Here is a 57671-nt window from a genome sequence, read left to right on the forward strand (position 1 = left end):
TGCCGCTCAAGTCGTTGTTGGCGATCTTTTCCGCCACCTCGGCCGCATATTCAGGGTCGCCGCCCATGGCATGGCGCAGGCTGCGGTTGATCGCCACGACGATGGCAGCGAGCAGCGCGCATACCAGCAGCAGCACGCCCAGCGAGGTCAACAGCGACTGGCGAAAGGCTGCGTCGATATCGTCCATGTAGACGCCCACCACCAGGGTCCAGGCCCACGGTTTGTAAGCGACCACGCGGCTCATCTTCGGTTCCGGATTTTTCTGGCCCGGACGGGGGAAGTAATAGTGGACGAAACCCTTGCCGGCATCGCTCTTGCCGACGGCAACGATGTCGCGATACAGATAGGTGCCGTTGGCATCCTTGAAGTCCGCCATATTCTTGCCGTTAGTTTGCGGCGCGGCGGGATTCATGACGACAATGGCGTCGAGGTTGATGATGGACAAATAACCGGTCTCGCCAAAACGCATGCTCTTGATGACGGCACTGGCCTGCTTTTGCGCCTCGTCCTTCGTCAAGGCGCCGCTGGCGGCGAGGTCGCCGAACATCTTGACGGCGCCCAGACCCAAGTCGGCGGCATTGCTCAGGTCGGCGCTGCGCTCTTCGATGCGAATCTTGCGAATTTCCAGCGCGTTATAGACAAAAATTACGCTGATGCATATCAGGCTGCAAATCAGGGGAATCCATAACTTCTGCCGAAACGTCAATTTCTTCATGTGCTGTCTCCAACTGTATGTGCGGCAAAGGGGCTTGTTGCTTACCCGGCTCTGCGGCCAGGTATGCGGCGGCGACGGTGCTCTTGCGGCACCGTTCAGACGACCCAGCATACGCTCGAACTAATATTTTTGACAATGCCGGGAAGCAATGTTTTTCCCTTATTGTTGTTAATATGTTGCAATAATTGATATTGCGCTGCAATAAAAACGTACGTAGATAGGCTGCCGCAAAACCGCCGAGGGTAGCGCGCCTGTGTCAAAATGCGCACCGGATACACGATGAATCACGAAAGAACAGCATGACCAAGAATGAAGCCATGAAACGCATCAACGACCGCCTGGGCAAGCCGACCCTGACGGACAAGAACACGCATTTTGCCAGCGTCGCCAGCTATGGCACGGACGAAGGCTGGTGGCTGAAGATTCCCTTCCTGACCTTCAAGCAGGAATTGCACTTCATCCTCAACAATGAAAAGACGAAAAGCTTCCAGCACCTGAAAATCGGCGCCAACCAGATCCTCAGCCCGGGCATGCGGTTTCGCAGCACGGGCGGCGCAGCCGACGCCTTCATGTCGGCCGCAGCGCCAAAACGCCTGGTCGATTTACTCGACGGCGGCAGCAAGTACAACTTCACCAAGCACTTTGTCAACGATTATCGCTACTGATGCATAGCCTTGCTGCCTGAGGGCAGTCACGGCGATGTGCGGCTAGATCGCGGCGGCCCCAGACGCGGGAAAGCGGTGACAGCGCATTGCAGGCGGACGCCGTCAGGGCGGCGTCGAGTATAAGAAAAGGCGAGAAAATGCGGCAGGCGCTGCCCCGGCAGCCCCTTGCATGACTACGCTGCCGGCGGGCGGTGCGCGCGCACTAGCAGCGCAGAAATCGACACGCTGGAACTCGCTTCCGGCCAGGCATCGCCGGGGCCGAACCAGCGCGCCTCGGCGATCTCATTGTCGTCCAGGCGAATCTCGCCATCGAGGTAATCGGCCGTAAACGCGATCATCAGCGAATGCGGGAACGGCCAGGACTGGCTCATAAAGTATTGCAAGTTATGCACGCGCAAGCCCACCTCTTCCATCACTTCGCGGTGCACGGCTTCCTCGATCGATTCGCCCGCTTCCAGGAAACCGGCAAGTGGGCTGAAACGCTGCGATGGCGAGTGCTTGTGCATGGCCAGCAACACTTGCTCGCCCTTGCGTATGAGCACCATCATGGCCGGCGAAATGCGCGGGTACGCCAGCATGCCGCAGGCGGCGCACGTGAAGCAGCGTTCACCGCGCGTGCGCTGCATGGGCGTGGCGCAGACACCGCAATGGCGGTGCGTGCGCGCCCACTCGGCCAGTTGCGCGGCGCGGCTGGCCAGGCCCAGCAAGGCATCATCGACGGCATTGAAAAGCGCGCGCATGCCGTGCCAGGCCAGGGGGCTATCGGCGGGCAGCGACTCCTCATCGGTCCAGACGGTCTGGCAATAGCGGCCCTGCCACAGACCCACGGGCTGCGCGCGGTCGACGCCGACAGCGATACCCAGTACAGCCACCTCGGCGGCAGTGGGCAAGCGCAATTGCGGCGTATGCAACAGCAAGCGCCCGCGGTGAAAGACAAACGCGAGTATCTCGGTGGCGGCCGGGGCCGGTTCGGGCGCATCGATCAGCGCGACAAAGGCATCGGGAGTATGCAGCATGCTGGGATGAGGTTGGTCAAGGTTGCTTATGATACTACCAGGATACTCCCGCGATACTCCCCCGATACTCCCGCGCCAGGAGGCTTGCGCATATAGCAGCGGCCGGCCAGCAACGCAAGCACTCATACGCCATGCGGGTATTTTTTTTGGCGGCATCGCCAATCCGTTGCGTAAACGATACTGATAACGATTCTCATTTACGAAACGACTCCCATTTATTACAATATGTCTATTCCGTCTCCGTCGCCAGCCACTTGCCCGCGTGCCAACACCGCGTCGCAGAGCCAGCCAGGAACCACTACCCTGAACTTATCGAGAGAGCAATATGGCAATCAAGAGCCGCAAAAACGCCCCTACCCGCTTCAACCAGCACCTCGGCGCCGCCCTGGCCGTGATGCTGCTGCCCGTCGCCGCCCAGGCGGCCGACCCGGCCGGCCAGAGTGCCCCGGCAGCGCAGCAAACCCTGAACGAAATCAAGGTCGTGGGTTCCAAGGAAAATGATTTCAAGGCTGAAAAAGCCTCGTCGCCAAAATACACGGAAGAGTTGGTCAATACGGCGCAAACCATCGTCGTCATCAAGAAAGAATTGATCGAGCAGCAAGGCGCGCTGACCCTGACGGATGCGCTGCGCAGCACGCCGGGCGTGGGCACCTTCTTCCTCGGCGAAAACGGTAACACCAACACCGGCGACGCCGTCTACATGCGCGGCTTCGATGCGTCTAGCAGCATCTATGTCGATGGCGTGCGCGACGTGGGTTCCATCTCGCGCGACGTCTTCAACATCGAACAGATCGACGTACTCAAGGGCCCTGCGGGCACGGACAGCGGCCGCGGTTCGCCTACCGGCTCGATCAACCTGGTGAGCAAGACCGCCACCATGGAGAACTCGTTCAACTCCCTGCTGACAGCCGGTAGCGGCAAGCAAAAGCGCGCCACGGCTGATGTGAACCGCGTCCTCGACAGCGATACGGGCACGGCCATGCGCCTGAACCTGATGACGCAAGACAGCGGCAGCCCGTCGCGCAATGAAGTCACCAACAAACGCTGGGCCTTCGCACCGACCGTCACCTTCGGCATCGGCAAGCCAACGCGCGTCACGGCCAGCTACCTGCACGTGGACCAGGACAATATACCCGACGGCCTCGTGCCGACCATCGGCTTGCCAGGCTACTCGACGCCGGACACCGTCTCGAAGACGAATCCGGTCGTACGTACCTTCCTGAACAGCGCAGCGCGCGTCGATCCAAAGAATTTCTACGGTTCCGTCGCCGATTACGACAAGATCAAGGCCGACATGGGCACCTTGCGCATCGACCATGATTTCTTGCCCAACGTGCAAATCCAGAACACCACGCGCTACGGCAAGACCAAGCAAGACTACCTGCTGACAGCCTTCATGGGCAACACCGCCAACCTGAAAACGCCGGTCGCCAACGATCCGTCGAGCTGGACCCTGGCACGCTCGCTGCCCACCGTGAAGGACCAGGAAAATACGATTTTGACCAACCAAACCGTGGTCAGCGCACAATTCGACACGGGCGTGCTGAAGCACTCCGTGGTGGCCGGCGCCGAGTTCACCAGCGAAAAGCAGACCAACTACGGCTATGTCGCCGCCAGCCTGGGTACCTTGCCAGCTGCCAATCTGTACAATCCAAACCCGCATGACACCGTCACCGGCCGCAATCCCGTGCGCAGCGGCGCCTTCACCCAAGGCGAATTCAACACGCAAAGCGTGTATCTCTTCGACACCATCAAGTTCGGCGACAAGTGGATCTTCAACGGCGGCGCGCGCTTCGACCATTTCAACACCACCTATGACGCCGTCGCTTTGCAAACAGCCGTGACCGCGCCTGCGGTACAGACATTGCCAGTGGGCACGCCGATTCCCACCCATTTGACCCTCAGCGATACCTTAGCCAACGGCAAGATCTCGGCCCTGTACAAGCCGACGCCGGACAGCAGCGTATATGCCTTGCTGGCCACGTCAAAAGCGCCACCGGGCACTAACTTTACCCTGAGCGCCGGCGCCAGCAGCGCACAAAACCCGAAATATGACCCACAGGAAACCATCACCAAGGAAATCGGCACCAAGTGGGACTTCCTGAAACAAAAACTGTCGTTGTCGGCCGCCGTCTACCAGACCACCGTCAAGAATGAAGTGGAACAAGATCCCGTCGACAAAATCTACTATCAGACTGGCAAGAAGCGCGTGCAGGGTATCGAGATCGGCATGGTCGGCGAAGTCATGCCTAACTGGCTGGTCAGCGCCGGCTATGCGCGCATGAACACCCGGATCGAGTCGAACAGAGTCGCCAGCGTCACTGCCAGCGGCATCAATAACCTCACCTACACGCCGAAACAATCGTTCAGCAGCTGGACCTCGTACACCCTGCCGTTTGGCCTGAAAATCGGCGGCGGCGCGCGTTACGTGGGAGAAATGCTGCGCGGCATCGATGGCGCCGTCGGCACCCCGGCCCGCGTGGATGCGTACTGGGTCTTCGACGCCATGGCAACCTATAGCGTCAACAAGAACCTCGACTTGCAGTTGAACGCCTACAACCTGGCCGACAAGACCTATGTGGCAGCCATCAACAAGTCTGGCTTCCGCTACACCCCGGGCCAGCCGCGTTCGTTCAGCCTGACGGCGAATATGAAGTTCTAAGATCGATACAACACGTATTGCGCCATACCAAGCCCCTCTTCGGAGGGGCTTTTTTATTGTCCTGATAATCTTGTCTTTTTGGCGCAGGCACAGCCTGTCGCCACTAACGTATGAAAAGTCATACAGCGATGCCTGAGCGCGTCCAATATTTCGCGCAAGCAGCCTAAGCTGCAACATCCTTACAACAAAAAAGCTCACTTAAATCAACAACTTAAGAAGTTAGATCCGAAAGAAGCATTTCAGGCATATCCTTTGCTATGTACAGGTTTTGCTGCAAATAATCGCTAGTACGCAAGGGCTTGTTTCTGAGAAATATTGACTCCAAGCTTGAGTTGCTCGCAATCAATAATCCGCTCACAGCGGCGCTTCACCGGAGGAGTCCACATGAAAAAGAAACGGCCATTAACCCTGTACATCCTGATTGCCATGATCCTCGGCATTGCCGTCGGTTATGGATGCAATACTGCCTTCCCCGACGCCAAGCTCAGCGCTCAGATCGCTGGCAATATTTCCATCGTCACCGATGTCTTCTTGCGCCTGATCAAGATGATCATTGCGCTGCTGGTATTTTCCACCCTGACAGTCGGTATCGCCCACATGGGCGACGGCAAGACAGCGGGCCGCATCGGCTTGAAAGCCATGTGCTGGTTCGTCGTTGCCTCGCTCGTTTCGCTGGCGTTGGGCATGGTACTGTCGAACATAATGCAGCTGGGTACCAACCTGGGCTTGCCATTGCCTGACGTACACGCTTCGACCAATTTGAAAACGGCGGCCTTCACTTTGAAAGATTTCTTCACGCACCTGGTGCCGAAGTCGCCGATCGAAGCCATGGCCAACAATGAAATCTTGCAGGTGCTGGTGTTCTCGATCTTCTTCGGCGGCGCACTGGCCGGCCTGGGCGAATCGGGCAAGACGCTGACGGCCGTTGTCGATCAGCTGGCACAAGTCATGCTGCGCATCACCGGCACCATCATGAACCTGGCCCCACTGGCCGTGTTCGCCGCCATGGCCTCCGTCATCACCACCCACGGCCTGGGCGTACTGGTCACGTTTGCCAAGTTCATGGGCGGCTTCTACCTGGGCTTGCTGTGCCTGTGGATCTTGCTGATCGGTGCCGGCTTCATCGTCATCGGCCCGCGCGTCTTCAAGCTCGTCGGCCTGATCCGCGAACCATTCCTGCTGGCATTCTCGACGGCCAGCTCGGAAGCGGCTTATCCAAAATTGCTGACGGCGCTCGATCAGTTCGGCGTGGACCGTAAGATTTCCAGTTTTGTGTTGCCTATGGGCTACTCCTTCAATCTCGATGGCTCGATGATGTACTGCACCTTTGCCGTCCTGTTCATTGCGCAAGCCTACGGTATCGACCTGTCGGTCGGCACGCAAATCACCATGCTGCTGCTGCTGATGCTGACCTCGAAAGGCATGGCAGGCGTGCCGCGCGCCTCACTGGTGGTAATTGCCGCTACCCTGAACCAGTTCAATATTCCGGAAGCGGGCCTGCTGCTGCTGATGGGTGTCGACCAATTCCTCGACATGGGTCGCTCGGCCACCAACGCGGTCGGCAATGCCGTCGCCACGGCCGTCGTCGCCAAGTGGGAAGGTGGCCTGGCCACCGAAGAAGAAGCAGCTGCGGCCAACGCCGCCAACCAGAACACGGAAAGCCATTGGGGCGAAGCTGACCACGCTAGCAAAGCCTGATAGCGCCATGGCCCGCCACAAGCGGGCCATTGTTGTCCATGTTGAGTAACAAGCAGTCAGATAGTGCGATCAGTAGTCATTCCAACTTACGAGAGAGATTTTCATGAAAAAAATCCTGTTTACCCTGCTGGCCCTTGGCGCAGCTTCCGGCGGTGCCCTGGCGCAATCGAGCGTCACCATCTACGGCGTGGCCGATGCGGGCCTGGTGTTCGACAAGGACGCGGCCGGCGATCGCGTGAACCGCGTCGCCTCGGGCGTGGCCTCCGGTTCGCGCATCGGCTTCAAAGGCAAGGAAGACCTGGGTGGCGGCCTGGCAGCCACCTTCGTGCTGGAAAGCGGTTTCAATATCGATACCGGTACCTCGGGCCAGGGCGGCCGGCTGTTCGGCCGCCAAGCCTACGTCGGCCTGACCGGCAGCGCCGGCGCCGTCACGCTGGGCCGCCAGTATTCTCCGTACTACCTGGCCCTGCGCGACGTGGCCGATCCGTTTGTCATCGGCCTCGCTGGCACGGCGTCGAACATTATGGCGACGAATTACCGCGTCGATAACATGCTGCAATACAGCACGCCGACCTGGAACAAGCTGTCGGGCGAACTGGCGTATGGCTTTGGCGAAGTCCCCGGCGACAATGCAAAAAACCGCAGCATGGGCGGTGCCATGCACTACATCGACGGCCCGCTGAACGTGACCCTGACACACCACCGCGCGGAAGATTTGCAGGCCAAGCAAAAGCGCAACACCCTGCTGGCCACGCGCTATGACTTTGGCGTGCTGCAAGGTAACTTCGGCTATGCCGACAACCGCGCCATCGACAGCAGCAAGAGCAACGACATCCTCGTTGGCTTCAGCGCCCCGTTCGGCGCCACCAAACTGGTCGCGTCGTACATCCGTCACAACGACAAGAGCAAGGCTAACCGTGACGCCCAGCAGTGGGCCATCGGCGCGTTCTACGCCCTGTCCAAGCGCAGCGACCTGTACACCGGTTACGGTCACATCAGCAACAAGAACGGCGCCACCTTCGTCGTCGGCAATGCCACCGACGATGGCACCGGCACCAGCGGCTTTAACCTGGGCATGCGTCATACTTTCTAATCGCGGCTAGTGACAGCGCAGGCCGCCGGATGCATATCCGGCGGCTTTTTTATTTCCGCAATTACTTAAATGCGATACTGTGGGTTCTTGCAAGTTGGCAACTGATTTTATGCATAGCAGTAATAAACCCTCCCTTTCCTGGCGCCAGCGCCTGTCGCAACGCTCGGCCCGCGAAACGCTGGCCTGGGGCGTGGTGCTGGCCGCCTGCCTGGCCACCGTCTGGCTCGTGTATTTCTGGACCGAACGTATCGCCATCGACAAGCTGCAAGCGAGCGGCGCGCAGCGCCTCGAGGTGTACGTCAGCAGCCTGGAAAATGCGCTGGAAAAATACGACTTCCTGCCCAAGACCCTGGAACTGAACCGCGACGTCATCCGCTTGCTGCAGCACCCGGAAGACCCGGCGCTGGTCGATACGGTCAACCATTATCTGGAGCAGATGAATGCCCAGGCGAAATCATCGACGATTTTCATCAGCAACCTCGACGGTAACACGCGGGCCGCCAGCAACTGGCAGCAAGACGACAGCTTTATCGGCGACAATATTTCCTTCCGTCCCTACGCCCAGGATGCCCTGCGCGGCACGCCGGGCCGCTTCTACGGCGTGGGTACGACACGGCTGGAGCCCGGCTACTTCTTTGCCCACGGCATCTACCAGAATGGACGCATGCTGGGCCTGGCAACGGTGAAGGTGAACCTGGAAACCCTGGAAAAACGCTGGGTGCAAGGTGCCGACAAGGTGATGCTGGCCGATGAGCACGGCGTGATCTTCCTCAGCTCCATGGCGGACTGGAAGTACAAAACCTTGGCGCCGCTGTCACCCGCCGTCGTCGAAGAGCTCAAGCGCACGCGCCAGTATTACTCGAAGCAGCTGGCAGCCATCCCCTTCGTTTCCGACCGCCAGCTGGGCAATGGGGCGCGCGTGATCAGCGTGCGCGAACAGGAACACGCCGATAAGCCAACGAAGACCAGTTCGAGCGTGATGACGCAGATCAAGCTCAAGTCCCCGCAAGGCTGGACCTTCATCTATTTGTCCGACCTGGCGCAGGCCAAGGCCAGCGCGCGCGCGGCGGCAGCTTTCTCCTGCGTGCTACTGGGCTTTTTCATGCTGCTGTTCTTTTACCTGCGCCAGCGCCGCGCAGCCGTGACGCAAAAATTGCGTGCCCGCGAAGACCTGCAGCATGCCTATGACAACCTGGAAGCCATGGTCGAAGAACGCACAGCAGAACTGCATGCCATGACGCAAAGCCTGAGCCAAGAAATCGAGGTGCGCAGCAAGGCTGAGCAGAAACTCCACATCACCCAAAATGAACTGTTTCAGGCTGGCAAGATGGCTGTGCTGGGCCAGATGTCAGCCAGCATCACGCATGAATTGAACCAGCCGCTGACGGCGCTGCGTACCATGTCTGACAATGCCGTCATCCTGCTCGAACGGGGTCGGCTCGACGATGCGCGGCGCAATCTGGCGAAGATTTCGCAAATTGCAGCCAGGATGGGAACCATTACAGGTCAATTGAAGATTTTTGCGCGCAAGTCGACCACCAGCCTGACGTCCGTCTCGATTCCCACGGCAATCAGCAACGCCCTGTTTCTGGTCGAACGGCGGCTGCAGGTTGAAAATGTACGTTTCACCCTGCACCTGCCGCCGGAAGACATTTTCGCCATGTGCGAAAGCAACCGCCTGGAACAGGTGCTGGTGAACCTGTACGCCAATGCGCTCGACGCCATGAACGGCAGCGACGTGCGCAGCCTGCGCGTGTGCGTCGAATGCACGCCGGAGCGCGTCCTGATCCATGTAGCCGATACGGGGCCGGGCCTGTCGACGGAAGTGTACGAGCACCTGTTCGAACCGTTCTTCACGACAAAACCGCAAGGATTGGGACTCGGTCTGGGTCTGGCCATTTCGGACCAAATCACGCGCCAGTTCGGCGGCCTGCTGCGCGCCGAAAACGCCCCCGGCGGCGGCGCCGTCTTCACCATCGAACTACAGATTGCAACGCAGGAGGAAAAACATGTTTGACGGCTTGAAGGTATTGCTGGTCGAAGACGACCCCACCGTACGCGAAGGCAGCGAACAGGCCCTGCAGCTGGCCGGCCTGGACGTGCTGGCATTCCACTCGGCCGAGCTGGCGTATAAACTGCTGACGCCGGATTTCCCCGGCATCGTGGTCAGCGACGTGCGCCTGCCCGGCATGAGCGGCCTGGAATTGCTGCAAGCGATCAAGACGCTCGATGCCAACCTACCCGTGATCCTCGTTACCGGCCACGGCGACATCACCATGGCCGTACACGCCATGCGCACGGGCGCCTACGATTTCATCGAAAAACCCTACTCATCCGAGCAACTGGTCGACGTCATCCTGCGCGCGCTGGAAACGCGGCGATTGACCCTGGAAGTGCATAAGCTGCGCCGCCAGCTCGAAGACGGCGGTGGCATCGAGGCGCGCTTACTGGGTAATTCGATGGCGATGCGCGACATACGGCGCCTGATACTCGACGTAGCAAACGAACCGGCCGACGTGCTGATCTATGGCGATACGGGCACAGGCAAGGAAATGGTGGCCCGCTGCCTGCACGACTTCAGCCACCGCCGCAAGCACAACTTCGTCGCCGTCAACTGCGGCGCGATTCCTGAGAGCATTTTTGAAAGCGAGGTCTTCGGCCACGAGCCGGGCGCGTTCACGGGCGCGGCCAAGCGCCAAGTGGGCAAGATCGAGCACGCAGACCAGGGCACTTTTTTCCTCGACGAAATCGAAAGCCTACCCCTGTCGCTGCAAGTGAAATTGCTGCGCGTGCTGCAGGAACGCTATATCGAACGGCTCGGCTCCAACGTGCCCACGCCCGTCGATGTGCGCGTCATCGCAGCGGCCAAGCTGGATCTAGAAGACCTGTCGCAGCAGCAGAAATTCCGCAGCGACCTGTACTACCGCCTGAATCTGATCGTGCTGCATCTGCCGCCTTTGCGCGAACGGCGCGAAGACATTCCGATCCTGTTCGAGCACTTCGTGCTGGCCGCGGCCGCCCGCTACAACCGCGCCGCGCCCGTGGTCTCCAGCGCACAAATGCGCAACCTGATGGCCCATTCCTGGCCCGGCAATGTGCGCGAACTGCGCAACATCGCCGACCGCTTCGTGCTGGGCATCGCCGGCGGCGCCTCGAGCCTGTTGGCAGGCGGCCAGGCCAGTCCCTTGTCGCTGGCGGAACAGGTCAACGGCTTCGAACGCGCACTGATCGAGCAGGAACTGCGCACTTATTCAGGCAACGTCAGCGAAGTGAGCGCAGTGCTCGGCTTGCCGAAACAAACCTTGTATCACAAGATGCAAAAGTACAACTTGGTGGCCGAAGAGTTCAGGTAAGCACGCCGATACGGCCAGTGCGCATAGCCTTGCTCATCGTCGTAGGCTTGCAAGCCCACGCGCTGCCCGAGTTGACGATCAGCCGCCGATCGGCCAGGCGTCGCCGGCGCGGCATGTGCGTGTGGCCGTACAGGATCAATGCCGCGTTCGGCCACCGCATCCGGCGTGGCCGCGCGGCTGCCTTGCGGCGTGGCGCTGTCGAGAAAATGCACGAGGTCGCTTTTTGGGGTGTCATGCACGAGCAGCACAGCGTGGCGCAGACGCAAGCTGGCAAGGCTTAAATAGCAGCTGTGACGCGTGGTAGGACAAATCCGACGGCAACTTGCGCCGTGCGGCTACGTAATTCACATGTCAGCATTGCTACCATTTCCTCATTGCATTACATCCATAGGCCGCACCAGCGTCGCGGCCCAGCCATCATCTTTTCGAGGAGTAGTCCTATGTTTGTTGCGTCCGTCCCCGCCCGCCTGTCACGCCCCCGTTTTCAGCATCTCGCCTTGCGCAGCACCATGCTGCTGGGCATGCTGGGCATGGCCATGGCGAGCGCCACGGCGCGGGCCGAGCCTTCGCCGGCGCTAGACCGTGTCAGTCTCTCGGTGGGGGCGTTTTACGCCGACCCGCGCATCAATATCGGCGCCGACACACAGTTCGGCCGCATCGACGCGCCCGAATCGAAGTCCAGCCCTACCACCATCCCGCGCATCAAGGCAGACTTGCTGATCGGCGACCGCCATGGCCTGGCGTTCGACTACTACCGCTACGACAAATCCTACACGCCTAGCCTGACGGGCGCGACCATCATCAATGGTCAGCCCGTCACAGGCACGGCCACGGCACATACCGATTTACAGCTGGACCTGGCCAAGCTGGCCTATCAATGGTGGCTAGGTAGCGGCAACGACAGCTTCGGCATCGGCCTGGGCGCCGCCTACTACCACGCCAGCCTGAACGGCACGGCCACCGGCGTCGTCAATGGCGCAACAGCCACGGCGAGCGATTCCATCGGCGAGCACGCGTTCGCGCCGCTGCTGGAAGTGGGCTGGCGCCACGCCTTCACGCCGGACTTGCGCATGTATGCGGAAGTGTCGGGCATCAAGAAAAATGGCGGGCGCATCAACGGCCACATCTACGGTGGCAATATCGGCGTGGAATGGTTTCCGTTCAAGAACATCGGTTTCGTGGCCGATTACGGCATCTCGAAAATCAAGCTGCACCGCGACAGCGAACGCGATGCCGACCTGGACATTCGCCTGGCGGGACCGTCGGCGTATGTGAAAGTACGCTTCTAAACCAACTCAGGCCGCCGGTTTCAGCAGGTAGCGCTGAAACTGCGGCAAGGCAGGCTCATCGTGGGTCTCGATCCTGGCAAACGGCAGGCGCGCAAACGCCTGCTGCCAGAAGGCACACGCATGCGCATCGGCGCGAAACATCGCCACCAGCCACGTCTGCGCGCTGCCCAGCAGCACCCTGCGCACCACTTCCAGCGCCACGCCCCGGCGTCGGTGTTTCTTCAGAACAAAAAAGTCGCTGAATTCCTGCACGGCCAGTCCGCCCGCCATGCCAGGCTCGGTGAGGAAAAAGCCCGCCAGTTCGCCATCGACCTTGATCCAGCTGGCAGTGTGGCCCGCTGCATGCACAGACGACGCCAGCCCCGCATCGCACACGTCATAACGACCATCAGCCAGCCGCGCCTCACCGCTTCAGGCGTGTCATAACAGTAGAGTTAAACAGCGGCGCCAATGCCGCCTCCTCGCCTGCGGCAATGGTGCACAAGGCGATGATCTTGTGTATGGCATCCATAAAAACCGTTTGTCAGCGTTACGTCGAGCCGGTAGGCGATCTTATCACCGTCACTCATCCCCAACTGGGGCATTTCATGCCCGTCTTTCCGCCTCCGGTCGCAAAAAGATTACTTTTTTCCAATTGCTTATATATTATTTCCTTTAAATAACATCCGCCATCGCGGTTGACAGAAAACAAGGGCGATCGCCTTCCACAGACCGGCAGACGGATATCTGCCGGCTTTTTTAGACCCAAGCTCTGGAGAGTGCTGCACATGCTATCGATCAAACAGTTGAACAAAACGTATGCAAATGGCGTCAAGGCCATCAACGATGTCAGCCTGGAAATTCCCAACGGAATGTTCGGCTTGCTGGGACCGAATGGCGCAGGAAAGTCTTCGCTGATGCGTACCATTGCCACATTGCAAGATCCCGACAGCGGCAGCATCCATTTCGATGGCCTCGACGTGCTCAAGGACAAGGCTGGCTTGCGCCGCCAACTCGGCTATCTGCCACAGGATTTCGGCGTGTATCCGAAGGTCAGCGCGGAAACCTTGCTCAACCACTTTGCCGTCTTGAAAGGGCTGACGGAAAAGGGCCCGCGCAAGGAAGCCGTAGAAGCCTTGCTGCAACAAACCAATCTGTGGGAAGCGCGCAAGCGCAACCTGGGCACGTATTCGGGCGGCATGCGCCAGCGCTTCGGCATCGCCCAGGCCCTGCTGGGCGCGCCGCGCCTGGTGATCGTCGATGAGCCCACGGCGGGCCTGGACCCGGACGAACGCAACCGCTTCCTGAACCTGCTGGCGAAGATCGGCGAGCAAGTGGTAGTGATCCTGTCGACGCACATCGTCGACGACGTGACAGACCTGTGCCCGCGCATGGCCATGATCGTCAAGGGGCAGGTGCTGGTGCAGGGCGAGCCGCAGGCGGCCATAGCCACCTTGCACGGCAAGGTCTGGCGCCGCAGCGTCACGACGCAAGAACTGGCGCACTACCAACAAACCTTGAACGTGCTGTCGACGCGCCTGGTGGGCGGCAAGCCGCAAATCAATGTGTTTGCCGACAGCCAGCCCGACAGCGGCTTCGTACAGATCGCCGCCGACCTGGAAGACGTGTACTTCCTGCACGTGCGCAACGCTGCCCGCCCCGATGCCGCCGCGCCGGCCGCAGTCGCAGTCGCCGCATAAGGGGCCGCCATGTGGAAGGAATTTTTCAAGTTTGACCTCGGCTATCAGCTGAAACAGCCACTGCTGTGGGTGTTTGCCGTCATCCTGGCCCTGATGGCCTTTGGCGCCACCACCAGCGACTCGGTGCAGATCGGCGGCGCCATCGGCAACATCAACCGCAACGCCCCCACCGTGGTGGCGAAGATGCTAGGCATCTTCAGCCTGCTGGCGATGCTGCTCGTCACCGTCTTCATCGCCGGCGCCGTGCTGCGCGATAGCGAAGTCGGCATGGCCGACATGCTGTTCGCCACGCCCATGCGCAAGTGGGACTACCTGTTCGGCCGCTTCGCCGCCGGCTTTGCCGCCTGCCTGGTGATCTTCATCGCCATTGCCCTGGCCACCATGCTCGGTCCCATCATGCCCTGGGTCGATGCGCAGCGCGTGGGCGCCTTCTCGCTGCACACCTACGCCTGGAGCTTTGCCGTCATCGTCATCCCGAACCTGCTCTTCATCGGCGCCCTGCTGATGCTGCTGGCCGCTACCACGCGCTCGATGATGCTTGTGTATGTGGGCGTGCTGGGCTTTTTCGTGCTGTGGGCCATGGCCGGCGTGTTTACGCGCGACATCAACAATGAATGGTATGCCGTCCTGCTCGACCCGTTCGGCGTGCGCGCCTTCGGCCGCATGACGCGCTACTTCACTGCCGCCGAGTCGAATGCCAGCCTGCCGCCCCTATCTGGCTACCTGCTGGCCAACCGCGCCCTATGGCTGGGCATCACCGTCGTGCTGTTTGCCGCCACCGTGCTCCTCTTCAAGCCGCAGCGCACGGGCACTGGCAAGCGCCTGTTCGGCAAGCACAAGGCACAGGCGGGCGCGCCAGCCGTCGCCGCGCCGCTGCACCTGCCGCGCAGCATCCCCACGTTTACCGCGGCGACAGCCTGGCGCCAGTGGTGGCAAATCCTGCGCTTCGACGCAGCGGGCGTCTTCAAGAGCCTGCCCTTCCTCGTCATGCTGCTATTCGGCGTCCTCAACCTGGTCGCCGGCTCCAGCGTGGCCAAGAACATGTATGGCACGGCCGTGTATCCGATGACGCACCTGATGTTGCAAAGTATTAGCGACAGCTTCAGCTTCCTGTTGATCATCATCGTCACCTTCTATGCGGGCGAACTGATCTTCAAGGAGCGCCAAGTGAAGATCGCCGACGTCAGCGATGCCATGCCCGTGCCCAGTTGGGTGCCCCTGCTGGCCAAATGCACGGCCTTGGTCGGCGTCATCGCCGGCTACCTGCTGGCAGGCGTCATCACGGCCATTGGCTTCCAGCTCGTCAAGGGCGGCGCCCCCGTGGAACTGGGCCTGTATCTGCAAGGCACCTTGCTCGCTGCCCTCTTCTTTGTGCTGATGGGCTTGTGCGCGCTTAGCCTGCAAGTGTTGTCGAATAACAAGTTCATCGGCTATTTGCTGGTGATCTTGCTGATGGTGGCGCAAGCCGTACTGAGCATGCTGCACCTGGAACACAATCTGTACGCCTTCGGCGGCATGCCGGCCATCAAGTATTCGGACATGAATGGCTACGGCCACTTCCTGACGGGCTGGGCCTGGTTCGCGCTGTACTGGAGCCTGTTTACCGTCGCGCTGGTGATGCTGGCGCAGGCGTTCTGGGTGCGCGGCCTGTGCGCCGACTGGCGCGCGCGCGTACGCCTTGCGCGGCAACGCCTGAACGGCCGCGCCGGCGCCGCGCTGGCCACAGTCATGCTGTGCTGGGCAGGCACCGGTGGCTGGATCTTCTACAACACGAATGTGCTAAACCAGTACGTGCCATCGAACATCAGCATGGACAGGCAGGCCAGCTACGAGAAATTGTACAAACAATACAAGGACTTGCCGCAGCCAAAAATTACCGATGTCCAGGCCGATGTGGATATATATCCTGAACAACGTAAAGTGTTGATCAAGGGCCACTACGTGCTGCAAAACAAGACAGCACAGCCGCTCGACACCCTGCGCATCCAGCGCAACCCGGATCTGGAAACGCACTGGTTGAACTTGCCTGAGCATAAGGTGATGCTGGACGACAAGGAACTCGGTTTCAGTATCCTCAAGCTGGCCCAGCCCCTGGCGCCGGCTGCCACCCTGCCGCTAGACTTCACGGTGGAGCTCACGCACCAGGGTTTCACCAACGACGGCGCGCCGGACCAGGTCAACCTGAACGGCAGCTTCTTCAACAACCATGCCTTCTTTCCCCACTTCGGCTATGCGCAGGACATGGAATTGACGAACCGCAATGAGCGGCGCAAGCGGGGCCTGGGCGAACCGCAGCGCATGGCCAAGCTGGAAGATGCGTCCGCGTATGGCAATACGGTGCTGGGAGGCGATGCCGACTGGGTCCATTTCGACACCACCGTCTCGACCAGCGGCGAGCAGATAGCGCTGGCGCCTGGCTACCTGCAGGCAAGCTGGGAAAAAGATGGCCGCCGCTATTATCGCTACAAGATGGACCAGCCGATGCTGCCCTTCTTTGCCTACCTGTCGGCGCGCTGGGAAGTCAAAAAAGGCGCGTGGCAGGGCTTGCCGATCGAAATTTATTTCGATAAAAAGCATGGCTACAACACGGATCGCATGATTACCTCCGTGCAAAAGTCGCTCGACTACTACAGCACCCAGTTCACGCCCTACCAGCACAAGCAGGTGCGCATCCTGGAGTTCCCCGGCTACCAGAGCTTCGCGCAATCGTTCGCCAACACGATTCCCTACTCGGAAGGCATCGGTTTCATCGCCGACCTGCGCGACAAGGACGATATCGACTATGTGTTCTACGTCACGGCGCATGAAATGGCGCACCAGTGGTGGGGCCACCAGGTGATCGGCGCCAACGTGCAGGGCGCCAGCATGCTGATGGAATCGCTGTCGCAGTACTCGGCGCTGATGGTGATGGAAAAGGAATACGGCCGCAATAAAATGCGCCGCTTCCTGCGCTATGAACTGGACCGCTACCTTAGCGGGCGCGGCGGCGAAGCCATCGAGGAACAGCCGCTGGCGCGCGTGGAGGGACAGCAATACATCCACTACAACAAGGGCAGCCTGGTGTTTTACCGCCTGCGTGACGACATCGGCGAAGAAGCGCTGAACCGTGCCCTGAAACGCTATCTGCAAGACAAGGGCTACCAGCAGGCACCCTTCACCACCGCGCGCGAACTGCTGGCCTACATCCGCGCCGAAGCACCGCAGGACAAGCAGGCGCTGATCACGGACCTGTTCGAGAAAATCGTCTTTTACGATAACCGTGTCACGCAAGCGAGCGCCGTGAAACGCCCCGATGGCCAGTGGGATGTCACCATGCAGCTGCATCTGGCCAAGCTGGAGTCCGACGGCAAGGGCAAGGAAAGCCCACGCGCTTATGACGAGCCGGTGGAAATCGCCATCTTCGCGCGCCCGGCGGATGGCAAGGAAAAGGATGAAAAAGTCCTGTTCACGGACAAGCGCGTGTTGTCGGGCCGCGACCCGCTCATCACCATCACGGTCAAGGACAAACCGTTTGAAGTGGGCGTCGATCCGTATAACAAGATGATCGATCGCGTCTCGCGCGATAACCGCAAGGAAGTCAGTTTCAATTAAGGCTTTAATGCAAGCTTGAGCCAACGCAAACCGGTCGCGCATTCGATGAGTGCGCGACCGTTTTTTTGTGCAATCAAGCCGAGGCATACTGGTCATGCCCGCTGCCGTACAAGCGCATGGCAGCAGTTGGCATAAGATCGACGGCACGGCCATCGCCTGGTTTTTATCCACGTTGATCGCGACATTGCATATGCTGCCTCGTCACCTGCCCATCCGCGCCAGACTGCTGCTGATGGGCCTGGTATTCATGACACCCGCATGTAGCACCTATTCTATGCGTAAGGAGAACGTCGCCAAAAAAAAGCCTGCTTCACTGAAGAAGCAGGCTTTTTATGAGCAGTGTCTGACAGAAAGCATCAGGACGGTCTACTTAGAACGGAATATCGTCATCCATGTCCGAGAAGTTCGGCGCTGGCTTCGGTGCCGGGCGTGGCGCCGGTGCCGGGGCTGGACGTGGGGCAGGCGCCTGGCGTGGGGCAGGCGCGTCGTAGCCGCCACCACCGCCATAGCTCTCATCGCCACCACCGGCGTCGCCGCCCATGCCGGAGCGGCCGCCCAGCATTTGCATCTGTTCCGCGATGATGTCGGTTGCGTACTTCTCGACGCCATCCTTATCCGTGTACTTACGGGTTTGCAGACGGCCTTCGACGTAGACGGACGAGCCTTTTTTCAGGTATTGCCCGACGATTTCCGCCAGGCGGCCAAAGAATGAGATACGGTGCCACTCTGTCAATTCTTTTTGTTCGCCCGTGTTGCGGTCCTTCGATTTGTACGAAGTGGCCACGGCGATGTTGGCGATCGCGTCGCCGCTAGGCATGTAGCGGATTTCCGGGTCACGGCCCAGATTGCCGACGATGATGACTTTGTTGACTGATGCCATGAATAACTCCTGATGAACTGCAGCGGGAGCCGGTGTCCCGCGCGGTAGTTTAGTGTACTAAACGAGGATTATAAGCGACCACGCGGTGCAAAGCACCCGCTTTCTAATGGACGCCAGCTACCATGCGGCGGCACGTTTTTTTCACGGCAAGGGAAAACAAGGAACTTGAATACTGGTATTATATACAGTGTTTAAACGTCGGTATGTATCTGCATCAAACTTTGTCGGGGCACGTTCGTCTGGCCACGCAATCCGCCTACGGGCGCCTCAGGCATGCAGAGCAAAACCCGGCTATAGTAACAAGTTGACCCATTGTGGCTCTTCATCCGCACCCAGGCACAATGCGCCGGCCGCACCACTTACTGAAAGCAAGGCAATCACATGGAACAGATCCGCATTCGCGGCGCTCGCACGCATAACCTCAAGAATATCAATCTCGATTTGCCGCGCAATAAGCTGATCGTGATTACCGGCTTGTCCGGCTCCGGCAAGTCTTCGCTGGCCTTCGATACCCTGTACGCGGAAGGTCAACGCCGCTATGTCGAGTCGCTGTCAGCCTACGCGCGGCAGTTCCTGCAATTGATGGAAAAGCCCGATGTCGACCTGATCGAGGGCCTATCGCCGGCCATCTCCATCGAACAGAAGGCAACATCGCACAACCCACGCTCAACGGTGGGCACGGTGACGGAAATCCACGATTACTTGCGCCTGCTTTACGCGCGCGTGGGCACGCCTTACTGCCCCGACCATCCGGAAAACGCGCTGGCCGCCCAGTCGGTGTCGCAAATGGTCGATGCCGTGCTGGCCATGCCGGAAGACACCAAGCTGATGATACTCGCGCCCGTGGTCGCCAACCGCAAGGGCGAACACGTGGACTTGTTTGAGCAAATGCAGGCGCAAGGCTTCGTGCGCTTTCGCGTGCAGAGCGGCACGCATGCGGCCAAGATCTATGAAGTCGATGATCTGCCGAAATTAAAGAAGACGGAAAAACACACGATCGACGTCGTCATCGACCGCGTCAAGGTGAACCAGGAAATCAAGCAGCGCCTGGCGGAAAGTTTCGAGACAGCGCTGCGCCTGGCCGACGGCCGCGCCATTGCCTACGAAATGGATACCGCGCAGGAACACGTATATTCGAATAAATTCGCCTGCAATGTGTGTGGCTATTCCCTGCAGGAACTGGAACCGCGTTTGTTCTCGTTCAACAACCCGATGGGTGCCTGCCCCGAGTGCGACGGCCTGGGACACATTGAATTCTTTGACCCGAAACGCATCGTCGCGTTCCCGAACCTGTCGCTGGCGTCAGGCGCCGTCAAGGGCTGGGACCGCCGCAACCAGTTTTATTTCCAGATGCTGTCGAACCTGGCCGCGTATTACGAATTCGACCTGGACATGCCGTTCGAGCAACTGGCATTGAATGCCCAGCAAGCCGTGTTGTACGGTTCCGGCAAGCAAGTGATTCCGTTCACCTATGTCAACGAACGGGGCCGCACCGTCGTCAAGGAACACACGTTCGAAGGCGTGGTCAACAATCTGCAGCGTCGCTACCGCGAGACCGATTCGATGGCCGTGAAGGAAGAACTGGCCAAGTTTATCAATGAAAAATGCTGCCCCTCATGCGATGGCGCGCGCCTGCGCGTGGAAGCGCGCTTCGTCAAGGTCGGCACTGGCAAGCAGCAGCGCGCCATTTATGAAGTAGCGGGAAAACCGCTGCGCGAAACCCTGGAGTTCTTTGAAACGCTGACACTGACGGGCGCAAAAAAAGAAATCGCCGACCGCGTGGTAAAAGAAATCATTTCGCGCCTGAAATTTCTCAACAATGTGGGCCTCGATTACCTGTCGCTGGACCGCAGTGCCGACACGCTGTCCGGTGGCGAAGCGCAGCGCATCCGCCTGGCATCGCAAATCGGCTCCGGTTTGACGGGCGTCATGTATGTGCTCGATGAACCGTCGATCGGCTTGCATCAGCGCGATAATGACCGCCTGATCGAAACGCTCAAACATTTGCGCGACATCGGCAACAGCGTGCTCGTGGTCGAGCATGATGAAGACGCCATCCGCACGGCCGACTACATCGTCGATATGGGTATAGGCGCTGGCGTGCACGGCGGCGAAATCATCGCTGAAGGCACGCTGCAAGACATTCTCAAAAACAAGAAATCGCTGACGGCGCAATACCTGAATGGCAAGCTGAAAATCGCTGTACCGTCCAAGCGCCATGCCAGCAATCCGGAAAAGCAGCTGCTCATTACTGGCGCGACGGGCAACAATCTGAAGAAGGTGTCGCTGAGCTTGCCGGTAGGCTTGATGACCTGCGTCACGGGTGTGTCCGGCTCGGGCAAATCGTCGCTGGTCAACGATACTTTATACCCGGCCCTGTCGCGCCATTTGTACGGTTCGCAGACGGAGCCGGCACCGCACGAATCGATCAGCGGCCTGGAACATTTCGACAAGGTCATTTCCGTCGATCAAGCGCCGATCGGGCGCACGCCACGCTCCAATCCGGCAACCTACACGGGCTTGTTTACGCCGATTCGCGATCTGTTCTCTACCGTGCCGACGGCCAAGGAACGCGGTTACAGCGCTGGACGCTTCTCGTTCAACGTGAAGGGCGGCCGCTGCGAAGCATGCCAGGGTGATGGCGTGATCAAGGTCGAGATGCACTTCTTGCCCGACGTCTACGTGCCGTGCGACGTCTGCCACGGCAAGCGCTACAACCGCGAAACGCTGGAAGTGCAATACAAGGGCAAGAACATCACACAAGTGCTGGACATGACGGTGGAAGAAGCGCATGAATTCTTCAAGCCCGTACCCTTGATCGCGCGCAAGCTGCAAACCCTGCTCGACGTGGGCCTCGGTTACATCAAGCTGGGGCAGAGCGCCACCACCTTGTCGGGCGGCGAAGCGCAGCGCGTGAAACTGTCGCTGGAACTGTCCAAGCGCGATACGGGCCGCACCCTATACATTCTCGATGAACCGACGACAGGCTTGCACTTCCACGACATCGACTTGCTGATGAAAGTCATCCACCGCCTGCGCGACCAGGGCAACACCCTCGTCATCATCGAGCACAATCTGGACGTCATCAAGACGGCCGACTGGATCGTCGACCTGGGCCCTGAAGGCGGTGCCGGTGGCGGCCAGATCATCGCCACGGGCACGCCGGAAGAAGTGGCCCTGAACCCGGCCAGCGTGACGGGTAAATACCTGGGGCCGCTGCTGAAGCAGTAACGGCGGCAGCGCAATAAAAAACGGCGCGGATTGCTGATGCAATCCGCGCCGTTTCTCTTTTTGCTAGCACCCCAGTCATTGCCGGCGTGTCATTTGTCGCACGCCAGTCTTTGCCGGCGTGTTTCTCCCCCACTACTAAACTTTATGCACTCAGCCGCTTTTCCAGCGCAGCCTTGTTATCTGCCAATTCTTGCGGCAGATGATACGCGAGTTTTTCAAACAACTGTGTATGCAATGTCAATTCTTCCACCCACGCAGCCTTGTCGATCGAAGTGATGGTGTCGAACTGTTCTTGCGTGAACGGCAAGCCATCCCAGTTCAGGTCGCCATACTGCGGCGTCGTGCCGAACAGGTTTTCCACACCGCCTGCCTTGCCTTCGATGCGTTCCAGCATCCATTTCAGCACGCGCATATTATCGCCAAAGCCAGGCCAGACGAACTTGCCGGCCTCGTCGGTGCGGAACCAGTTGACGCAGTAAATCTTCGGCAGGGCAGCGGGGTTGACTTTACCCACTTTGACGCCCATGTCCAGCCAGTGCTGGAAATAATCGCTCATGTTATAGCCGATAAATGGCAACATGGCAAATGGATCGCGGCGCACGACACCCATCTGGCCCACGGCGGCAGCCGTCGTTTCGGAACCCATGGTGGCGGCCATGTAGACGCCTTCGACCCAGTTGCGCGCTTCCGTCACCAGCGGCACGGTGGTGGAGCGGCGGCCGCCGAAGATGAAGGCCGAAATCGGCACACCGGCCGGATCGTCCCAGGCAGCGTCGATCACCGGGTTTTGCGTAGCGGCAACAGTGAAGCGCGCATTCGGGTGCGCCGCCTTGGTGCCGGACGCTGGCGTCCAGTCCTTGCCCTGCCAGTCGATCAAATGGCTTGGTGCCTCTTTCGTCAAACCTTCCCACCAGACATCACCATCGTCCGTCAGCGCTACGTTGGTGAAGATGGTGTTGTCGCGCATGGAGGCCATGCAGTTGTAATTGGTTTTTTCGTTGGTGCCCGGCGCCACGCCAAAATAACCGGCTTCCGGGTTGATCGCGTATAGGCGGCCATCGGCGCCCGGCTTGATCCAGGCGATATCGTCGCCGATGGTGGTCACTTTCCAACCGTTAAAACTTGCCGGCGGGATCAGCATGGCAAAGTTGGTCTTGCCGCAAGCCGAGGGGAATGCTGCCGCGACGTAATGCTTCTTGCCTTCCGGCGATTCCACGCCGAGGATCAGCATATGTTCGGCCAGCCAGCCCGGGTTGTCGTCGGACGCTTGCGCTTCCTGGTAACCCATGTTCGAGGCGATGCGCAGAGCGAAACATTTCTTACCCAGCAAGGCGTTGCCGCCGTAGCCCGAACCGAAGGACCAGATTTCGCGCGTTTCCGGGAAATGCACGATGTATTTGGTGCTGTTGCACGGCCATTTCACGTCTTGCTGGCCGGCAGCGAGCGGCGCGCCCACGCTGTGTACGCACGGCACGAATGCGCCATCGGTGCCCAACACGTCGTACACGGCACGGCCCATGCGGGTCATGATCTTCATGTTCACGGCGACATACGGCGAATCGGACAGTTCCACGCCGATGTGCGCGATCGGCGAACCCAGCGGGCCCATCGAGAATGGCACGACGTACATGGTACGGCCACGCATGCAGCCATCGAACAGGCCGTTCAAGGTCTGGCGCATCTCGCCAGGCTCGGTCCAGTTATTCGTCGGGCCGGCCGCTTCTTTCGTTGCCGAGCAGATATACGTGCGGTCTTCGACGCGGGCCACGTCGCTCGGGTCGGAGCAGGCCAGGTAGGAATTCGGGCGCTTTTCCGCATTCAGTTTTTTCATGGTGCCGCTGGCAACCATATCAGAGCACAGGCGCTCGTACTCTTCCTGAGAACCATCGCACCAATAGATGCGCTCCGGCTTGGTCAGTGCGGCAATGTCGGCCACCCAGTTGATCAGTTTCTGTTGTTTAATATAAGCTGGGACGTTGAGTGCGGCGACGCCACTCATGACGGGCTGATTCATATTACCTCCAATACCAATAAAAGAAATTCTGGTCATTCCGGCAAGACAGGCAGCATCATTGAGAGGTGGCTGCGGCTCACTGCGGGCGGCGTCTTCACGCAGGCAGGGCTCTGGTGTCGTTTACCTGGATCATGCATTCAGGCTGCGGGAATAGTTTGCGCTATAACTATACTCAGGAAGCGTCAAAAGTGCCGGCGATTGTACACCCGAGTCACAGCTATTTTCGCAAAAATGTAGGAAAATAGTCCGACTAATGTAGTAGGCTATTCAGCATTTCCCGTATCCTGTTATTTCCCTACCAAATCCTTACCTAAATCGGCCATCCACCATGAAAATTGCCATACTCGATGATTACCAGGATGCCGTGCGCGGCCTCGATTGTTTCCGATTGCTCGATGGCCACGAGGTCAAAGTATTTAGCAATACGGCGCGGGGCCTGGGCCAGCTGGCGATCCGCCTGGCGCCGTTCGACGCGCTGGTACTGATCCGCGAACGCAGCAGTGTCAACCGCGCCTTGCTGTCGAAGCTGCCGAATCTGAAACTGATTTCGCAAACGGGCAAGGTCAGCGGACACATCGACGTGGCGGCCGCCAGCGAACTGGGTATTGCCATCGCGGAAGGCATGGGCTCGCCCACGGCGCCGGCCGAACTGACGTGGGCGCTGATCATGGCGGCGCAGCGCAAGATCGTGCCGTACGCGCAACATTTACAGGAAGGGCTGTGGCAAACGTCGTCGCTGGAACCCGCGCGCAATACGCTGGGGACGGTACTCAAGGGGCGCACCCTGGCAATCTGGGGCTACGGCAAGATCGGTCAATTGATCGCAGGCTATGGCCGCGCCTTTGGCATGAGCATCCTCGTGTGGGGCAGCGAAGCGAGCCGCGCGGCGGCCGTGGCCGCTGGCGATACGGCCGCGACCTCACGCGCAGCCTTCTTTGAGCAAGCCGACGTCTTGACCTTGCACTTGCGGCTGTCCGACACGACGCGGGGCTTGGTCACGGCCGAAGACCTGGCGCGCATGAAACCGACTTCCCTGTTCGTCAACACCAGCCGCGCCGAACTGGTGGCTGAAGGGGCGCTGGAAGCGGCGTTGCCGCTGGGTCGCCCGGGCGCTGCGGCGCTGGACGTGTTTACGGACGAGCCGCTGCCGCCAAGCTCGCCCTTGCTGCGGCTGCCGAACGTGCTGGCCACGCCACACCTGGGCTACGTCGAGCGTGACAGTTATGAACTGTATTTCCGCTACGCCTTGCAAAACATCGTCGATTTTACGCAAGGTCAATGCACGCGCCTGCTCAATCCCGAGGTGTTGCAACACGCGCGACAGGGGTGTCAGGAGCGCTGAAAACCCTTGATGAGGTCTGGCTCGCCGGTGATGCGAATAGCGGGTGCCGGCAACACGTGCCTGCCGCGCCACAGGCCGGACCAGCCGGGTGGCCAGGCGATGTCCGCGCCAGCATACGGCACCACGCCGGCGCGCACGGCGACCACCGGCACGGACGGCATGTCGGCCAAGGGCTCGCCTGGGGTGCGCTGCATGTCCAGGCTGTACATGTAACTGGGCAACAAGGCGTCGCAGACGCGGCCAAACCAGTCGGTATGGTCCTCGTCGCGCCCCAGCGCCTGCGCCAGTCCCTGCGGGTCGAAACGGGCCAGCGCGTCGATCAGCTCGCCTGTAGAGGCACCGGGCGTATCGCCCCAGCCCATCACAGGGTTGACGTTGTAATCGGCGCCCGAGCCATACCAGCCTTCGCGCCAGGGCCGCTGCATCCAGTCGCGCGGCCCCGTAAATATATGCCAGCGCCAATGCAGGCCCGACGGTTTCGGCCAGCAATACAGATACAGTTTTTGATATCCGGCCTGGTGCAACTCGCGCACCATGGCCATCAGGCGCGCGTGCGGCATGCGGTCGGGCGGCGCGCGGCGAAACAGGATCGCTTCGCCATCGGCAAACTGCACATCATCGGTTGACAGGTTCAGGTCCAGGGTCCGCGCTTCGCTGCCGAAACGGGCGGCAATCCAGCCCGTCAGCAGATTGACGGCCGTGATCACACCGTAACCGCGGTGGCGGTGAAAAATGACGGTGCCGGGAGCGAGCGCTTTCATACAGAGTCGTGGCGGTAGACAAACAAAGAAACCAGTGTACTCACAGATGGTCAAATTTTCCAGTTGCAATCTGCAACGGTCAGCAGTGCACCCGCCGTTCACGCAAGGCACACAATCCACGCTATCATGCGCGTCATTCTCCACTGACATCGTGACCACATCATGACCTTGCGCATACTCGCCACTGGCGGCACTTTCGACAAACACTACAACGAATTGAACGGTACCCTGGGCTTTTCCGACAGTCATTTGCCGGCAGCAATTGCCCGCGCGCGCATGACGGCACCCGTGGCACTGGAGCAACTGCCACTGCTGGACTCGCTCGACATGCAAGATGCGGACCGCCAGCGCGTACTGGCCTCGTGCCGCGCGGCACAGGAAAAAGCCATCGTTATTATCCACGGTACCGACACTATGCGCGAAACGGCGCAAGTGCTGGGCGCGGCGAACCTGCAGCAAACGGTGATTTTGACGGGCGCCATGATTCCCTACGAAATCGAGAACTCCGATGCCCTGTTCAATCTCGGCTTTGCCTGTGGCGTGGCGCAAACCCTGCCAGCAGGCGTGTACGTTGCCATGAACGGCCAGATCTTCGCCTGGGACAATGTGCAAAAGAACCGCGCCGCCGGCGTGTTCCAGCCCTTGTAAGCCGATGCCAGGCAGGATGCCAGCAGCAGACCGGCAAACGGTCTGCCCAGCACTGCGTCACAATTTGACAAAGCCCGTTTCTACGGGCTTTTTTTGCGTTCTTTTGCATTGCACAAATTCTGCAAAATATTAAATTTCGATGAATTATTGCAGGCAAAACATTGAATTGCCAATATATTAATTTTATGTTGTAAAAAAACACCATTGATAATTTTAAAAAGTAGTCTTCTTATTAAATATAGAACTGCAATTTAACAATTAAAGTGAACATTCTTCTGTATCTCTAATTTATTGCCAAATCCGACACGGTTGATGTGCATTTTTTCTTGCTGAGACCACATAATGTTCGCCTCGACAAGCCATAAGTGCATTTATAACAATATTGCACTAAGTAGCCTTCCACCTCCCATAGACGTGGTTACACCTACCGTACCCGAGCACCGCTGGTCATCTATCCGATGCCTTGAGCCGTGCGCGGGTGCCGCTTGTCGTTATTAAAACTACTACGGAGTAATTGTTACAATGGCATTTAAAGAAAAAATTGGCGTACGCAGCGTACGCCTGGCCCTGACCGTCCTGGCAGGTAGCGTTTTGTTCTCCGGCCAATCCATGGCGGATGAGGCAATTCAAAAAGTTGAAATTACCGGTTCGAGTATCAAGCGTATCGCTGTAGAAGGTGCACTGCCTGTACAACGCCTGTCGCAAGAAGCGATCGCCCGTACCGGCGCCACCACCGTCGCTGATCTGGTACAGAGCCTGCCAGCAATGCAAGGTTTCACCATCGGCGCCGTTGCCGCCGGTTCCAACTCGGGTGGCCGCACCAGCGCGTCGATCCATGACATCGGCGAAAGCTACACCCTGGTTCTGCTGAACGGCCGCCGCATCGCGCCACAAGGCTCGGGCACTTCCGTCAATCTGAACGCCATTCCGATGAGCGCCGTTGAGCGCGTCGAGATCCTGACTGACGGCGCTTCGGCACTGTACGGCTCGGACGCCATTGCCGGCGTGATCAACTTCATCCTGAAGAAAAACGTCCAAGGCGGCTCACTGGAAGCCACTTACGGTGGTCCGGAAGACAAGGGCGGCAACGCCTGGAACACCAACGTCACCTACGGTTTTGGCGACCTGGACGAAGACCGCTTCAACGTGCTGGTATCGTACCGCCACGATGAACAATCGAAACTGAAGGCGACGGACCGCTCGTTCGCCCGTTCGTCGTACATTCCTGTCAGCTACGGCGGCAAGAACTATATCTACGACCGTACCAGCTCCTCGACCGCACCGGCCAATGCCACGGTCGCGTTCAAAAACAAGGACACCCAGTCCATCACGTTCAACCCGTACCTGGCGGCTAACAAAGGTTGCGCACCAAGCAACTACGTCATGGCCAACAATAACCAGGCTTGCGGCTTCGACGGTGGCTCGACGGTGGAAATCGTTCCAGAATCGAAACGCGATAGCCTGTTCGCACGCGGCACCTATAAACTGACGGAAAACCTGAATGCGTTTGCCGAAGTTGCTCTGTCGCGCTACGACCTGACGGCACGTATCGCCGCCAACCCCGTGCCTATCTCGATCGCCAAAGACAGCGCTCTGTACAACGCCTACGTCAAGCCTAACCTGACGCCAGCGCAGCAAGCGGATATCAAAACCGTCACCGCCAACTATCGCATGGTCGACTGGGGCACTCGCGCCAGCAACACCATCACCGACACCAAGCACTTCGTGGTCGGCGTAGAAGGCGACGTAGGCGAGTGGAACGTGGAATCGGCTCTGACCTGGTCGCAAAACGCGATCGACGAGCGCTATGTAGGCGGTTACGCCAAGAACGCCGACTTCGTCGCGATGCAAAGCAATTCGCTGTTCAACCCCTTCCTGCCAGCAGGCAGCGCATCGCCAGAACTGCGAAAGCTGATCGACAGCTCGCAATTCAACGGTTCGATCCGTACGGCATCGACCACGATGCGCGGCATCGACGCGCACGGTTCGCGTGAACTGTTCTCCCTGCCAGGCGGCAAAGCCAATATCGGTATCGGCGGTGACTATCGTGAATACAATTACGAGCAATCGCCAAGCGCCGGCGCCAGCACCAGCACGATCTACAACTTCAACACGTCGCCACGTTACGACCTGACCCGCGAAACCTACGGTGTGTTTGCCGAATTGCTGGCACCTGTCACCAAAACGATCGAAGTGAGCCTGGCCGGTCGCTACGATACCGTGACGAAGATCGACAACGGTGTCGTCAACAAGTCCATCGGTAACGACCAAAGCGCCAGCACCTACAAAGTGACGGCACGCTGGCAGCCAGTACAGCAATTGCTGGTACGTGGTTCGTACGGCACGGGCTTCAAGGCACCAAGCATGCTGGACATCGGCCAGCCGCTGGTCAACAACGGCTTCACCGCAAAACCATGGAACTGCCCGTTCCCCGGCGATGCCCTGTGCCGTCCGCCAGCAACCCAGTACAACCAATTGGCTGGTGGTAACGAAAACCTGAAACCAGAAAAATCGAAGCAGTACACCGTAGGTTTCCGTATCGAGCCAAGCTCGGCATTCTCGTTTGGTGCCGACCTGTGGGACGTGAAGATCACAGATGCGGTTTCGGCAGTGAGCGAATCCCAGGCCTTTAACAACCCAAGCCTGTACCGCGACCTGTTCGGCACCTACACCGAACCATCGACCGGCAATACCTACTATGCATTCAAGTCGCTGTCGCTGAACATCGGCCAAACGCATAACCGTGGTATCGACTGGGACATGACTGGTCGTCACAAGTCTGACTTCGGTAACTTCACGGCGAACCTGAGCGGCACCTACATGCTCAAGGCCGACTACACCGTGCCAGGCACCAAGGACCAGTGGACGACCAACATGAACTACTTCGGCATCACCGATGCAGTCACGTTCCGTAACCTGGCCAAGCTGAACCTGAGCCTGGAATCGGGCAAGCTGACCAACAGTGTCATCATCAGCTACCGTAACGGCTATACCGACGCTTCGGCCGAGGTAATGGATATTGCGACCAAGAAACTGGAGAAGATCCGCCTGGCCGTGCCTTCGTACACCACCATCGACTGGCAAGGTCGCTATGTGTTCGACAGCAAGAAGTCGATACGCGCTGGTATCAAGAACCTGTTTGACCGCGCACCACCATTGTCGCTGCGTACCTCGTCGGGCCACCAAGTTGGCTTCGACCCACGCTATGCTGATCCAATGATGCGTTCGTTCTACATCACGGGCCAAATCAAGTTCTAAGTTGATTCCGTCAATGTAAACTGAGTGGCAAAAGGGCCTTGCAAACGCAAGGCCCTTTTTACATCCCACAGTGCCATGCCAGACGCGCAGGCGAAAAAAAGGAGCCGCAGCTCCTTTTCCGTACTGTACAACTGCTTTTATGCAGTCGCTTCGCCGCCCAAGGCTTCGACCACGTCGGCCATCAGCTTGGCGAGCTCACCCGTCATCAGCATCAGGTCGCCATCGAAACGCTCGTCGTCGTTCTTGGTGCTCGATTCCGTTTCCTTGATCACGTCCAGCGGCTTGACGCTCTTGATGGCCAGCGACTCCGTGAGCACGAACGAAATTTTATCGTTCCACGTCATGGCCAGGCGCGTGCATTGCTTGCCGGCGGCGATGTGGCGGCGCACGTCGTCCGCTTCCAGGGTGTGGCGCACGTAGCGCACGGTGGCCTTGCTCTCGCCCGTGGCGCGCAATTCGGTGTCCATGTCGACCGTGAAGCCGGCAGGCGCATCGTCGGCCTGCAGCCATTCCGTCATCACCGCCACGGGCGAACGCTGCACGCGCAGGCTTTCCAGCGGCAGTTTGTCGACGGCTTTCAACAGCAGCTTGATGACTTCATCGGCTTTCGCCGGACTGGCGGCATCGACCACCAGCCAGCCATTGACCGGGTCGATCCAGGTCCAGATGTTGCTGCGAATGCTGAAAGCGCGCGGCAGCAGTTCGTCGGCCACGCGCTCCTTCAATTCTTTCATGGCTTTCTTGCCAGGCGCAAAGCCTTGCGCTTCTTCCATCTCGGCCGCGCGGGCCTTGGCCACCTGGTTGATGACGGTCGCTGGCAGCAATTTCTTTTCGGTGCCCAGCAAGATCAGCATTTGCTTGTTGACCACGTGGACCAGGCCACCGTTCGGGCGCGGCGTATCCCAGCCCTGGCGCATCAGATCCATGCTGGTCGCCGGCGTAAATTTGTTCGAGGACAAGGCCTCTTCCAGTTGTTCTGGCGTATAAGCCCATGGTGCGGGCAGACGGTAAATCTGAAGATTCTTGAACCACATAGTTTTTTCTTCCGTTTGTTTCAGTAGTGCCAGAGAGATGCCATTCTACACTTTCGACACGAGAATGCCGTCAAAAGCGCGGACTGGCGCGATGCTTGTAATCCATGGGAAATGCCGCTACAGGGCGGGAAACAACTCCGCCTGGGCCGGCACCAGCCGCGTCACCACGGCCGGGTCGCACAAGGTCGAGATGCGCACGCCCAGCAGTCGGATTTTCTTTTCAAATGGCACGCGCCGCAAGCAATCGCGGCTGGCGCGCAGGATGGCGGCGGCGTCCGCCGTGGCGCTGGGCAGGGTGATGTCGCGCGTGACGGTGCTGAAATCTTCGAAGCGCAACTTGACGCCCACCGTGCGCCCCGCCAGCGATTGCTTGTCCAGGTCGCCCGCCACGCGCGTGCACAGGCTTTCCAGCTTTTCCGACAGGGTGGCGCGGTCGCGCACCACCTGCAAGTCGCGCTCGAACGTCGTTTCGCGGCTGACGGACTTGGTTTCCCGGCTCGTCTGCACGGGCCGATCATCAATGCCCAGTGCCGCCTGGCGCAGCCAGCCCGTGTACAGGTCGCCGAACTGCGTGCGCAGCATGGTGAGGTCGGCCCGCGCCAGTTCGCCGATGCTGACGATGCCCAGCGCTTCGAGCTTGGCGGTGGCCTTAGGACCAATACCGTTGATCTTTTTTGCCGGCAAGGGCCACACACGTGTTTCTACATCTTCGGGCTGCAAGATGGTCAGGCCATCGGGTTTTTCCAGGTCGGAACAGATTTTTGCCAGCAATTTGTTGGGCGCCAGGCCGACCGAGCACGACAGGCCCGTCGCCTCGAATACGGCTGCCTTCAGGCGTGCGGCCATGGCCGGTGCCTGCTCGCCGTATTCGCTGAGGTCGATATAGATTTCATCGATGCCGACGTTCTGGATGATAGGGCACAGCTCGGCCACGGCTTGCTTGAAGCGGGCCGAATACGCGCGGTAAGCCTCGAAGTCGGCCGGCAGCAAGATGCTGTCCGGTGCCAGCTTGGCTGCCTTCATGATGCCCATGGCAGAAAACACGCCAAACTTGCGCGCCGCATAGGTGGAGGTGGTGACAACGCCGCGCCCGACATAGTCGCGCATGCGCGCAAATTGCAGCGTGCCATCGTCCTGCAGCACGGGCTGCTGCAGCCGGCCGCCGCCGATGACGACGGCTTCACCGCGCAATTGCGGATATTTCAACAGCTCCACGGAGGCAAAGAAGGCATCCATGTCCAGGTGGGCTATCCAGCGGCGCGCGTCTGCGCTGCGCGGTTCGGCAAGTGGTGGGACAGATGGAGTCAAAAAAACACCTCGCGGCGGGTCGGTTGCCTTGATTGCGGCAAGATACTGTGCATGCATACAGTATTACCGCAAATGCGCACGGATGCAAGACGAAATGATGGCAGCGCGATGGCAGCGATCAGCGGTTGCTTTTCTCAATAGCAAGATTACAATCTTGACACAATCATGCAAAGGAGCCTCCTTGTCTATCACCTATCACGCTACGCGCCGCCGGTCCGTCTGGTCATCCATCCTGCCAGCCCTGCTGTTGTCCACCCTGGCGCCAGCCGCGCTGGCGGCTGATGCCCCCACCACTACTGCCAGTGCCACTATCCCGGCACCTGTTGCCGCCAAGACAGTGTGGCAGGAAAAGCGCCACGGCAGCGTCGTCACGGACGACTACCGCTGGCTGCAAAAGAAGACCGATCCTGCCGTGATCGATTATCTGAACGCGGAAAACGCCTACACGGCGGCCATCACGGCCCCGATCCAGCCGCTGGCCGACAAGGTGACTGCAGAAATCAAGGGCCGCATGCAGGAAGTGGACCTGTCCGTGCCTGCGCGTCAGGGTAACTTTTACTATTACACGCGCACCCAGGCGGGCCAGCAATATCCGCTTCACTGCCGCCGCCCAGTGGGCGCGAATGGCGCCTATGATGCGCAGGCGGTTGAAGAAATCCTGCTGGACCAGAATCAATTGGCTGAAGGCCACAAATTTTTTGCCGTGCGCGCGTTTGCTATCAGTCCCGATGAACAGTTGCTGGCCTACACCACCGACACGACGGGTTTCCGCCAATACGAGCTGCATGTCAAGGATTTGAAGACGGGCAAGTTGCTGGGTGATACCATGCCGCGCGTCACATCGCTGGCCTGGGCGGCCGATAACGCCACCCTGATGCTGGCCCAGGAAGACGCCACCACCAAGCGTTCGGACCGCTTGTTCCGCCTGGCCCTGGGCGGCGCGCCGCAGCAGGTCTACCACGAGCCGGTGGAACAGTTCGCCATCAATGTGGGCCGCACGCGCGACAAGCGCTACTTTGTGCTGAGTTCGGCCAGCACGGATACCAGCGAAGTGCTGCTGTTGCCAACGAGCAAGCCGGAAGGCAGTTTCCAAAGCGTGCTGAAGCGTGAAAAAGGCCACCGCTACGGCGTCGAGCACCGCGACGGCCAGTTGTACATTCTCACCAACAAGGACGCGAAGAATTTCCGCATCGTCAGCGCACCGGTAGCGGCCCCGCAGCCGAAAAACTGGAAACTCGTCGTGCCGCATAACAAGGATGCCGTGATCCTGTCCATCGACGTGTTCCAGGATTACCTGGTGGTCATGGAAAAGGCGCGCGCCCTGAACCGCGCGCGCATCCATGATTTTGCGCAAAAGAATTGGAAGACGGTGCAGTTCGACGACCCCGTCTACCTGGCCACGGCGGCCGGCACGCCAGAATTTTCCGCCACACAATTTCGCATGTCTTACCAATCGCCTATTACGCCGCCCGCCGTGATTGACGTCAACATGAAAGATGGCAAGCGCACGCTGCTGAAACAGCAGGAAATCGTCGGCGGCTACGATGCCAGCCGCTACACCACGCAGCGTCTGTGGGTGACAGCGCGCGATGGCGTGCAAGTGCCACTGTGGATCGTCTACAAGAAAGGCGTCAAGCTCGACGGTACCGCGCCACTGCTGCTGTACTCGTATGGCTCCTACGGCATCTCGACGGAAGCCAGCTTCGCTATCAGCCGCATCAGCCTGCTGGAGCGCGGCGTCATCTATGCGCAAGCGCACATCCGCGGCGGCACGGACATGGGCGAAGCCTGGCATGAAGACGGCATGCTGATGAAGAAGAAGAACACCTTCAATGACTTCATCGACAGCGCCGACTACCTGGTGCGCGAAAAATGGACCAGCCCGAACCGCCTGATCATCCAGGGCGGCAGCGCGGGTGGCCTCTTGATGGGGGCCGTCGTCAACATGCGTCCCGAGCTGTTCCACGCCGTGCACGCGGCCGTACCGTTCGTCGACGTGATGAACACCATGATGGACGCCAGCTTGCCGCTGACGACGGGCGAATACCTGGAATGGGGCGACCCGAACCAGAAAGCGGCCTACGACTACATGCTCAGCTACTCGCCCTACGACAACATTGCACGTAAGAACTATCCGGCCATGCTGGTGACGACGGGCCTCAACGACAGCCAGGTCATGTACTGGGAACCGGCCAAGTATGTGGCCAAGCTGCGCGCATATAAAACGGACAGCAATGCGCTGCTGCTGAAAACGAATATGGGCGCCGGCCATGGCGGCGCTTCGGGCCGCTACAACGCCATCGCCGAGAATGCGTTCAATCTGGCGTGGATGCTGTCGCAGTGGGGTATCACGCAATAACAGCCCTGAGAAAAAGCCCACGGCAGCGTTACATTGCCTCGCCCTGAACTTTTTTCAGCTGCTCCCAAGCGCTTTTTTGAAAAAAGCGCTTGCACAAGGATTTTCGTCGTCCTATAATAGCGCCTCTTCCAGACGTGGTGACAAACGTCGGGATAGTTTTCTGAGACAAGCATTGGGTGCTTAGCTCAGTTGGTAGAGCGGCGCCCTTACAAGGCGTAGGTCGGGAGTTCGAGCCTCTCAGCACCCACCAAATCAGAAAACTGTCCAGTGCTTCATGGATCAGCAATACAGATCATACGAGCTTGGAGTGGTAGTTCAGTTGGTTAGAATACCGGCCTGTCACGTCGGGGGTCGCGGGTTCGAGTCCCGTCCGCTCCGCCAATAAAAGAAAAGCCCTTTGGTTCTCTGAACCGAAGGGCTTTTCCCATTGTGCAGCAACAAATACACCGAAAAAGGCGCCAGCATCGCCTGCCCTGCATATTTTTGTGCTTTTCAGCAAAAAAACTGCTTTTAGTGCTCAAGAATAGTTGCACAAGTGGGAAAACGCCCCCTATAATAGTGCCTCTTCCAGACGTGGTGACAAACGTCGGGATAGTTTTCTGGGTATGCGGGTGCTTAGCTCAGTTGGTAGAGCGGCGCCCTTACAAGGCGTAGGTCGGGAGTTCGAGCCTCTCAGCACCCACCACCAAAACAGAAAATTATCCAGTGCTTCATGGATCAGCAACACAGATCATACGAGCTTGGAGTGGTAGTTCAGTTGGTTAGAATACCGGCCTGTCACGTCGGGGGTCGCGGGTTCGAGTCCCGTCCGCTCCGCCAATAAAAGAAAAGCCCTTTGGTTCTCTGAACCGAAGGGCTTTTCCCATTCTGGGGTCAGCCCCTCAACACTGCCAACGTCAAGCACAAAGCTAACTTATCCGGGGGTCTGACCCAGGCTGTTAGAATCAGCGCTCATCCTGACTCTGCAGATACAGCCTGATGCGCCTGCCCCGCAGTCTATCCCCCTACCTCGTCCTGCGCTTACGCCTGGCCCACCATGCTCTGCTGCAATTTGTCGCCAGCCTGGCCAGTTCCATGGAAATTCTTGTCTTCCTGGCCGGCCCCGTCTTGCTGGGCTTACTCAGCGTCATCGCCCTGCCCGGCTTTCTCGCCGTGAGCCTGCCCTGGCCCGCCGCCCTGGGTCTCTTGAGCGCGCAAATCCTGCTGACCTGCCTGCCCGCCTGGCTGCTGCGCCAACGGCTGTTGCCAGCGCCCATCGCCGCCTGGCTGCGCCAGTTGCCCTTGACTAGGCGCTTGCGCTGGCAAGCAGACGTGGCCGTGGCCGCTTTGCTGATGCTGCCGCTGGGCCTCGCCTATGCCGTCTCGACCACCATCTGGCTGCTGCAGTCGCCGCCCTGGTTGCGCCCGCTTGTCGCACCCGGCATTGCCATCATCATCGCCGCGTGGCTGCTGGCCTGGCTACTGACAACATGCATCGTGGCGCAGCGCCTGCGCGCGCCCCGCCCGGCACCAAGGGCGCGCCCGACCACGATGAGCGCCTATGTGCCGCAGCGGCCCCGCTGGCGCAGCGTATTGCTGTGGCGCCAGTTGTTCTGGCTGCCGTTCTGGCGCAACGACAATATGGTTGGCATCGAGCAAAGCGTGTTGCTGGCCACCGCTGGCGCCAGCATGCTGGCCTGGCTGCTGCGCGCGCCCCTGGTGCCCGCGCCGCTGTTGGGTTTGCTGGCCAGCGCCAGTCTGGTGATTCTGACGGACCGCGGCGACAAGGCCGTGCGCGAGCAGATCGACTTGCTGCATCCATCGCTGAACGCCTGGCCCCTGGCCAGCGCCACCTTGACGCGCCTGGCCTGCGCCGCCAGCCTGCTGCCGCCATTTGCCGTGCTGCTGGCAGGCGGTATCTTGCTCTACAACATACACCCCGCCGCCTTGCAGCAGCGCGTGACCAGCGTGTATGGCCTCACCGCCAGCGCGGCCCTGCTGGCCATCGTCGGCCTGCCCCGCCTCGCGGCGCGCAGCCGCGTCGTCCTCGTCGTGCTATCCATCCTTGCCTTGAGCGCCATCGGAAGCGAATTATGGAATTGAATGCCTGTTCTCCCACCCTGCAAATCGAGCACCTCGATTTTCACTTCCCCACGCACAGCGTGTTCCAGGGCTGCAATCTGCAATTCGGCCCCGGCGTGACCTGGCTGCGCGGCCCGAACGGGGCCGGCAAGACAACCTTGCTGAAACTGGCGGGCGGCGCCCTGCTGCCCGCGCGCGGCGCCATCCGCCTCGATGACATCGACAGCGCTTGCATGCCGCTGGCGTACCGCGCACTGGCCTTCTATTGTGGCGGCGACGCTCCTTCCCTGCCCTGGCTGCAAGTGCATGAATTTCTCGACCTGTACCTGGCCCTGTACCCGGACAGCGACCAGTCCCTGTTGAACGACGAGCTGAGCGCGTTTGGCATGACGCCGACCTTGCGGCAAAGCATCACCGCCCTCTCGCTGGGCCAGCACAAAAAGCTGCAACTGGCCTTGGCGCTGGCCTTGCCCGTGCGCCTGCTGCTGATTGATGAACCGTTCAATGGCCTCGATGCAGCGGCCATGGCGCATCTGCGCGCGCGCCTGTCGGAGCCGGCCCGCCTGGCGCGCCAGTGCATCGTGCTGTCCAGCCATCTGGTGCCTGGCGTGCCGCTGACGGCGACGCTAGAAATATAGACAGAAAAACGCTTGGGATAGCGTATTGCAAAAAACCGACAATCCCGCTGCAGCCACGACGCCAACACCGCGCGTCGATGGCGTGCAAGTATAGGTAAGCGCGAATGCCCACGACACGGACAGCTAAAAAAGTTGCGCGCAAAAAAAACCGGAAGCACCTTGCGGCGTTCCGGTTTTTTACGGCTGGACAGCTTAGGCCGTCAGTGCTTCCTTGGCGGCAGACTCTTCGACCACTTCATCGTCGTCCGAGCGGATCAGGTGGTCAAAGGCGGACAGGGCTGCCTTTGCACCTTCGCCGGTGGCGATGATGATTTGCTTGAACGGCACGGTGGTAACGTCGCCAGCCGCAAACACGCCGGGGATCGAGGTCTGGCCGCGGGCGTCGACTTCGATTTCGCCTTGGCGCGACAACGTAACCGTCCCTTTCAGCCATTCCGTGTTCGGTACCAGACCGATTTGCACGAAAACGCCTTCCAGATCGACCTTGTGCGATGCGCCGCTGACGCGGTCGGTGTAGCTGAGGCCATTGACGATCTTGCCGTCACCGTTGATTTCGGTGGTTTGCGCTGAGGAAACCACGCTCACGTTAGGCAAGCTGTGCAGCTTGCGTTGCAGCACCGCATCGGCGCGCAATTCCGCGCCGTACTCGATCAAGGTCACGTGTTTTACCAGGCCGGCCAGGTCGATCGCCGCTTCCACGCCCGAGTTTCCGCCGCCGATCACGGCCACGCGCTTGCCCTTGAACAAAGGACCATCGCAGTGCGGGCAGTAGGCGACACCGTGGTTGCGGTATTCCTTCTCACCCGGTACGTTGATTTCGCGCCAGCGGGCGCCGGTGGCCAGGATGACGGTCTTGGCTTTCAAGATGGCGCCATTCACCGTTTCAATCTCGATCAGCTTACCCGGCGTCAACTTCATGGCGCGCTGGGTATTCATGATGTCGACCTCGTATTCCTTGACGTGCTGTTCCAGCGCCATGGCGAACTTCGGACCATCCGTTTCGCTGACGGAAATAAAGTTCTCGATGGCCAGCGTATCGAGCACTTGGCCGCCGAAACGCTCGGCCAGCACGCCCGTCTTGATGCCTTTACGCGCTGCGTAGACAGCCGCTGCCGCACCGGCAGGGCCACCGCCGACGATCAGCACGTCGAACACGCCTTTTTTCGACAACGCTTGCGCTTGGCGGGCACCGGCGTTGGTATCGATCTTGGCGAGGATTTCCTCGACATTCGTGCGTCCCTGGCCGAAATGCTGGCCATTCAGGAACATCATCGGCACGGACATGATCTGGCGCTCTTCGACTTCTTTCGGGAATACGCCACCATCGATGGTGGTGACCTTGATGCGCGGATTGATCACCGCCATGGCATTCAAGGCCTGCACCACTTCCGGGCAATTATGGCAGCTGAGCGAAATAAACGTCTCAAACGCGTAATCGCCTTCGAGGTTGCGGATTTGCTCGATCACCGCTTCGTCGAACTTGATGGTGTGGCCGCCCACTTGCAGCAAGGCCAACACCAGCGAGGTAAATTCGTGGCCCAGCGGGATGCCGGCGAAACGCACGCCGATATCAGTGCCTGGGCGGTTGATGCTGAACGATGGCTTGCGCTCGGTATCGTCCAGTCGCTTGAGCAGCGTGATCTTGTCGCTCAACAGGACGATTTCCTGGAGCAGTTCTTCCATTTCACGCGCCTTGGCGCTGTCATCGAGATTGGCGACGATCTCAATGGGCTGTACTACTTTTTCCAAATAGGTTTTCAACTGCGCTTTGAGATTTACGTCCAACATGATTTTTTCCTTTGACAAATATTTAGGCAAATGCCGGGCCGGACACCCGGTCCGGCATCGCGGTAACTACTTGTTTGCTGCTAGATGTTGCAAGACTTCAAGACTTAGATCTTGCCAACCAGGTCCAGCGATGGGGTCAGGGTTGCTGCGCCTTCGGTCCATTTGGCTGGGCACACTTCACCTGGGTGAGCGGCAACGTATTGTGCTGCCTTGACTTTGCGCAACAGTTCCGATGCGTCACGACCGATGCCGTTGTCATGCACTTCCAGCACTTTGATGAAGCCGTCCGGGTTCATCACGAAGGTACCGCGCAGTGCCATGCCGTCTTCTTCGATCATGACTTCGAAATTGCGCGACAGGGCGCCGGTTGGGTCGCCGATCAGTGCGTATTGCACTTTCTTGATGGCGTCCGAGGTGTCATGCCATGCTTTGTGCGCGAAATGCGAATCGGTCGAGATGCCGTAGACTTCGACGCCCATTTGCTGGAATTGCGCGTGGTGATCGGCCAAGTCTTCCAGTTCTGTTGGGCAAACGAAGGTGAAGTCGGCTGGGTAGAACATGAATATCGACCACTTGCCCTTCAGCGACGCTTCCGTCAGGTCGACGAATTTGCCATTGTGGAATGCGGTTGCCTTGAATGGTTTAACTTGGGTATTGATAAGCGACATAATCATTTCCTCTCGGGTGGTGAATCAGTAAGACCATAGTGTAAGGGTTTTTAATCCATACTCAAAATTGATTGTAACAATAGTTTCAATTGGTTTTGACTATCATTGCACTACGGGAACACCATCATAGGCAGTTCCCGGTGGATTGAACAGCAACAAGAAGATATCTTCTTCCCGCCGTCTGGTCCTCAATTTTTTAGGTGCTGCGTGAACTTTTCCAGCGTTTTCCGCCAGCTTGAGCATCACCTGGCGCTGTGGCCGGATAGGCATGCTGGCCGTATCATTGGTATCGCCCATGCAGTCACCTCGGCTCAGTGAATGGAAAAGCTTGGCCTGCGCGCCCGATTCACATGCAGCGAAGCGGTGACAGCTAAAGCCGGGCGCAGGCACCAGCGCATCGAGTATAAGCCCGTTCAAGCGGAAAGCCCCGTCCGGCAGAGACCATCGAATCTGCTGGCAGGGCAGGCGAAGATGTTGGTTTTTTTGAAAAAGAATCTGGCGTTTGTTTTGCGCTAGAACACCACGCCGGCCACCAAAATGATGTTGGCATACGGACTGCACTCCCCCGTGCGCACGATGGCGCGCGCGCCCTTGGACAGTTGCTTGAACGCTTCATGCGTGACTTGGCGCGCATCGGGCACGGCCAGGGCCGCCACCTGCGCCGCCATGGCAGGATTGTGCTGTGGCAACTCGCTGGCCAGCACATGATATTCCACCTGCATTTCGCTCAACACGGTATTCACGGTGTCGATGAAGCCGGGGATGCCGCGCGTCAAGGCCAGGTCGATCAGGGGCACGCCCGGCTGCGAGGGCAAGCCCGCGTCGCCGATAACAAGCATGTCGCCATGACCGAGCGAAGCGATCAATTGCGACAACGCAATATTGAGCAGTGGTGTTTTTTTCATGGTCTCAGAACAGTTCGTGCAGGTGGGGAATCGAGGTTTGCGCGCCGTGCTTGGTAACGCTCCAGGCGGCCGCGCGCTGGCCTTGTTGAATCGCTTCAGCCTCGTCCATGCCAGAGGCCAGGCCCGCCACAAAGCCGCCGATGAAAGTGTCGCCAGCGGCCGTCGTGTCGACCGCTTGCACCACTTCAGCCGGGAAATCATAATCGCCGCCATACAGGGCCGCATGCACGCCCTTGTGGCCCAAGGTGATGATGACGTTGTCGCTGCCCAGCTTTTGCAGCGCGGCCGCCAGCGCCTTGGCATCCACGCCTTCCGGGCTGACACCGGCCAGCATGGCCGCTTCGATTTCATTCGGAATCAGGTAATCGACCAGCACCAGCACACTTTCCGGCAAGCTAGCGGCCGGTGCAGGGTTCAGCACCACGGTCTTGCCCAGCGAACGGGCCAGTTTGATCGCGTGCACGACGGTGGCCATCGGTGTTTCCAGTTGCAGCACGACGATATCGGCCTGTTCGATCAGCCCTTTGGCCGCGTCGATATGCGCGGGGCTTAATAAATCGTTGGCGCCGCCAGCAATCACGATGCTGTTCTGGCCATTGTCGTCGACGAGAATGGACGCGATGCCGGACGCCACGCCGGGCAAGGTGGTGATATGGCTATCGATGATGCCATCGCCCACCAGCGCCGCGCGCAGGGTCGTGCCGAACGCGTCATCGCCCACGCAGCCTATCATGGCCACTTGCTGGCCACCGGCCTCAACCTTGCCGCTCAGGCGCGCGCAAGCCACGGCCTGGTTGGCACCCTTGCCGCCAGGAATGGTTCTAAAAGCGCCACCCGTCAGGGTTTCACCGGGAAGTGGCATGCGCGGCACGCGCAAGACCAGGTCCATATTGATACTGCCGATAACCACGATCATGATGTCATTCCCATCAGTTCAGTTGCAGGTGAAGAAGTCAGTGAGGAAGAAGCTACAGTAGCGGCCACGCTGGAGCCGCGCACATGTAGTGCAGGCGCGATGCTGCGCTGCTGGCGCGGCAAGGCGGGGGCGGCGATGCGCGCCAGCAGGCAGGCCGCCGTGATATGGCCCAGTTCGCGCGTGTTTTGCGCCACGCTGCTCAAGGCCGGATGCACGAAGCTGGCCAGGTCGATATCGTCGAAGCCGACGACGGCCAGGTCCACGGGCACGGCAATGCCGAGCTCGGCGGCGGCGCGCAGGGCGCCAAAGGCCATCAAGTCATTGCAGCAGAACAAGGCGTCGGGGCGCTGGCCCTCGGGCAGCGCCAGCAAGTCCAGCGCGACCGCATAGCCGCCCGCACTCGTAAAATCGCTATGCCGGCACAGGTCGCCGGCCAGCAGCAAGCCCGCATCGGCCATGGCGCTGCGTGCGCCGGCTATGCGGTCATTGGAAATGCTCACTTCGCGCGGGCCAGCGATACAGGCCAGACGCCGGCGCCCCAGCCCCAGCAGATGGCGCGCGGCCAGCACGCCGCCGGCGCGGTTATCGACGGCCACCACATCGATGGACAGGTCGTTGGGCGCGCGGTCGAGCAGCACGGCCGGCACCTTCATCTTGCGCAGCAATTCGCCATCGCTGTCGGCCAGTGCGGACAAAATCAGGCCGTCGCAGCGCTTGGTCAGGAGCACGTTCAGGTAGTCGCGCTGCTTGACGGGGTCGTCATCGGAATTACATAAAATGACGCTGTAGCCGGCCGCGTAGCAACTGTCCTCGATGCCGCGCGCCACTTCCGAAAAGTACGGGTTCGTATTATTCGGAATGATGAGGCCTATGGTGCCCGTGCTGCTGCTGCGCAGCGAACGCGCCAAGGCGCTGGGCACGTAATGCAATTGCTGCGCCGCTGCCAGCACGGCGCGGCGCGCGGCGTCGCTGACGGGACGGGTATTGTTGAGGACGTGCGACACGGTGGTATACGACACCCCCGCCGCCTGCGCCACTTGTTTGATGGTTGCCATGGACCGCGCTTTCTCTTGCGCTTATGCGCGCTCGCCGCGGCGGCGGTAAGTGTCGAGCACCACGGCAGCGACGATCACCAGGCCCGTGACGATGCGTTTGACGGGTTCGGATACGCCCACTTGCGCCAGGCCCGCTTCCAGCACGGAAATAATCAGCACGCCAATAAAGGTACTGATGACGGAGCCGCGCCCGCCCATCAGGCTGGTGCCGCCGATCACCACGGCGGCGATCACTTGCAATTCCATGCCCACGCCGCCGTTCGGATCGGCCGCTTCCAGGCGCGAGACCTGGAACAGGGCACCCACGCCGGCGAGGAAACCCATCAGGGCAAACACCAGCACTTTGGACGGTTTGGTATTGATGCCGGACAAACGCACGGCTTCTTCATTCGTGCCGATACCGATCCAGTGGCGTCCCAGCACCGTGCGCGTGAGCACCAGGTGGCCGATCACAACAATAGCGATGGCGGCGATGAAGGCAGGCGACAGGCCGAAGGCGATCGGCGAACTGATGCCGTCAACGGCGCTGCCGATATATTCCGTGCGCGAGTTGGTCACTTGATAGGCCAGGCCGCGTGCCATTTCCAGCACGCCCAGCGAGACGATGAACGAGGGAATGCGCCAGCCGACGGCAATCAGGCCCGTGGTGGCGCCGCACACGGCGGCGACGAACATGCCCAGCAGGGCGGCGCTCCACACAGGCCAGCCCCAGTGCACGACGGCCAGCGACAGCACGGAAGCGGCCAGCGCCATCACCGAGCCCACGGACAGATCGATGCCGCCGATGATCAGGACAAAGGTCATGCCGACCGCCATCACCACCAGCGTCGGGATGTTGTTCGACAGGGTGCTGAGGGTAGCGAGCGTAAAGAAGTTTTCGCTGGCAAACGAGAACAGCACACACATGGCCAGCAGGGCGCCGATCAGGCCTGCATAGTTTTTCAGGTCGGCCAGGCTGCGCTGCAGATACGAAGGAGAGGAGTGGATAGTCATGGGAATCTTTCCGGCGGATCAGGCCGCAGCTGGAGTGGAAGTAGGAGTCAAATAGCCAGAGAAGGCGGCCGATAGCAGCGCGTCCTGGCTCCAGGCGCCGCGCTCGAAGGTCTCGACGATGCTGCCCGCGCTCATCACGGCGATGCGGTCACAAATCAGCATCAGTTCGCGCAAGTCGCTCGATACGATGACCAGGCCCTTGCCCTGGCGCGCCTGTTCCGCCAGCACCTGGTAAATATCAAACTTGGCGCCGATATCGATGCCGCGCGTGGGCTCGTCGAACAGCATCACGGGGCAGTCGCGGTACAGCCAGCGCGCGATCACCACTTTTTGCTGGTTACCGCCCGACAATTCGGCCACCGTTTGCGCGCTGCTACGCGAACGGATGCCCAAGCGTTGAATATAGTCGTCGGCCACCGTCGCTTCGGCGGCGGCGTTAAGCCAACCGGCGCCACTGACGCTATCGAGCGACGCCAGGGTCGTGTTGACGGCGATGGACTGGCGCAGCAACAAACCCTGGCCCTTGCGGTCTTCCGTGATCATGGCAATGCCGGCCTGGACGGCGGCCTGCGGTGAACCCAGTACAGCCGGTGTTGCGCTGTCGCCAAGATACACTGCCCCGGCGTCGGCACGGTCGGCGCCGAAGATCAGGCGCAACAATTCCGTGCGGCCCGAGCCGATCAGGCCGGCGATGCCGAGGATTTCGCCCGCGCGCAAGTCGAAGGAAGTCGGTTTGACCACCGTGCCGCGCGCCAAGCCGCGCACGCGCAGCAGCGGCGCGCCGATGCTGCGTCCGCTCAAGTCGACGGCGTCATCGGCCGAACGGCCGACCATCAGGCTGACCAGGTCGGCGGCGGAATGGCCGGCGATGTCGTCGTCGCACACGAGCTGGCCGTCGCGCAGCACGGCGATGCGGTCAGCCACGCGCTTGAGTTCTTCCAGACGGTGGGAAATATAGATGATGCACACGCCTTCGGCCTTCAGACGCTCGATTTGCAGGAACAGCAATTCCACTTCGCGGTGCGTCAGCATGGCCGTCGGCTCATCGAGCACCAGCAGGCGGCAGGCACCGATCAGGTTGCGCGCGATCTCAATCATTTGCTGGTGGCCGATGCCCAGTTCACCGACGAGTGTCCACGGGTCGAGTCCACCCAAGCCCACTTTCTCCATCTGTTCGCGCGCGTCGCGCGCAAGACGGCTGCGGTCGATGAAGCCGAAGCGCTGCGGCAAATTCTTCAGGTACAGGTTTTCCGCGATCGACAGCGTGGGAATCAAGTTCAGTTCCTGCATCACCATGCGGATGCCCAGCGCCTCGGCTGCACCACGCGAGGCGGGCCGATACGGCTTGCCGTCGAGCAGCATCGTGCCCGTGCTGGCTTGCTCCAGGCCACAGATGATCTTCGACAGAGTGCTCTTGCCCGCGCCGTTCTCGCCCGTCAGCGCCAGCACCTGGCCAGGGGCAAAACGCAGGCCCACGCCGCCCAGCACGGGGCCGACATAGGACTTGCCGATGTTATCCAGAGTCAATAAAGAGATGGCGGCTGTTGGCGCCGGGGGGATGTCGCTAGGCATGATAAAACTCCGCAGTAGTGGCGGCGGGGCCGGCACCGCCTACTCCCTACTAATGAGTACGCAGGCGCCGGCCGCGGCGGGATCAAACGATCAGGCGATCAGGACTTGGCGCCCTTGGCGACCAATTCGACCTTGGTTTCGATGACGCCACCCAGGTCAGCCTGTTTCTTCTTCTGTGCCAGGGCTTTGAGCACGGTGTCGATGCCGAACACGGCTTGCTGCGAACCGAACTGGTCAGCGGTGGCCAGCACGCGGCCATCGGCCAGCATCGGCTTGATGGCGTTGATGTTGTCGTAGCCGACGACCAGCACTTTGCCCGTCTTGCCTGCGGCCTTGATGGCGGAAATGGCGCCGATGGCCATGTTGTCGTTACCGCACAGCAAGGCCTTGATATTCGGATTGGCGTTCAGCATGGCGGCCGCTACCGTGTTGGCAGGGGCGATTTCCCACTGGCCCGACTGCACGCTGACAACCTTGGCGCCGGCCGCATTCATGGCATCCTGGAAGCCCAGGGTACGCTGCTGTGCATTGTAAGTGGTGGAAACGCCTTCGATGATGCCGACGGGGTCGCCCTTTTTGAGCTGCGGGGCCAGATAATCGCCGACGACCTTGGCGCCCTTGCGGTTGTCAGGACCGACGAATGGCACGCTGATGCCCTTCTCTTTCAGGGCGCCCTCGTCGAGCTTGTTGTCGATATTGACGACGATGATGCCTGCATCGATGGCTTTCTTCAGCACCGGCACCAGCGCTTTCGAGTCGGCAGGGGCGATCACCAGCGCGTTGACGCGCGCGACGATCATTTGCTCGACCAGCTTGATCTGGCTCGACGTATCCGTCTCATCCTTGATGCCGTTCGACAGCAAGTCGTACTTGGCGGCATTCGCCTTCTGATGCGCCTTGGCGCCATTTTCCATGGTCAGGAAAAATTCATTGGCGAGCGACTTCATCACCAGCGCGACCTTCGGTTTGGCAGGTGTCTGCGCCATCGCCGGCACAGCGGGCAAGGCACACACCAGGACAGCGGCGGCAATCATTTTCAGGCGAATACGGGATGTCATGAGCGTCTCCAGAGTTGTTGGTCAAGCATGTGTAGAGTATGCATTGATGGAATTTCATTGCGCGCAAACGTTTGCGCGAAGCGAATAGTGCCTCAATGCCACATATTAGTGCAAGCAAAACTGTATGTGCGGTGCAGCAAAAAGAGTAAGTTCAGAAGCAGGCAAGCGCATGCGATCCTCCTCTCAGGAGCTTTGTTGCCGTAGGGCTAGCTATTCAATAGTTTTTCCAGCACCAAGTTAGCACATGGAAAAATTATCTTTTATGCTTTTCAGTTTTCAACTACCGGTAGTAAACCTGCCGGCAAGGGCGCCGCGCCCTATCTTGGTGCGCAGAAAGAAAAAACCCGGCAGCGCAGGTCGCGTTGCCGGGTTTTCCATCCATGCCCCAAGGGAGATGACAGTTACTTGCGTCCGCCCCGTGCCGGCGCGGCATGGCCGCCCTTAGCAGGTGGCTTGCTGCCGCGCCCCAGCGGCGCGGCGGCTGGTTTGGCACGGGTTTTGATGGTCGACAAGATCGAGGGACGCACTTTCGACTCGGCAGCCGAAGCTTTTGGCGCCGCTGCCGTGCCGCCCAGGGCGATACGGTTCTTGCCCGGCGTGACCTTGAACTTGTCCGGCGTGCCGGCACCATGCGTCTGGCGGCTGCGTTCGCCTGCCGCCAGGCCGCCCGACTCCGACGAAGTCCAGGCAGGAATCAGATGCTTGTCGCCATTGCCGATCAGGTCGCCACGCCCCATGTTGACCAGCGCTTCGCGCAGGATAGGCCAGTTGGCCGGGTCCTGGTAGCGCAGGAAAGCTTTATGCGTGCGGCGGATCTTGCCGCTACGCGCCGTTTCCACCACTTCCGAGTCAGCCGTCACCTTGCGCAAGGGATTCTTGCGCGTGTGATACATCGTCGTGGCCATCGCCATCGGCGTAGGCATAAAGGTTTGCACCTGGTCCAATTTAAAATTGTTTTTCTTCAGCCACAGAGCCAGGTTCAGCATGTCCAGGTCTGTCGTGCCAGGATGGGCGGCGATGAAATACGGGATCAGGTATTGCTTCTTGCCCGCTTCCAACGAGAAACGGTCGAACATTTCCTTGAACTCGTCATACGCGCCTATGCCGGGCTTCATCATCTTCGACAAGGTGCCCTCTTCCGTATGCTCGGGCGCGATCTTCAGCAAGCCACCGACGTGGTGCGTCACCAGTTCCTTCACATACTCAGGCGAGCGCACGGCCAGGTCATAGCGCAAGCCCGAGCTGATCAGCACTTTCTTGATGCCGGGAATGGCGCGCGCCTTGCGGTACAGGGAAATGAGCTTGCTGTGATCCGTGCCCAGATTCACGCAGATGGACGGGTAGACACAAGACAGGCGGCGGCACGATACTTCGATCTCTTTTTCCTTGCATGCGAGGCGATACATATTCGCCGTAGGGCCGCCCATATCCGAAATAGTGCCCGTAAAACCTTTGGTTTTATCGCGGATATGCTCAATTTCGCGCAAGATCGACGGTTCCGAACGGCTCTGGATGATGCGCCCTTCGTGCTCGGTGATCGAGCAGAAAGTACAGCCGCCAAAACAGCCGCGCATGATGTTGACGGAAAAACGGATCATTTCCCAGGCGGGAATGTGCGCCTTGCCATAGCTCGGGTGCGGTGCGCGCGCATAATTCATGTCGTACACGCCATCCATCTCGTCCATGGCCAGCGGCAGCGGCGGTGGATTGAGCCACACATCACGTTCGCCGTGCGCCTGCACCATGGCGCGCGCATTGCCGGGATTCGATTCCAGGTGGAATACGCGCGACGCGTGCGCATACATGACCGGGTCATCCTTGACGACGTCGTAGGCTGGCAGGCGCACGACCGTCTTGTCGTGCTTTTCCTTGGCCATGGCCAGGCGCTCTTCGCGACTCATGATACGGATAGGCTTAATGACTTCAGCCGATTTCGATGCATTTTCGGTGGCGCAGGCGGTTTTGTCTTCCTGCACCATCTCGTACGGGCTGTAGTGCGGGTCGATCTTGCCGGGCACGTCGACGCGGGTGGAATTGTGCACGCCCCAATCGTCGCCGGGCAACCAGCCGGAAGGCACCATGAAGGCCGTGCCGCGCAAGTTGCGGATATCCTTGATCGCTTCACCGGCAGCGAGGCGGTGGGTCAGGTCGACCAGCGCCCGCTCGGCGTTGCCGAAAATCAACAAATCAGCCTTGGAATCGGGCAAGACGGAACGGCGGACCTTGTCCGACCAGTAATCGTAATGGGCGATGCGGCGCAAGGACGCTTCGATGCTGCCGATGACGATGGGCACGTCGGGATAGGCTTCGCGCGCGCGCTGGGCGTACACGGTGACGGCGCGGTCCGGGCGCTTGTTCGGCTCGGCATTCGCGGTGTAGGCGTCGTCGGAACGGATCTTGCGGTCAGCCGTGTACTGGTTGACCATGGAATCCATATTGCCGGCGGTAATGCCGTAATACAGACGCGGCTTGCCGAGAATGCGGAAGGCCTCGGCCGACAGCCAGTCGGGCTGGCTGATGATGCCGACGCGGTAACCCTGCGCTTCAAGCAGGCGACCCACCAGGGCCATGCCGAAACTCGGATGGTCGATGTAGGCGTCGCCCGTGACGAGGATGACGTCGCACTGGTCCCAGCCCAGCGCGTCCATCTCGGCACGCGACATCGGCAGGAAAGGCGCTACGGCAGCGCGGGCAGACCGCTTGGGAACGGTCGCAAATAAATTGGTAGGGGAGCTCATAGGGTACGGATTGTACCGGAATTGGCCATTTCCAACCTGACGGCCTGCTTTTTACTGTTGGATTTTCGTATAAAAAACGTTTATTTTTCAATTACTTGGGGTCACACCCTTTGAGTCTGACCCTAGAATTGAAGGTCTGGGGGTAGACGTTGGCATTTGACCCAACACCTTGACTGCTGGGGTACGACCCGACGGGTCGGCCCCCGATCAACGCGTAGCGACTGACCCCGATCAGATACCCATATTAGCTAAAATCTCACCCAACTCGCGCAAGGCCGGCTCCAGTTTCGGATGCTTGACGGCAAACTTGGCCGACAATTCCTGGCTGCGCTCGGCCAGTCCATAGGTGGTCGACTCTTGGTCCTGTTCCTGGGCAGCGCGCTTTTCCATCAGCAACTTGATGTCGACGTCGAGTTTTTGCAGCAAAGCATGCAGTTCTTCATCAACGGGGCCGCTGGTTTGGAGTGTCGAATGCAGCTGTTGCAGCGATTCCTTGAGTTTGCTATCCATGTTTTTTCCTGTCAGTCAGTAAATTGCGTGTCCAGGTACAACTGTTCCACCCTGCTCCTGGCCCACGGGGTCTTGCGCAAAAACTTCAGGCTCGACTTGATGCTGGGATCGCTGATGAAGCAATTGATATCGATGTGCTTGGCCAAGCCGTCCCAATCGTAGTGGGCCTGCAGGCGCGTCACGATAGCTTCCAGGGTGATGCCATTCAAATCTTGCTGACTCATATACTCTTTCTACTACCTTCTTGTTGACATCTTACGCAATTCTACGCCGCCGGCAAAGAAAGCTTGCGTGGGTCATGAAGACGCAGCGCAAGCTTCAGATAAGGACGGCTTACTTGGCGTTCAAGCCGCGGCGTTCCAGCAGCGGTTCCACGCTGGCGTCGCGGCCGCGGAAATCACGGAACAGTTGCAGGGCATCGACGCTGCCGCCGCGCGACAGCAATTTGCTGCGGAACCAGTCGCCATTCTTGCGCGTCAGGCCGCCGTTTTCCTTGAACCAGTTGACCGATTCCGCGTCCAGCTTTTCCGACCACAAATAGGCGTAATAGGCCGCCGAATAGCCGCCCGCGAAGCTATGCGAAAAGTAGCTGCTGCGGTAGCGCGGCGGCACGGGCGCATAATCGACGCCCGCATCGCTCAAGGCCGCTTTTTCAAAGGCCAGCACGTCGGTCGGGATCTGGCTCGGCGCCAGCTGGTGCCAGCGCTGATCCAGCAGGGCCGCCGACAGGTATTCCGTGGTCATGAAGCCCTGGTTGAATTTCTTCGCTGCCGTGACCTTGTCGAGCAACTCCTGCGGCATGGCCGCGCCGCTCTGGTAGTGCTTGGCATAGTTTTGCAGCACTTCCGGCCAGATAGCCCACATTTCATTGACTTGCGATGGATATTCGACGAAGTCGCTCGGTACGCTGGTGCCGGCAAAGCGCGGGTATTTCACGTTTGAAAACATGCCGTGCAGCGCATGGCCGAATTCGTGGAATATGGTCGTCACTTCATCGAAGGTCAATAGCGTCGGCTGGCCGGCAGGCGGCTTGGGAATATTCAACTGATTGGCCACCACCGGATGCGTGCCCATCAGTGACGACTGCGACACGTATTCATTCATCCATGCGCCGCCATGCTTGTTGCCGCGCGCATAAAAGTCGGCGATGAACAGCGCCAGCGGCTTGCCGTTGGCATCGAGCACGTCATAGACGCGCACGTCCGGGTTATACACCGGCAGATCGGTACGCTGTTTGAAGCTGATGCCGTACAGTTTATTGGCGGCAAAGAAGACGCCGTTATTCAACACGCTATCGAGTTCCAGGTACGGTTTCAGCTCGTTTTCATCAAAATTAAAACGTTGCTTGCGCAGCTTGTCCGTGTAGATGGCCCAGTCGGCCGCCGCTACCTGGAAACCGCCTTTTTCCGCGTCGACCAGTTGCTGCAGGTCGGCCGCTTCGCGGCGCGCGTTGGCGACAGCCGGTTTCGCCAGTTCCGACAACAGGGTGTTGACGGCCGTGGTGGTCTTGGCTGTCTGGTCTTCCAGCGAGTAGGCGGCGTAATTGGCGTAACCGAGCAAGGTGGCCCGTTCGGCGCGCAGTTTTGCCAGCTTCAGCACGATGGCGCGATTGTCGAACTCGCCGCCTTCGCTGCCGCGCTTCAGCGAAGCGTCCATCAGGCGCTGGCGTGTCTTGCGATCCGTCAATACAGCCAGCGGCGGCTGGCTGCTGGTGTTGACCAGGGCGATGACGAACTTGCCCGTCAAGCCCCGTTCCTTGGCTGCCGTGGCGGCCGTGTCGATATCACTGTCCGTCATGCCAGCGAGCTCGGCGCGCGTATCGACGACGATGCTCTTGGCATTCGTTTCCTTCAGCACGTTTTGCGCAAAGGCCGTTTCCAGGCCCGCCTGCTCGGCGTTGTAGGCTTTCAATTTTTCCTTGTCCGCATCGGACAGCTTGGCGCCGGCGCGCACGAAATCCGTGTGATAGCGGGCCAAAAGGCGCAAGGATTCGGCATCGAGGCCCAACTTGTCGCGCTTGGCGTACAGGGTGTCGATGCGGGCAAACAGTTTCGGGTTCAGGGTGATCGCGTCGCCATGCGCGGCCAGTTTCGGCGACACATCCACTTCCACCGCTTCGATCACGCTGTTGGTGTTGGTCGAGGTCATGTTGCTGAAGATGCTCTGCACGCGGTGCAGCAGTTGCCCCGTGCGCTCGAGGGCGACGATGGTATTTTCAAACGTGGGGGCCTGGCGGTTGTTGGCAATCGCGTTGACTTCGGCCAGCTGGCGTTTCATGCCTTCGGCGAACGCCGGCGCGTAGTGAGCGTCCTTGATCAGGCCGAACTGCGGCATCTGGAACGGCAGCGGACTGGCTTTGAGCAAAGGATTCTGGGCGCTGATGGCGGCAGCCGGTGTAGCGGCGGCGGCCAGGGCGGCAGGAGCGGCGTGAGCCAGCATGACGCTGGCAGCGATGACGAGCAGTTGTGGACGGATCATGACATCTTTCAGGAAGCGCGGGAGAGAACCGCGATCGCATCGCGGGCCAGTGGGAGATCATAGCAGCCTGTCACACGGGCGTCATCCAACATGGGCACTCCTGTGGTGCATAGCGGCAAATGCGCGCTTTACCACGGTTTATCATCAAAATTCCCAAATAAAAATGGCTGCCAATCGCTTGGCAGCCACTTCATTGACCCGGCTTTGAGAGCGGCAATACCCCTGTTTACTGACCGTTCAAGCCACGGCGTTGCAGCAGCGGCTCAATCTTCGCATCGCGGCCGCGGAAGTTGCGGTAGATGTCAAGCGCATCGGCGCTGCCGCCGCGCGACAACAGCTTGGCGCGGAACCAGTCGCCGTTCTTGCGCGTCAGGCCGCCGTTTTCCTTGAACCACTCGACCGTGTCGGCGTCGAGCTTTTCCGACCACAGATACGCGTAATAGCCGGCCGAATAGCCGCCCGCGAATGCGTGCGAGAAATACGTGGTGCGGTAGCGCGGCGGCGCCGGGGCGAAATCGACGCCCGCGTCCTTCAAGGCCGCTTTCTCAAACGCCAGCACGTCGGTCGGGATCTGGGCCGGAGTCAACTGGTGCCAACGCTGGTCCAGCAGGGCCGATGCCAGGTATTCCGTGGTTTTATAGCCTTGGTTGAAATTGTCGGCCGCCGTCACTTTGGCCAGCAGCTCGGCCGGGATGGCCGCGCCCGTCTGGTAGTGTTTGGCATAGTTTTGCAACACTTCCGGCCACAGCGCCCACATTTCATTGACTTGCGACGGGTATTCGACGAAGTCGCGCGGTACGCTGGTGCCGGCGAAGCGCGGGTACTTCACGTTCGAAAACATGCCGTGCAGTGCATGGCCGAATTCGTGGAACATGGTGTTGACTTCGTCAAACGTCATCAGGGTCGGCTGGCCCGCTTCCGGCTTTGGAATGTTCAAGTTATTCGCGATGACCGGCTTGCGGTTCAGCAAGCTCGATTGGCCCACGTAGGCATTCGCCCAGGCGCCGCCGCGCTTGTTGCTGCGCGCGTAAGGGTCGAGCGTAAAGATGGCCAGTTGCGTGCCGTCTTCATTGAAGACGTCGTACACCAGCATGTCGGATGTGTAGACGGGCAAGTCGGTGCGTTGCTTGAAGCTCAGGCCGTACAATTTACCAGCGGCAAAGAACACGCCACGGGTCAGCACGCTGTGCATTTCAAAGTACGGTTTTAATTGCGTCTCATCAAAGTTGTAGCGCTCGGCGCGTACCTTGTCGCTGTAGAAAGCCCAGTCGGCGGCGCCCACCTTGAAGCCGCCTTTTCCTGCATCGATGACCTTCTGGATATCGTCTGCTTCACGGCGCGCATTGACGACGGCCGGTTTCGCCAGCTCGCCCAGCAAGGTATTCACGGCGGTGGTGTCGTGCGCCGTCTGGTCTTCCAGTGAATAGGCAGCATAGTTCGGGTAGCCCATCAGCGCAGCACGTTCGGCGCGCAATTTCGCCAATTCCAGTACTTCCTGGGTATTGTCGAACTCGCCACCACGGCTGCCGCGCGCTTGCGCGGCGGCCATGATGCGTTCGCGCACGGCACGGTTGGTCAGCAGCGACAGCGGTGCCTGGCCCGTCGTGTTGACGAGGGCAATCACATACTTGCCATCGAGGCCGCGCTTCTTGGCCAGGCCGGCGGCCACGTCGATAGCGGCCGGCGACAGGCCGTCGAGTTCTTCGCGCGTGTCGACGACGACGGCCGAGGCGTTCAATTCCTTCAGTACATTTTGTGCGAACTTGGTCGACAGGGCCGCCAGCTGGCCATTGTAGGCGCGCAGCTTTTGCTTGTCGGCCGCCGACAGCTTGGCACCCGCGCGCACGAAGTCGGTGTGGTAGCGTTCCAGCAAGCGTTTCGATTCGGCATCGAGTCCCAGCTTGTCGCGCTTGGCGTACAGACTGTCGATGCGCTTGAACAATTTGTCGTTGAGCATGATCGCGTCGCTGTGGGCTGCCATTTTCGGCGCCAGCTCGCGTTCCAGGCCCTGGATCGTCTCATTCGTATTCGAGCCGGACATCACGGAAAAAACGGTGCGCACGCGGCTCAGCAACTGGCCCGAGCGCTCCATGGCGACAATGGTATTGTCGAACGTGGCCGGCTTCTTGTTGTCGGCAATCGCGTTGATTTCCGCCAGGTTGGCGGCCATGCCTGCCGTAAAGGCAGGCGCGTAGTCGGCGTCTTGCACCTTGTCGAACGGTGGATAGTAGAACGGCAGGCTGCTGGCCTGCGCAAACGGGTTCGAAGCGGGCAAGGCGGCAGCCGCAGTAGCGGCCGTGGTGGGCGCTGTGGTGGCGGTAGCGGCAAAAGCGGCAGCGGCTGGCGCCAGCATCAAGCTGGCGGCGATGACGAGCATTGTTGGACGGGTCATGTCTTCTTTCAAGAAACGCAAGAGAGCCGCGATTGTGTCGCGGGCCAGCCTGAAATAATAACAGCCTGACACACTTGCGTCATCAGCAACGAGCAATGGTGACGCCAGGTCCGTACATGCAAAACCCGCACGCCTGTTTCCCCGAACATGCAAAACGGTACGGCAACGTCAGCGCCTGGGATGTCAGAAAGTGTGCAGTTCGAGTTTGCCGGTGTGGCGTATAGTATCTATTCGGCAACGATAGAAGGAGAAACCATGAGCTTTGAGCATCGCAAGGCACGCGCCTTGGAACTGTTGAGCAACACCGGCATGACCCGCAGCCACTATGCGCCGCCGCTGATACGCCTGTTGTGGAAGGCCGGCGTGCAAGTACGGCCGCCGCATTTCCAGCCCTTCCTGCGTACCGCGCTCGGCATGGGACTCTGGTTCGGCATGTTCTGGGGCCTGATCATGTGGATTTTTTTCTGGTCGCGGCCCGATGCTGCCACGCCGCTATCACCGCTGGTAGCGCTGGCGGCTGCCTGCGCGGCAGGCAGCCTGTTTGGCATCGCCATGGCCAGCTTTTATGCGCGCGAACGGCACAAGCATCAGTTGCCGGCATGGACCACGCTGGACAAACAATAAGGTGGCCCCAGGTAATTTCCTCGATTAATAGTGGGGCGGGCGCTCGTTGACCAGTCCGCCATTCGCCTGCTGCGCACCGTCGCGCACATGCTCGCCCAGCTTGTGCAACATCGATTCCAGCTGGTCGATGCGCTTGCCTTGCTGGTACACCATCTGGTTCAGCGACTCGACCAAGTCTTCCTGCTGCGCCAGCTTGATTTCGATATCGACGAAACGTATTTCCATCTGTTCTGCATTATCCATGGTGCTCTCGGTGATTCCTGACTGAAAGGGGGCATTCTACCGCCGCAGCGCCGTGAGCCAGCACAAACCTCGTCCATTCCCCATCGGTCAGGTGGCCATTTCTGCCTATTCTTCACTAATGGCTGAATCAAACCGCTTGACGAATGAGAACAAACGATTACAATGGACGTATCCACTTTGCCTGACCTGATCGATACACGCAAGACGCTCGAATACCGGCGCTGGGAAGACTCCCTGCACGACGTGGCGGCGGCCGCCATCGATGCGCGCATCAAGCATTTACAGCATGGAAAAAAGGGCGACTGGCGACCAGTGGGCGAAGGCGTGTGCGAACTGCGCTTTTTACAGACGGGCCCCGGATGGCGCGTGTATTTTCACGAAACGAATCGGGGCACACTGATCTTGCTGCTGTTGGGTGGAAACAAATCGAGCCAGCAACGCGACATCAAGCAGGCGCAAGCGATCCTCAGAGACTTGAAAGCCCGGCAGGCGGCCCTGAAGAAGGCGGCGACGGCATCCACAGGAGCACGAAAGAAATGAACCAAGACATCCATAGCGACACCTTCGATCTCGACGACCTCGAAGCATTAGGCCTGAACAAATTTGACCCGACGCAACACCTGACCAGCAAGGCCGCCGTGGCCGCCTATATGAGCGAAATCGTCGCCACCGGCAACGCCGAACTGTTCCAGTCAGCCATGAATGACGTGGTGCGCGCCTACGGCATGGGCAAGGTGGCGGCGCGGGCCGACATCACGCGCGAAGGCGCGTATAAAGCCTTGCGCGAAGGCAGCAAACCGCGCTTCGAAACCATTTTAAAGATGCTCGATGCACTGGGCATGCAGCTGGCCATCGTGCCAAAAACCACGCCCGACGGCGCCGTGGAAGCCTGAACGCTGCTTACACTTTCGGCGTGGCCAGCAAGGCCTTCATGCGCGCCAGCCGTTCTTTCGGCGAAATGATTTCCGACTCCGTCGGCACGGCGTCACCCACGTCGAGCTCCATTTCTTTGATGAAACGTGACGGGTCGCAATGGACTTGTTCGCCAGCCCGCTTGCGCTTCTTGCACCAACTGACGTGCAAGGTGCGCTGGGCCCGCGTGATGCCCACATACATCAGCCGCCGCTCTTCTTCGATGCGCGCGGCGATGCTTTCGGCGGGCGCGTCGGGGTCGCCCTTGTGCGGCAAAATCCCCTCTTCCACGCCGACCAGAAACACGTGCGGGAACTCCAGCCCCTTTGACGCGTGCAGGGTGGACATGCGCACGGCATCCTGCTCCTCGTCCTTGCCCTCCAGCATGGTCATCAGGGCCACCATCTGCGTCAATTCCAGCACGTTCTTTTCTTCGCCGTCGCGGTCCTTGCCACCCCTGCCGCGCTCCTTGAGCCAATTGACGAATTCCAGCACGTTCTGCCACTTGCTTTGCGCTTGCCGTTCCTCGAAGGCATCGTACAGATACGATTCGTAGTGGATTTCCTTCATCATGTCGTCCAGCACTTCGGCCGCGTTGTCGCCGCTGCCAGCGGCACCCGGGCGGCTGGCGCGCGATTCGAGGTCGTTGATGAAGTTGCAAAAATCACGCAACGGCCCCAGTTGGCGGTCCGTCAGCTTGGCCTCGATGCCGCCCTTGAATACGGCCTGGAACAGCGAGCACTGCCACTGGCCCGAAAACGCGCCCAGCGCTTCCAAGGTTGACTGCCCCACGCCACGGCGCGGCGTCGTCACGGCGCGGATGAAGGCTGGATCGTCGTCTTCGTTAGCCAGCAAACGCAGGTAGCTGATGATGTCCTTGATTTCCGCCTTGTCGAAGAAGCTCTGGCCGCCCGAAATCGTGTATGGAATACGTTCCTTGCGCAAACATTGCTCGATGATGCGCGCCTGGTGGTTGCCACGGTACAGAATCGCGTAATCGGAAAACTTGTTCTTGCGTTCAAAATGGTCGGCCGAGATCATGATGGCCACTTGCTCCGCCTCTTGCTCGTCCGTCTGCATGCCCAGCACCTTGATCGGCTCGCCCAGGCCGTGTTCCGACCACAGCGACTTTTCAAACAGCTTGGGGTTATTGCCGATCACGGCATTGGCAGCATTGAGCACGCGCATGGTGGAGCGGTAATTCTGCTCAAGCTTGATCACGCGTAAATCGGGGAAATCCGTTTCCAGCGTTTTCAGATTTTCCACGGTGGCGCCGCGCCAGGCATAGATGGCCTGGTCATCGTCACCCACGGCCGTAAACATCGGCTTCTTGCCGATGCCCGTCACCATCAGTTTGACCAGTTCGTACTGACAGGTATTCGTATCCTGATATTCGTCGACGAGCAGGTAGCGCAGGCGGCGCTGCCACTTGTCGCGCACGGGGCCGTTATTGCGGAACAGTTCCACCGGCAAACGGATCAAATCGTCGAAATCAACGGCCTGGTAGGCAGACAGCGTTGCCAC

Annotated in this window: 45 protein-coding genes and 4 tRNA genes (2 of these 49 cut by a window edge); 24 read left to right on the forward strand and 25 right to left on the reverse strand. The window is 59.7% G+C overall.

Translation table 11 applies throughout. The features are described 5' to 3' along the window. Positions 1-715, reverse strand: the 5' end (the start) of a protein-coding gene (locus tag ACQ4V8_RS10625; RefSeq protein WP_010402032.1) for a methyl-accepting chemotaxis protein. It extends 926 nt beyond the left edge of the window; only the first 715 of its 1641 coding nucleotides appear in the window; the start codon lies at positions 713-715; the stop codon falls past the left edge of the window. Positions 716-1014: 299 nt separating this feature from the next. Here ACQ4V8_RS10625 and ACQ4V8_RS10630 point away from each other — a divergent pair, with 299 nt between their 5' ends. Beyond that, positions 1015-1380, forward strand: a complete 366-nt coding sequence (locus tag ACQ4V8_RS10630; protein ID WP_010402034.1) for a hypothetical protein — start codon at positions 1015-1017, stop codon at positions 1378-1380. A gap of 173 nt (positions 1381-1553) precedes the next feature. On the opposite strand, the gene nudC is transcribed toward ACQ4V8_RS10630, so the two are convergent. Then, a complete protein-coding gene (nudC, locus tag ACQ4V8_RS10635; protein ID WP_436571432.1) occupies positions 1554-2396 on the reverse strand; it encodes an NAD(+) diphosphatase in 843 nt (280 codons plus the stop codon). 325 nt (positions 2397-2721) lie between these two features. On the opposite strand from nudC, the gene ACQ4V8_RS10640 reads away from it, so the two are divergent. From ACQ4V8_RS10640 to ACQ4V8_RS10660, 5 genes are all read left to right on the forward strand, one after another. Continuing rightward, positions 2722-5058, forward strand: a complete 2337-nt coding sequence (locus tag ACQ4V8_RS10640; protein ID WP_070346056.1) for a catecholate siderophore receptor Fiu — start codon at positions 2722-2724, stop codon at positions 5056-5058. A gap of 384 nt (positions 5059-5442) precedes the next feature. Beyond that, the gene (locus ACQ4V8_RS10645) at positions 5443-6756 is read left to right on the forward strand and encodes a dicarboxylate/amino acid:cation symporter (protein WP_010402038.1); all 1314 of its coding nucleotides are present in this window, start codon (positions 5443-5445) and stop codon (positions 6754-6756) included. A gap of 103 nt (positions 6757-6859) precedes the next feature. Then, positions 6860-7849: a porin gene (locus ACQ4V8_RS10650; RefSeq protein ID WP_010402039.1), complete on the forward strand. Its 990-nt coding sequence runs from the start codon at positions 6860-6862 to the stop codon at positions 7847-7849. 109 nt (positions 7850-7958) lie between these two features. Continuing rightward, complete coding sequence (locus tag ACQ4V8_RS10655; protein WP_010402040.1) at positions 7959-9866, forward strand: sensor histidine kinase; 1908 nt, start codon at positions 7959-7961, stop codon at positions 9864-9866. Then, positions 9859-11202 (forward strand): sigma-54-dependent transcriptional regulator, encoded by a 1344-nt coding sequence (locus ACQ4V8_RS10660; RefSeq protein ID WP_196856580.1) that lies wholly within the window; start codon positions 9859-9861, stop codon positions 11200-11202. Before ACQ4V8_RS10655 ends, ACQ4V8_RS10660 begins: the two co-directional genes overlap by 8 nt. Here ACQ4V8_RS10660 and ACQ4V8_RS10665 read toward each other — a convergent pair. Further along, the gene (locus tag ACQ4V8_RS10665; protein ID WP_157998779.1) at positions 11157-11441 is read right to left on the reverse strand and encodes a hypothetical protein; all 285 of its coding nucleotides are present in this window, start codon (positions 11439-11441) and stop codon (positions 11157-11159) included. The genes ACQ4V8_RS10660 and ACQ4V8_RS10665 overlap by 46 nt on opposite strands. A 201-nt stretch (positions 11442-11642) precedes the next feature. Here ACQ4V8_RS10665 and ACQ4V8_RS10670 point away from each other — a divergent pair, with 201 nt between their 5' ends. Further along, complete coding sequence (locus ACQ4V8_RS10670; protein WP_010402046.1) at positions 11643-12491, forward strand: porin family protein; 849 nt, start codon at positions 11643-11645, stop codon at positions 12489-12491. A 6-nt stretch (positions 12492-12497) separates the two neighbouring features. On the opposite strand, the gene ACQ4V8_RS10675 is transcribed toward ACQ4V8_RS10670, so the two are convergent. Continuing rightward, positions 12498-12839 (reverse strand): hypothetical protein, encoded by a 342-nt coding sequence (locus tag ACQ4V8_RS10675; RefSeq protein WP_436571433.1) that lies wholly within the window; start codon positions 12837-12839, stop codon positions 12498-12500. A 419-nt stretch (positions 12840-13258) separates the two neighbouring features. Between ACQ4V8_RS10675 and ACQ4V8_RS10680 the strand changes: the two genes are divergently transcribed. Both ACQ4V8_RS10680 and ACQ4V8_RS10685 read left to right on the forward strand, forming a co-directional pair. Continuing rightward, positions 13259-14170: an ABC transporter ATP-binding protein gene (locus tag ACQ4V8_RS10680; protein WP_436571434.1), complete on the forward strand. Its 912-nt coding sequence runs from the start codon at positions 13259-13261 to the stop codon at positions 14168-14170. Positions 14171-14179: 9 nt separating this feature from the next. After that, on the forward strand, positions 14180-17761 hold the full coding sequence (locus ACQ4V8_RS10685; RefSeq protein WP_436571435.1) for an ABC transporter permease/M1 family aminopeptidase: 3582 nt from the start codon (positions 14180-14182) through the stop codon (positions 17759-17761). Positions 17762-18131: 370 nt separating this feature from the next. Here the strand turns inward: ACQ4V8_RS10685 and ssb are convergent, their stop codons facing one another. Further along, on the reverse strand, positions 18132-18641 hold the full coding sequence (gene ssb / locus ACQ4V8_RS10690) for a single-stranded DNA-binding protein (protein ID WP_010402050.1): 510 nt from the start codon (positions 18639-18641) through the stop codon (positions 18132-18134). Between the two features lie 381 nt (positions 18642-19022). Between ssb and uvrA the strand changes: the two genes are divergently transcribed. Next, positions 19023-21872, forward strand: a complete 2850-nt coding sequence (gene uvrA, locus ACQ4V8_RS10695; RefSeq protein ID WP_436571436.1) for an excinuclease ABC subunit UvrA — start codon at positions 19023-19025, stop codon at positions 21870-21872. A gap of 142 nt (positions 21873-22014) precedes the next feature. Here uvrA and ACQ4V8_RS10700 read toward each other — a convergent pair whose 3' ends face one another. Further along, complete coding sequence (locus ACQ4V8_RS10700; RefSeq protein WP_010402052.1) at positions 22015-23886, reverse strand: phosphoenolpyruvate carboxykinase (GTP); 1872 nt, start codon at positions 23884-23886, stop codon at positions 22015-22017. 328 nt (positions 23887-24214) lie between these two features. On the opposite strand from ACQ4V8_RS10700, the gene ACQ4V8_RS10705 reads away from it, so the two are divergent. Beyond that, positions 24215-25228: a D-2-hydroxyacid dehydrogenase family protein gene (locus tag ACQ4V8_RS10705; protein ID WP_436571437.1), complete on the forward strand. Its 1014-nt coding sequence runs from the start codon at positions 24215-24217 to the stop codon at positions 25226-25228. On the opposite strand, the gene ACQ4V8_RS10710 is transcribed toward ACQ4V8_RS10705, so the two are convergent. Next, positions 25216-25989 (reverse strand): L-asparaginase, encoded by a 774-nt coding sequence (locus ACQ4V8_RS10710; RefSeq protein ID WP_436571438.1) that lies wholly within the window; start codon positions 25987-25989, stop codon positions 25216-25218. The genes ACQ4V8_RS10705 and ACQ4V8_RS10710 overlap by 13 nt on opposite strands. Before the next feature lie 162 nt (positions 25990-26151). Here ACQ4V8_RS10710 and ACQ4V8_RS10715 point away from each other — a divergent pair, with 162 nt between their 5' ends. Both ACQ4V8_RS10715 and ACQ4V8_RS10720 read left to right on the forward strand, forming a co-directional pair. Then, on the forward strand, positions 26152-26637 hold the full coding sequence (locus tag ACQ4V8_RS10715; RefSeq protein ID WP_010402055.1) for an asparaginase domain-containing protein: 486 nt from the start codon (positions 26152-26154) through the stop codon (positions 26635-26637). Between the two features lie 522 nt (positions 26638-27159). Beyond that, positions 27160-29895 (forward strand): TonB-dependent receptor, encoded by a 2736-nt coding sequence (locus ACQ4V8_RS10720; RefSeq protein WP_436571439.1) that lies wholly within the window; start codon positions 27160-27162, stop codon positions 29893-29895. Between the two features lie 137 nt (positions 29896-30032). On the opposite strand, the gene ACQ4V8_RS10725 is transcribed toward ACQ4V8_RS10720, so the two are convergent. Together ACQ4V8_RS10725 and dinB are read right to left on the reverse strand one after the other, a co-directional pair. Then, a complete protein-coding gene (locus ACQ4V8_RS10725; protein WP_010402061.1) occupies positions 30033-30929 on the reverse strand; it encodes a recombination-associated protein RdgC in 897 nt (298 codons plus the stop codon). Positions 30930-31046: 117 nt separating this feature from the next. Then, on the reverse strand, positions 31047-32237 hold the full coding sequence (gene dinB, locus ACQ4V8_RS10730) for a DNA polymerase IV (protein ID WP_261980827.1): 1191 nt from the start codon (positions 32235-32237) through the stop codon (positions 31047-31049). 181 nt (positions 32238-32418) lie between these two features. On the opposite strand from dinB, the gene ACQ4V8_RS10735 reads away from it, so the two are divergent. The 7 genes from ACQ4V8_RS10735 to ACQ4V8_RS10765 all read left to right on the forward strand — a co-directional run bounded on the left by ACQ4V8_RS10735 (position 32419) and on the right by ACQ4V8_RS10765 (position 37295). After that, positions 32419-34596, forward strand: coding sequence for a S9 family peptidase (locus ACQ4V8_RS10735; protein ID WP_436571440.1), 2178 nt, complete (start codon positions 32419-32421; stop codon positions 34594-34596). Between the two features lie 174 nt (positions 34597-34770). Continuing rightward, positions 34771-34846, forward strand: a tRNA-Val gene (locus tag ACQ4V8_RS10740). 54 nt (positions 34847-34900) lie between these two features. Beyond that, positions 34901-34977, forward strand: a tRNA-Asp gene (locus tag ACQ4V8_RS10745). A 228-nt stretch (positions 34978-35205) separates the two neighbouring features. Further along, positions 35206-35281, forward strand: a tRNA-Val gene (locus tag ACQ4V8_RS10750). Positions 35282-35338: 57 nt separating this feature from the next. Then, positions 35339-35415, forward strand: a tRNA-Asp gene (locus tag ACQ4V8_RS10755). 159 nt (positions 35416-35574) lie between these two features. Beyond that, positions 35575-36678 (forward strand): hypothetical protein, encoded by a 1104-nt coding sequence (locus tag ACQ4V8_RS10760; RefSeq protein WP_436571441.1) that lies wholly within the window; start codon positions 35575-35577, stop codon positions 36676-36678. Further along, complete coding sequence (locus tag ACQ4V8_RS10765) at positions 36669-37295, forward strand: ATP-binding cassette domain-containing protein (protein WP_010402065.1); 627 nt, start codon at positions 36669-36671, stop codon at positions 37293-37295. The genes ACQ4V8_RS10760 and ACQ4V8_RS10765 overlap by 10 nt, the downstream gene beginning before the upstream one ends. Positions 37296-37487: 192 nt before the next feature. On the opposite strand, the gene ahpF is transcribed toward ACQ4V8_RS10765, so the two are convergent. The 3 genes from ahpF to ACQ4V8_RS10780 form a co-directional block, all read right to left on the reverse strand. Then, positions 37488-39083, reverse strand: a complete 1596-nt coding sequence (gene ahpF / locus ACQ4V8_RS10770; RefSeq protein WP_010402066.1) for an alkyl hydroperoxide reductase subunit F — start codon at positions 39081-39083, stop codon at positions 37488-37490. Positions 39084-39187: 104 nt separating this feature from the next. Continuing rightward, entirely contained in the window at positions 39188-39751 is a 564-nt protein-coding gene (ahpC, locus tag ACQ4V8_RS10775) for an alkyl hydroperoxide reductase subunit C (protein ID WP_196856567.1), read from the reverse strand. 102 nt (positions 39752-39853) lie between these two features. Beyond that, on the reverse strand, positions 39854-40048 hold the full coding sequence (locus ACQ4V8_RS10780; RefSeq protein ID WP_436571442.1) for a hypothetical protein: 195 nt from the start codon (positions 40046-40048) through the stop codon (positions 39854-39856). A 21-nt stretch (positions 40049-40069) separates the two neighbouring features. Here ACQ4V8_RS10780 and ACQ4V8_RS10785 point away from each other — a divergent pair, with 21 nt between their 5' ends. Beyond that, positions 40070-40267: a hypothetical protein gene (locus ACQ4V8_RS10785; RefSeq protein WP_436571443.1), complete on the forward strand. Its 198-nt coding sequence runs from the start codon at positions 40070-40072 to the stop codon at positions 40265-40267. Here ACQ4V8_RS10785 and rbsD read toward each other — a convergent pair. From rbsD to ACQ4V8_RS10840, 11 genes are all read right to left on the reverse strand, one after another. After that, on the reverse strand, positions 40264-40656 hold the full coding sequence (rbsD, locus tag ACQ4V8_RS10790; RefSeq protein ID WP_010402070.1) for a D-ribose pyranase: 393 nt from the start codon (positions 40654-40656) through the stop codon (positions 40264-40266). The genes ACQ4V8_RS10785 and rbsD overlap by 4 nt on opposite strands. Before the next feature lie 4 nt (positions 40657-40660). Further along, a complete protein-coding gene (gene rbsK / locus ACQ4V8_RS10795; protein WP_436571444.1) occupies positions 40661-41572 on the reverse strand; it encodes a ribokinase in 912 nt (303 codons plus the stop codon). After that, positions 41569-42627, reverse strand: coding sequence for a LacI family DNA-binding transcriptional regulator (locus tag ACQ4V8_RS10800; RefSeq protein ID WP_436571445.1), 1059 nt, complete (start codon positions 42625-42627; stop codon positions 41569-41571). Before ACQ4V8_RS10800 ends, rbsK begins: the two co-directional genes overlap by 4 nt. A gap of 21 nt (positions 42628-42648) precedes the next feature. Beyond that, positions 42649-43620 (reverse strand): ABC transporter permease, encoded by a 972-nt coding sequence (locus ACQ4V8_RS10805; RefSeq protein ID WP_436571446.1) that lies wholly within the window; start codon positions 43618-43620, stop codon positions 42649-42651. A gap of 18 nt (positions 43621-43638) precedes the next feature. After that, positions 43639-45192 carry a sugar ABC transporter ATP-binding protein gene (locus ACQ4V8_RS10810; protein WP_085940409.1) on the reverse strand — a complete coding sequence of 518 codons (1554 nt, stop codon included), beginning with the start codon at positions 45190-45192 and terminating at the stop codon, positions 43639-43641. 98 nt (positions 45193-45290) lie between these two features. Continuing rightward, positions 45291-46250: a sugar ABC transporter substrate-binding protein gene (locus ACQ4V8_RS10815; RefSeq protein ID WP_010402075.1), complete on the reverse strand. Its 960-nt coding sequence runs from the start codon at positions 46248-46250 to the stop codon at positions 45291-45293. Between the two features lie 401 nt (positions 46251-46651). Next, positions 46652-48913: a YgiQ family radical SAM protein gene (locus ACQ4V8_RS10820; RefSeq protein WP_010402077.1), complete on the reverse strand. Its 2262-nt coding sequence runs from the start codon at positions 48911-48913 to the stop codon at positions 46652-46654. 306 nt (positions 48914-49219) lie between these two features. Beyond that, positions 49220-49498, reverse strand: a complete 279-nt coding sequence (locus tag ACQ4V8_RS10825; protein WP_070346046.1) for a DUF4404 family protein — start codon at positions 49496-49498, stop codon at positions 49220-49222. An 11-nt stretch (positions 49499-49509) separates the two neighbouring features. Further along, positions 49510-49722: a VF530 family protein gene (locus ACQ4V8_RS10830; protein ID WP_010402080.1), complete on the reverse strand. Its 213-nt coding sequence runs from the start codon at positions 49720-49722 to the stop codon at positions 49510-49512. A 109-nt stretch (positions 49723-49831) separates the two neighbouring features. Next, positions 49832-51976: a M3 family metallopeptidase gene (locus ACQ4V8_RS10835; protein WP_010402084.1), complete on the reverse strand. Its 2145-nt coding sequence runs from the start codon at positions 51974-51976 to the stop codon at positions 49832-49834. A gap of 226 nt (positions 51977-52202) precedes the next feature. Then, entirely contained in the window at positions 52203-54368 is a 2166-nt protein-coding gene (locus ACQ4V8_RS10840) for a M3 family metallopeptidase (protein WP_436571447.1), read from the reverse strand. Positions 54369-54623: 255 nt separating this feature from the next. Between ACQ4V8_RS10840 and ACQ4V8_RS10845 the strand changes: the two genes are divergently transcribed. Then, the gene (locus ACQ4V8_RS10845) at positions 54624-54992 is read left to right on the forward strand and encodes a DUF6404 family protein (RefSeq protein WP_010402088.1); all 369 of its coding nucleotides are present in this window, start codon (positions 54624-54626) and stop codon (positions 54990-54992) included. Between the two features lie 24 nt (positions 54993-55016). Here the strand turns inward: ACQ4V8_RS10845 and ACQ4V8_RS10850 are convergent, their stop codons facing one another. Then, positions 55017-55235 carry a SlyX family protein gene (locus ACQ4V8_RS10850; RefSeq protein WP_010402089.1) on the reverse strand — a complete coding sequence of 73 codons (219 nt, stop codon included), beginning with the start codon at positions 55233-55235 and terminating at the stop codon, positions 55017-55019. Between the two features lie 162 nt (positions 55236-55397). Here ACQ4V8_RS10850 and ACQ4V8_RS10855 point away from each other — a divergent pair, with 162 nt between their 5' ends. Further along, positions 55398-55775, forward strand: a complete 378-nt coding sequence (locus ACQ4V8_RS10855) for a type II toxin-antitoxin system RelE/ParE family toxin (protein WP_070346044.1) — start codon at positions 55398-55400, stop codon at positions 55773-55775. Then, a complete protein-coding gene (locus ACQ4V8_RS10860) occupies positions 55772-56128 on the forward strand; it encodes an addiction module antidote protein (protein WP_010402091.1) in 357 nt (118 codons plus the stop codon). Before ACQ4V8_RS10855 ends, ACQ4V8_RS10860 begins: the two co-directional genes overlap by 4 nt. A gap of 7 nt (positions 56129-56135) precedes the next feature. Here the strand turns inward: ACQ4V8_RS10860 and ACQ4V8_RS10865 are convergent, their stop codons facing one another. Continuing rightward, positions 56136-57671, reverse strand: the 3' portion of a protein-coding gene (locus ACQ4V8_RS10865; RefSeq protein ID WP_010402092.1) for a UvrD-helicase domain-containing protein. The gene runs 525 nt beyond the window's last position; the window shows 1536 of its 2061 coding nt (coding positions 526-2061); its start codon lies off the right edge, out of view; it ends in the stop codon at positions 56136-56138.

The organism is Janthinobacterium paucivorans (assembly GCF_051380805.1).
GTDB lineage: Bacteria > Pseudomonadota > Gammaproteobacteria > Burkholderiales > Burkholderiaceae_D > Janthinobacterium > Janthinobacterium lividum_D.

What these genes read in the sequence shown, in the direction of transcription:
- ACQ4V8_RS10630 (WP_010402034.1), top strand. Translation starts at nt 1,015, where the DNA reads ATGACCAAGAATGAAGCCATGAAACGCATCAACGACCGCCTGGGCAAG.
- nudC (WP_436571432.1), bottom strand. Translation starts at nt 2,396, where the DNA reads ATGCTGCATACTCCCGATGCCTTTGTCGCGCTGATCGATGCGCCCGAA.
- ACQ4V8_RS10640 (WP_070346056.1), top strand. Translation starts at nt 2,722, where the DNA reads ATGGCAATCAAGAGCCGCAAAAACGCCCCTACCCGCTTCAACCAGCAC.
- ACQ4V8_RS10645 (WP_010402038.1), top strand. Translation starts at nt 5,443, where the DNA reads ATGAAAAAGAAACGGCCATTAACCCTGTACATCCTGATTGCCATGATC.
- ACQ4V8_RS10650 (WP_010402039.1), top strand. Translation starts at nt 6,860, where the DNA reads ATGAAAAAAATCCTGTTTACCCTGCTGGCCCTTGGCGCAGCTTCCGGC.
- ACQ4V8_RS10655 (WP_010402040.1), top strand. Translation starts at nt 7,959, where the DNA reads ATGCATAGCAGTAATAAACCCTCCCTTTCCTGGCGCCAGCGCCTGTCG.
- ACQ4V8_RS10660 (WP_196856580.1), top strand. Translation starts at nt 9,859, where the DNA reads ATGTTTGACGGCTTGAAGGTATTGCTGGTCGAAGACGACCCCACCGTA.
- ACQ4V8_RS10670 (WP_010402046.1), top strand. Translation starts at nt 11,643, where the DNA reads ATGTTTGTTGCGTCCGTCCCCGCCCGCCTGTCACGCCCCCGTTTTCAG.
- ACQ4V8_RS10680 (WP_436571434.1), top strand. Translation starts at nt 13,259, where the DNA reads ATGCTATCGATCAAACAGTTGAACAAAACGTATGCAAATGGCGTCAAG.
- ACQ4V8_RS10685 (WP_436571435.1), top strand. Translation starts at nt 14,180, where the DNA reads ATGTGGAAGGAATTTTTCAAGTTTGACCTCGGCTATCAGCTGAAACAG.
- ssb (WP_010402050.1), bottom strand. Translation starts at nt 18,641, where the DNA reads ATGGCATCAGTCAACAAAGTCATCATCGTCGGCAATCTGGGCCGTGAC.
- uvrA (WP_436571436.1), top strand. Translation starts at nt 19,023, where the DNA reads ATGGAACAGATCCGCATTCGCGGCGCTCGCACGCATAACCTCAAGAAT.
- ACQ4V8_RS10700 (WP_010402052.1), bottom strand. Translation starts at nt 23,886, where the DNA reads ATGAATCAGCCCGTCATGAGTGGCGTCGCCGCACTCAACGTCCCAGCT.
- ACQ4V8_RS10705 (WP_436571437.1), top strand. Translation starts at nt 24,215, where the DNA reads ATGAAAATTGCCATACTCGATGATTACCAGGATGCCGTGCGCGGCCTC.
- ACQ4V8_RS10710 (WP_436571438.1), bottom strand. Translation starts at nt 25,989, where the DNA reads ATGAAAGCGCTCGCTCCCGGCACCGTCATTTTTCACCGCCACCGCGGT.
- ACQ4V8_RS10715 (WP_010402055.1), top strand. Translation starts at nt 26,152, where the DNA reads ATGACCTTGCGCATACTCGCCACTGGCGGCACTTTCGACAAACACTAC.
- ACQ4V8_RS10720 (WP_436571439.1), top strand. Translation starts at nt 27,160, where the DNA reads ATGGCATTTAAAGAAAAAATTGGCGTACGCAGCGTACGCCTGGCCCTG.
- ACQ4V8_RS10725 (WP_010402061.1), bottom strand. Translation starts at nt 30,929, where the DNA reads ATGTGGTTCAAGAATCTTCAGATTTACCGTCTGCCCGCACCATGGGCT.
- ACQ4V8_RS10760 (WP_436571441.1), top strand. Translation starts at nt 35,575, where the DNA reads ATGCGCCTGCCCCGCAGTCTATCCCCCTACCTCGTCCTGCGCTTACGC.
- ACQ4V8_RS10765 (WP_010402065.1), top strand. Translation starts at nt 36,669, where the DNA reads ATGGAATTGAATGCCTGTTCTCCCACCCTGCAAATCGAGCACCTCGAT.
- ahpF (WP_010402066.1), bottom strand. Translation starts at nt 39,083, where the DNA reads ATGTTGGACGTAAATCTCAAAGCGCAGTTGAAAACCTATTTGGAAAAA.
- ahpC (WP_196856567.1), bottom strand. Translation starts at nt 39,751, where the DNA reads ATGTCGCTTATCAATACCCAAGTTAAACCATTCAAGGCAACCGCATTC.
- ACQ4V8_RS10780 (WP_436571442.1), bottom strand. Translation starts at nt 40,048, where the DNA reads ATGGGCGATACCAATGATACGGCCAGCATGCCTATCCGGCCACAGCGC.
- ACQ4V8_RS10785 (WP_436571443.1), top strand. Translation starts at nt 40,070, where the DNA reads ATGGAAAAGCTTGGCCTGCGCGCCCGATTCACATGCAGCGAAGCGGTG.
- rbsD (WP_010402070.1), bottom strand. Translation starts at nt 40,656, where the DNA reads ATGAAAAAAACACCACTGCTCAATATTGCGTTGTCGCAATTGATCGCT.
- rbsK (WP_436571444.1), bottom strand. Translation starts at nt 41,572, where the DNA reads ATGATCGTGGTTATCGGCAGTATCAATATGGACCTGGTCTTGCGCGTG.
- ACQ4V8_RS10800 (WP_436571445.1), bottom strand. Translation starts at nt 42,627, where the DNA reads ATGGCAACCATCAAACAAGTGGCGCAGGCGGCGGGGGTGTCGTATACC.
- ACQ4V8_RS10805 (WP_436571446.1), bottom strand. Translation starts at nt 43,620, where the DNA reads ATGACTATCCACTCCTCTCCTTCGTATCTGCAGCGCAGCCTGGCCGAC.
- ACQ4V8_RS10810 (WP_085940409.1), bottom strand. Translation starts at nt 45,192, where the DNA reads ATGCCTAGCGACATCCCCCCGGCGCCAACAGCCGCCATCTCTTTATTG.
- ACQ4V8_RS10815 (WP_010402075.1), bottom strand. Translation starts at nt 46,250, where the DNA reads ATGACATCCCGTATTCGCCTGAAAATGATTGCCGCCGCTGTCCTGGTG.
- ACQ4V8_RS10820 (WP_010402077.1), bottom strand. Translation starts at nt 48,913, where the DNA reads ATGTCGCGTGCCGAGATGGACGCGCTGGGCTGGGACCAGTGCGACGTC.
- ACQ4V8_RS10825 (WP_070346046.1), bottom strand. Translation starts at nt 49,498, where the DNA reads ATGGATAGCAAACTCAAGGAATCGCTGCAACAGCTGCATTCGACACTC.
- ACQ4V8_RS10830 (WP_010402080.1), bottom strand. Translation starts at nt 49,722, where the DNA reads ATGAGTCAGCAAGATTTGAATGGCATCACCCTGGAAGCTATCGTGACG.
- ACQ4V8_RS10835 (WP_010402084.1), bottom strand. Translation starts at nt 51,976, where the DNA reads ATGATCCGTCCACAACTGCTCGTCATCGCTGCCAGCGTCATGCTGGCT.
- ACQ4V8_RS10840 (WP_436571447.1), bottom strand. Translation starts at nt 54,368, where the DNA reads ATGACCCGTCCAACAATGCTCGTCATCGCCGCCAGCTTGATGCTGGCG.
- ACQ4V8_RS10845 (WP_010402088.1), top strand. Translation starts at nt 54,624, where the DNA reads ATGAGCTTTGAGCATCGCAAGGCACGCGCCTTGGAACTGTTGAGCAAC.
- ACQ4V8_RS10850 (WP_010402089.1), bottom strand. Translation starts at nt 55,235, where the DNA reads ATGGATAATGCAGAACAGATGGAAATACGTTTCGTCGATATCGAAATC.
- ACQ4V8_RS10855 (WP_070346044.1), top strand. Translation starts at nt 55,398, where the DNA reads ATGGACGTATCCACTTTGCCTGACCTGATCGATACACGCAAGACGCTC.
- ACQ4V8_RS10860 (WP_010402091.1), top strand. Translation starts at nt 55,772, where the DNA reads ATGAACCAAGACATCCATAGCGACACCTTCGATCTCGACGACCTCGAA.